We start from the raw sequence: 56,642 nt of genomic DNA, 5'->3' as shown, positions 1-56,642 counted from the left end.
CGATCCACGAGGTCGTTATGCCCACCTATGGTGGTAATGACCATATTTTCTGCTGTGGTCCGACTTCTTGGCGACGTTACCCGAGCCTGGGGCGGACTCCGAGTACCGCAGTACCGACGCGCACATGTGTCGCTCCGGCCGCCACGGCCTGTTCGAGGTCCGCACTCATCCCTGCCGAGACCATGTTCGCAGCCGGATGGGCGCTGCGCAGGTCAGTCGACAAATCCATCAGCCGCTCGAACGCCGCCAGTTCACGCCCCGCGTACGGTCCGGTGAGCGGGGCGACGGTCATCAGCCCGTCGAGCCTGAGCCCCGGAGCCCCGGCCACGAGACCGGCCAACTCCTCGATACCACCGGTCCCTACACCACCACGCTCCCCCCGTCCAGTCTCCTCGGCGTCGAGTGCGACCTGGATGAGGCAGCCCAGCTCGCGCTCCCGCCGCACCGCCTCCTTCGACAGGGCGGTGACGAGCCGGGCCCGGTCCACGGACTGCACGACATCCGCGTAACCGACCACGGAACGCACCTTGTTGGTCTGCAACTGACCGACGAAGTGCCAGGAGAGGAGCAGATCGGCGCAGGCCGCGGCCTTGGGTGCCGCGTCCTGGTCGCGGTTCTCGGCGACGTGGCGCACACCGAGTTCCGACAGGATCCGCACATCGTCGGCCGGATAGGTCTTGGTGACCACGATCAGGGTCACTTCTTCGCGCTTGCGCCCGGCGGCCACACACGCCGCCGCGATGCGCTCTTCCACTTTCGCCAGGTTTCCGGCGAGTTGAGCCTTACGGTCCGTCATGCCCCATCAGTCCAGCCACACATAGCCCGCGAGCCGCCCCGTGGTGCGGTCCCGGCGGTACGAGAAGTGATCATCGGACTCCAGCGTGCACACCGGCGACTGCTCCCGGTCGCGCACCCCGAGCCGCTCCAGTTGCGCATGCACCCCCGCGGTCACGTCGACCGCCGGCGTGCCCCAACTCGTCTCGGCGTACGCCGCGGGCTCGACGGCGGCGACCTCGGCGCGCATCGTGTCCGGTACTTCGTAGCAGCGGCCACAGACGGCGGGGCCGGTGCGGGCGACGATCCGGGCGGGCTCGGCGCCGAGTTCGACCATGGCCGCGACCGCGGCGGGCACGACGCCGGCGATCATGCCGGGCCGTCCCGCGTGGGCACCGGCCACGACACCGGCGACGGGGTCGGCGAGCAGTACGGGCGTGCAGTCCGCGGTGAGCACCGCGAGCGCGAGGCCCCGGCGCCTGGTGACCACTGCGTCCACCTTCGGCACCGGACGATCTCCCCACGGCTCGTCGACGACAGCGACGTCGGGCCCGTGCACCTGGTTCATCCAGACGACCAGGTCCGGGTCGAGGCCGAGCGACTTGGCGGCCAGCTCCCGGTTGGCGCGTACGGAATCGGGGTCGTCGCCGACCGCACCGCCGAGATTGAGCTCCTCGTACGGAACGGCGCTCACCCCGCCCCACCGGTCGGTGAAGGCGAAGTGCGCGCCGCTCGCAGTGCCCACTACGGAGCGCTGTCCTATCACTTGAGGAAGTCCGGCACGTCCAGCTCTTCGGCCGCGCTGTCCGAGTACGTGCGCGACGGCGGGACCGGCGGGGAGACCGACGGCAGTTCGTTGCTCACCGGCTCCGGAGTGGGCTCCGGGGCCTCCTTCGGCGTGACGCTGCCCAGCGAGCCGAAGGACGGGCGGCTGTCGCCCGACCGGGCCGGGGTGGGCTCGTCGCGCTTGGCGGAGGACGAGCCGAGGACGGTGTCCCGCTTCGACGGAGGCTGTCCGCCGTCGAAGCCGGCCGCGATGACGGTGACCCGGACCTCGTCGCCGAGCGCGTCGTCGATGACCGCGCCGAAGATGATGTTGGCCTCGGGGTGCGCGGCCTCGCTCACCAGCTGGGCGGCCTCGTTGATCTCGAACAGGCCGAGGTCGGAGCCGCCGGAGATGGAGAGCAGCACGCCTCGGGCGCCGTCGATGGACGCCTCCAGGAGCGGCGAGGAGATCGCCATCTCGGCCGCGGCCACCGCGCGGTCGTCGCCGCGGGCCGAGCCGATGCCCATGAGCGCCGAACCAGCCTCGGACATCACGGACTTGACGTCGGCGAAGTCGAGGTTGATCAGACCGGGCGTGGTGATGAGGTCGGTGATGCCCTGAACACCGGAGAGCAGGACCTGGTCCGCCGACTTGAAGGCGTCGAGGACCGAGACCTGGCGGTCCGAGATGGACAGCAGCCGGTCGTTGGGGATGACGATGAGGGTGTCGACCTCTTCGCGGAGTTCCGCGATGCCGTCCTCGGCCTGGTTGGCGCGGCGCCGTCCCTCGAAGGTGAACGGACGCGTGACCACGCCGATGGTGAGGGCGCCCAGCGAGCGGGCGATGTTGGCCACGACGGGTGCGCCGCCGGTGCCGGTGCCGCCGCCCTCGCCGGCTGTCACGAAGACCATGTCGGCCCCCTTGAGGACCTCCTCGATCTCCTCGCGGTGGTCCTCCGCCGCCTTGCGGCCGACGGCCGGGTTGGCTCCGGCGCCGAGTCCGCGGGTGAGTTCGCGGCCGACGTCGAGCTTGACGTCGGCGTCGCTCATCAACAGCGCCTGGGCGTCGGTGTTGATGGCGATGAACTCGACACCCTTGAGACCGACCTCGATCATCCGGTTGATGGCATTGACACCACCGCCGCCGACACCGATGACTTTGATGACTGCGAGGTAGTTCTGCGGTGCTGCCACGTCGAAGGCCTCTCGCCTCGAGTTACGTGTCGCCGCCTCGCACGTTCGCGATCCGACGACTGATGCCGAATGGGACGGTCCGAACGCCGACCCGAACCCTAACGCTGAAGTTTAGGGTTACCAGTGTGTCTGTTCCTTGGACTCTTCCGAACAGGACACTAAGTCGACAAGTGGCGCACGTTCAACGAACACGCCGAACCTCCCGTTTTTCTTTTCACCCTATGTGATCAGCCGTAGCGCTGCCCAACCAGGGTGCTGGCCTGCACGGATGAGCGTCAACTCCCCGATGACGCAGGGGCAGTGGGAACGCTGACATCGAAGTGCCGGGCCTCTGGAGCGGCTTTCATGAGAGCGCCGAGCGTACGGGCCTTGACGCCACTCTTCTCGCCACTTCCCCACAACACGGTCCGGTTGCCGCTCAACTCCAGCGAGATGGAGTCGTACGAACGGACCTTGACGACCTGGGTGTCACGCGCGACCGCGGCCGGAAGGGAACCCGCGACGCGCACCGCCTCGCGCATCAGCCGGTCGGTCCCGAAGCGGCGCAGGCCCGCGGACCGGGGCACCGTCAATTCCAGCGCGGGAACACCCTTCGGGGCGCGCGAAACCGTGGCATAACGCACGCCCTTGGCGTCCACTTCGATGAACTTTCCGCCCTTTTCGGCAATGAGAACCGGAGTGCGTTCGATCACTTTCAGCCCGATTCCATGGGGCCAGGAACGGACGACGTCAACCGAGTCAATTCGGGGCAATTTCCGGCGGAGTCTTGCCTCAATCACATCGGTGTCGACTGAAATCAACGGCGATCCGACCGGAACGTCGGCCGCCTCGACGACTTGATCGGGAGTCAGAACCCGTGTCCCGGAAGCCGATACGCGCTCCACGCGCAGCCACTGCGAGCCGTAGAGCACCCAGAGGCATCCCGCGGCGAGCAGCGCGAGGCAGACGACCGGAATGATGAGCTTACGAGGCTTCGGGAGCCTCTTCAGAAGAGGTGGCCGGGGCGGGCCGGAGCCCGGATCCTGTCGGGCTTGCCGTTCGCCGCGTTCGGCGGTGGTCGGTCCGGCCACGCTCCCCTGCCTTCTGCCACGCGCTAACGGCGTGACGCGATCGCCTCGTACACCATCCCGACAAGCAGGTCGTCGGCGTCCCGGCGGCCGAACTCGGAGGCGGCGCGGGACATCTCGAACAGCCGGTGCGGATCGGCGAGCACGGGCAGGACGTTGCTCTGCACCCACTGCGGTGTCAGTTCCGCGTCGTCGATCAGCAGTCCGCCGCCGGCCTTGACCACCGGCTGGGCGTTGAGCCGCTGTTCGCCGTTGCCGATGGGCAGCGGGACGTAGACGGCGGGGAGCCCGACGGCGGAGAGTTCGGCGACGGTCATCGCGCCCGCGCGGCAGAGCATCATGTCGGCCGCGGCGTACGCGAGGTCCATCCGGTCCACGTACGGTACCGGGATGTACGGGGGCATCCCCGGCATCTGGTGGACCTGCGGCAGTTCGTTCTTCGGGCCGACCGCGTGCAGGATCTGGATACCGGCCTGCTGGAGGTACGGGGCTGCCTGCTGGACCACCTCGTTGAGGCGGCGGGCACCCTGCGAGCCGCCGGAGACCAGCAGGGTCGGCAAGGAGGGGTCGAGCCCGAACGCGGCGCGCGCCTGCGGGCGTACGGCGGCCCGGTCGAGCGTGGCGATCGAGCGGCGCAGCGGGATGCCGATGTAACGGGCGTCGCGCAGCTTGCTGTCCGGTGTGGAGACGGCGACCCGGGCGGCGTACCGCGAACCGATCTTGTTGGCGAGGCCGGGGCGGGCGTTGGCCTCGTGGATGACGATCGGCACGCCGAGGCGCTTGGCCGCGAGGTAGGCGGGCAGGGCGACATAGCCGCCGAAGCCGACGACCGCGTCGGCCTTCGTGCGCTCAAGGATCTGCTCGGCCGCCTTGATCGTGCCACGCAGCCGTCCGGGGACGGTGATCAGCTCGGGGGTGGGCTTGCGCGGCAGCGGTACCGCGGGGATCAACGCGAGTTCGTAGCCTCGCTCTGGTACGAGTCGGGTCTCGAGTCCGCGCTCCGTGCCCAGGGCCGTGATACCCACGGTCGGGTCCTGCCTGCGCAGGGCGTCCGCGAGGGCGAGCGCGGGCTCGATGTGGCCGGCGGTCCCCCCACCGGCGAGTACGACATGCACCGAAATTCACCGCTCTCCGGACGAACGCGCCGCGGCGCGCCGTCGCATCGTGTTCCATCTCCGAGGCCCCGCGGCCCCTGCGGAGCCTCTCACCGCAGCCCGCTTTCTGCCAAAGCGGGGTTGCCGCATCGCAAGCGCCGCCCGCGCAGCGGGATCCTCACGCGCGAAAGCGATGAGGAGCCCGATGGCGAACATGGTCGGAAGCAGGGCGGATCCCCCGTAGGAGAACAGCGGGAGAGGGACGCCGGCGATCGGCAGCAGGCCGAGCACCGCACCGATGTTGATCACGGCCTGGGCCGTGATCCACGTGGTCACGCCTCCCGCGGCATACCTCACGAAGGGGTCCTCCGTGCGTCCGGCCACGCGGATACCCGCATAGCCTAGAGCCGCGAAGAGGGCGAGGACCGACAGCGTCCCCGCCAGGCCCAGTTCCTCACCGGTGATGGCGAAGATGAAGTCGGTGTGGGCTTCGGGCAGTTGCCCCCATTTCTCCACACTGGCGCCGAGGCCGGAGCCGAACAGCCCGCCGGAGGCGAGGGCGTAGATGCCGTGCACGGCCTGCCAGCAGTCGACGGGGCCCGACTGGGGTTCGGTGGCTCCCAGGCAGGAGAGGCGGGCCATGCGGTTCGGGCTGGTCTTGATCAGGATGAAGCCGATGGTCAGGGCGACGGCGAGCACGCCCCCGAAGAGCCGCGTGGGCGCCCCCGCGAGCCACAGCAGCCCGAACAGGATCGCGGTGAGGATGATCGCCGTGCCCATGTCGCCGCCGAGCATGATCAGCCCGAGCAGCATGAAGGCCACCGGAACGAGCGGCACCAGCATGTGCTTCCACTGCGCCAGCAGCCGCTTGTCCTGTTTGCGGGCGAGCAGGTCGGCGCCCCACAGGACGAGGGCGAGCTTGCCGAACTCGCTGGGCTGGAGCTGGAAGGGGCCGCCGACCGAGATCCAGTTCTGGTTGCCGTTGACCGCGACTCCTATCCCCGGCACCTGGACGAGGATCATCAGGAAGACCGAGCCGAGCAGCATCGGATAGGCCAGCGCCCGGTGCAGCTTGGACGGCATTCGCGAGGCGGCGAGCAGCAGCAGACCGCCGAGCACGGCGGCGAGGAACTGCTTGCGGAAGAAGTACGACCCGGGCAGCGACAGCTGGAGCGCGGTGATCTGCGAGGCGGAGTACACCATCACCAGACCGAGCACGGTGATCAGGAGGCTGCCGCCGAGGATCAGGTAGTAGGCGGTCAGCGGACGGTCCCAGGCACGGCGTACGCGCGTGTAGAGGCGTCCTACGGGGTTGTCGCGAGGGGGGCGGGGCCCGGCGGGCCGGCGGGGGGCCCGCTGGACGGGAGGACGCCCGGTACGGCTACTGGACATGGGCGGCACCTGCCATGCCGTGGGAGGGCACCCCGCCGGGAATCCCGGACCGTTCGGGCCCTGGGGGCGGGACGGGACGGCGCAGTGCCGTGCCACCGGCGGAAAGCCACCGACGAAGCCCCAGCCGGATCCGTGTCACGCGTCCCTCCCAGGTGTACCCGGCGCCGCCGGGCGAGGCGGACCCGGGTCAGCCGTCGACGGCGCCGAGTTCGCGAACCGCCTCCGCGAAAGCGTCGCCGCGCTTGTTGTAGTTGGCGAACATGTCCATGGACGCACAGGCCGGCGCCAGCAGGACAGTGTCTCCCGGATCGGAGAGCCGTGCGGCCTCACGTACGGCCGCGAGCATCGCCCCAGTGTCGGTCCGGTCGAGGTCGACCACGGGTACTTCCGGCGCGTGTCGCGCGAGCGCTTCACGGATGAGGGCCCGGTCGGCGCCGAACAGGACGACGCCCCGCAGTCGCTTTGCCGACTTGGCGACCAGCTCGTCGAAGGTCGCACCCTTGGCGAGCCCGCCGGCGATCCACACGATCGACTCGTACGCCGCCAAAGAGGCTTCCGCCGCATGCGTGTTGGTGGCCTTGGAGTCGTCGATGTAGGCGACCCGGTCCACGTCGGCCACGTGCTGGATGCGGTGGGCGTCGGGCCTGAAGGCCCGCAGACCGTCCCGTACGGCCGCGGCGGGCACTCCGAAGGCGCGGGCCAGGGCCGCCGCCGCAAGGGCGTTGGCGATGTTGTGCGGGGCCGGCGGGTTGACGTCCGCGATCTCGGCGAGTTCCTGGGCCTGCTTGTGCCGGTCCTCGACGAAGGCGCGGTCGACCAGGATGCCCTCCACGACGCCGAGTTGGGACGGGCCCGGGGTGCCGAGCGTGAAGCCGACCGCCCGGCAGCCCTCCTCGACGTCCGCCCCGCGCACCAGGTCCTCGGTGACCTTGTCGGCCATGTTGTAGACGCAGGCGACCCGATTGCCCTCGTAGATACGCCCCTTGTCGGCGGCGTACGCCTCCATGGAGCCGTGCCAGTCGAGGTGGTCCGGGGCGAGGTTCAGGACGGCGGCGGAGTGGGCGCGCAGCGAGGGCGCCCAGTGGAGCTGGTAGCTGGACAGCTCGACGGCCAGTACGTCGTAGGCGTCGTCGCCTTCCTGGACCACGTCGACGATCGGGGTGCCGATGTTGCCCACGGCGGCCGTACGAAGGCCCGCGGCGGCCAGGATCGAGGCGAGCATCTGGGTCGTGGTGGTCTTGCCGTTGGTGCCCGTGATGGCCAGCCAGGGGGCGGCGTCGGGGCCGCGCAGGCGCCAGGCGATCTCCACGTCGCCGACGACGTCCACGCCCGCCTCGGCGGCTGCCTGGAAGAGGGGGCTGCCCGGCTTCCAGCCCGGCGAGGTGACCACCAGGTCGGTGCCTTCGGGAAGCGTCTCGGCGTCCGCGAGACGTACCGAAATCCCTTCCCCCTCAAGGGAGGCGGCCCGCTCCAGGTGGGCCTCCGAGGAGCCCCCGTCGACGACCGTGACCGACGCGCCGAGGCCGGCCAGGGCGCGGGCGGCGCTGATGCCGCTCACGCCGAGACCGGCGACGGTGATGTTCATGCTCTGCCAGTCGAGGGCGGTCGTCACTTCTGGGCTGCCCATCCGGCGTAGAAGAGGCCGAGTCCGACGATCACGCACATGCCCTGGATGATCCAGAAGCGGACCACCACAAGGACCTCGGACCACCCCTTGAGTTCGAAGTGGTGCTGGAGTGGCGCCATTCGGAAGACGCGCTTGCCGGTGAGGCGGAACGAGCCGACCTGGATGACGACCGACATGGTGATCAGGACGAAGAGGCCGCCGAGCAGCGCGACAAGGAGCTCGGTGCGGGAGCAGATCGCGAGACCGGCGAGCGCGCCGCCGAGGGCCAGCGAACCGGTGTCACCCATGAAGATCTTGGCGGGCGAGGTGTTCCACCACAGAAAGCCGAAGCAGGCGCCCATCAGGGCCGCGGCGACGACGGCGAGGTCGAGCGGATCTCGTACCTCGTAGCAGGCGGCCGGGTTGGTGAGGGTCTGCGCGTTGGCGCATGACTCCTGGAACTGCCAGACACCGATGAAGGTGTACGCGCCGAAGACCATCACGGAGGCGCCGGTGGCGAGGCCGTCCAGGCCGTCCGTGAGGTTCACGCCGTTCGACATCGCGAGAATCATGAACAGCGCCCAGACCACGAACAGCACCGGGCCGATGGACCAGCCGAAGTCCTGCACGAAGGAGAGCTTCGTGGAGGCCGGGGTGTTGTTGAGGTTGTCCGGGAACTGCAGCGAGAGCACCGCGAAGGAGACACCGACGATCAGCTGGCCGGCCATCTTGGCCTTGGCCCGCAGACCGAGCGACCGGCGCTTGACGATCTTGATGTAGTCGTCGAGGAAGCCGACCAGGCCCATGCCCGTCATCAGGCCGAGCACCAGCACTCCGGAGAACCTCGGCGGCTGGCCGGTGATCACCTTGCTGAGGAAGTACGCCAGGAGCGTGGCCAGGATGAAGGCGATGCCACCCATCGTCGGCGTACCGCGCTTGGCGTGGTGCTCGCGCGGGCCGTCGTCGCGGATGTACTGGCCGTAGCCCTTGCGGGCCAGCAGCTTGATCAGCATGGGAGTGCCCACGAGAGTCAGGAAGAGGCCGATGACTCCCGCGAAGAGGATCTGATTCATCGGACGGCAACCTCACCCTCGGTGCCCTCGACCAGCGCCTCTGCGACCCGCTCCAGGCCGACCGACCGGGACGCCTTCACGAGTACGACGTCTCCCGGGCGCAGTTGACTGCGCAACAGGTCGATCGCCGCCTGTGTGTCGGACACGTGCACCGACTCCTCACCCCACGAACCCTCGTTATATGCGCCCAGTTGCAGCCAGGACGCTTCCCTGCCCCCGACCGCGACGAGCTTGCCGACATTGAGCCGGACGGCTAGCCGTCCGACCGCGTCGTGCTCGGCGAGCGCCTCGTCCCCGAGCTCGGCCATCTGACCGAGCACCGCCCAGGTCCGCCGCCCCTTGCCCATGGCCGCGAGCGCGCGCAGGGCGGCTCGCATGGACTCGGGGTTCGCGTTGTAGGCGTCGTTGACGACCGTCACGCCGTCCGGGCGCTCGGTGACCTCCATCCGCCAGCGGGAGAGGGAGCCCGCCTCGGAGAGCGCGGTGGCGATCTCGTCTGCGGACATGCCCAGCTCATGGGCGACGGCGGCCGCGGCGAGCGCGTTCGACACGTGGTGCTCACCGTACAGGCGCATGGTCACGTCGCTGCACCCGGAGGGTGTGTGAAGCCTGAACGCGGGCTGTCCGCTCTCCATGAGCGTCACGTTCTCGGCCCGTACGTCCGCTTCGCCGGACTCTCCGAAGAGGATCACGCGTGCTTTCGTCCGCGAGGCCATGGCTCGTACGAGGGGATCGTCGGCGTTCAGGATCGCGACGCCGCCCGCCTCCGCCGAGGGCAGGCCCTCCACCAACTCGCCCTTGGCCTGGGCGATTTGTTCACGTCCGCCGAACTCGCCGATGTGGGCGGTGCCGACGTTCAGGACGAGGCCGACCTTAGGGGGCGTCAGATCCGTCAGGTACCGGATGTGGCCGATGCCGCGGGCCCCCATCTCCAGGACCAGGAACCGGGTCTCCTCGGTGGCGCTGAGGGCGGTGAGCGGCAGCCCGATCTCGTTGTTGAGCGAGCCCGGTGTGTAGACCGTCGGCGCCTTGCGCTGGAGCACCTGGGCGATGAGGTCCTTGGTGCTGGTCTTGCCCGCGGAGCCGGTGAGGGCCACGAGGGTCGCGCCGAGCCGTTCGACGACGTGGCGTGCGAGGGCGCCCAGGGCCGTCTGGACGTCGTCCACGACGATCGCGGGCACGCCGACGGGCCGTGACGCCAGCACGGCCGCCGCGCCCGCCTCCACGACGCTCGCCGCGAAGTCGTGACCGTCCACGCGCTCGCCCACGAAGGCGACGAAGAGGCTGCCTGGCTCCACCTCACGGGAGTCCCTGACGACCCGTCCGGTGACCTGGACCGACGGATCCGGTATGTCGTGTGTCTGCCCGCCGACGACTGAGGCGATCTCGGCGAGAGAGAGGGCGATCACAAGTTCATCCCTGGGTCTTCTGGATAGCTTCGCGAAGCACCTGGCGGTCGTCGAAGGGACGGACCACTCCGGCGATGTCCTGGCCCTGCTCATGACCCTTGCCCGCGACCAGCACCGTGTCGCCCGGCTGTGCGCGGGCGACGGCCGCGGCGATCGCGGCGGCCCGGTCCTCGAAGACCTGGACCTCTCCGCGCTCGTACGCCGGTACCTCGGCGGCACCCGCGAGCATCGTGGCGAGGATCGCGAGGGGGTCCTCGGAGCGGGGGTTGTCCGATGTCAGTACGGCGGTGTCGGCGAGCCGGGCCGCGGCGGCGCCCATGGGCATCCGCTTGGTCTTGTCCCGGTCCCCGCCACAGCCGAGGACGATGTGCAGTCGGCCCTCGGTGACCTTGCGCAGGGCCCGCAGCACGGACTCCACGGCGTCGGTCTTGTGCGCGTAGTCGACGACCGCGAGGTACGGCTGTCCGGCGTCCACGCGCTCCAGCCGGCCCGGCACGCCCGGTACGGCGGCGATGCCGTCCGCGGCCGTCTGCGGGTCGAGCCCGGCGACGGCGAGGGAGACGATCGCGGCGAGGGTGTTTGCGACGTTGAAGGGGCCCGCGAGCGGCGACTTGGCGATGATGCGCTCGCCCTTGGGGCCGACCGCCACGAAGACCGAGTCCATCGGGCGGACCTGGACCTCCTCGGCCCGCCAGTCGGCGTCCGGGTGGCCCTCCGCGGAGAACGTCACCACGGGCACCGTGGCCTCCTTGGCGAGCCTGCGTCCGTACTCGTCGTCGAGGTTGACCACGCCGAGCCTGCTGCGTTCCGGCGTGAACAGCTGTGCCTTGGCCCGGAAGTAGTCCTCCATGTCGGAGTGGAACTCCATGTGTTCCGGGCTGAGGTTGGTGAAGACCGCGATGTCGAAGATGCAGCCGTCGACCCGGCCGAGGACCAGCGCGTGGCTGGAGACCTCCATGGCGACCGCGTCGACGCCGCGCTCGCGCATGACCGCGAACAGCGCCTGGAGATCGGTCGCTTCGGGCGTCGTGCGCTCCGACTTGATGCGCTCGTCGCCGATGCGCATCTCCACGGTGCCGATGAGCCCGGTGCTGCGGACCGTCTTCAGACCACCCTCGACGAGGTACGCCGTGGTGGTCTTGCCGGACGTACCGGTGATGCCGATCTGGAGCAGGTCGGGACCCGGGTGGCCGTAGATCGAGGCGGCCAGCTCACCCATCGTCCGGCGCGGGTCGTCGACGACGAGGACCGGCAGACCGGTGGCCGTCGCGCGCTCGGCGCCCGTCGGGTCGGTCAGCACGGCGGCGGCGCCGAGGCCGGCCGCCTGCGTCACGAAGTCGGCGCCGTGCATCCGGGCGCCGGGCAGCGCGGCGTAGAGGTCGCCGGGGCGCACGGCCCGGGAGTCATGGGTGATGCCCGTGACCTCGACGGCGCCCTGCGCGCCCTGCGGCGCCGGAGCCGCCATCTGATCGGCGACTACCGCCACCAGCTCCGCGAGGGGTGTGGCGGAGTTCTGAACCGGTCGCGGCGGCCCCGGATATGTCACAGGAACGCCCTTCTGGGTGGTTTGGGACTGATCAGCGTGTGGCACGGCGGTGAGCGTACCGGGCACACCCCCGCCGGAGCGAAGCGAGGGGCGTGGCGGGGTGTGCGGCGTGCCGCGGTTCCCGGGGTCGGGAGTGATCGTTGTCACGAGCTGTTCCTGGTCGGTGATCCGGGGTGCTGGAGCATGGCGTTCCGGTCGGTGCCGATGAGGGCCCGGCCCGGGCTGGTGCGGGACTGGTCGGAGCTGGCGCGGGACTGGTCGGGGCTGGTCAGGACTGTTCAGGGCGTGAAAGTGACGGGAAGTCTGGCGGCCTGGGCCCCGGTGGGCGGCACCTGGAGGGTCTTCAGGGCGAACTCCAGGACCTCCTTGTAGACGGGCCCACAGATCTGACCGCCGAAGTAGCTCCCCTTGGTGGCGTTCTGGATGGCGCAGTAGACGGTCACCCGGGGGTTGTCCGCGGGCGCGAATCCGGCGAAGGAAGAGGTATAGCCGTGGTAGCGGCCGGTGGCCGGATCCACACGGTTGGCCGTGCCGGTCTTGCCCGCGACGCGGTAGCCGGGGATACGCGCTTTGGTGCCCGTACCCTCCCGGTCGTCCACGACGGACTCCAGCATCTGCGCCAGGGTCTTCGCCGTCTTCTCGCTGACGACCCGTGTCTCCTTGGGCTTGGCGGCCGGGGTGAAGCGTCCGTCGGGACCCTTCGTGCCGCGGACCAGGGTCGGTTCGATCCGGACGCCGCCGTTGGCGATCGTCGAGTAGACGGAGGCCGCCTGCATCGCGTTGATCGACACACCCTGGCCGAAAGGAATCGTGTACTGCTGGGAGGTCGACCACTGGCCGGCGGGCGCGAGGATGCCCCTCGTCTCGCCGGGGAAGCCGAGACCCGTGTAGTCGCCGATGCCGAACTTGCGCAGATACGAGTAGAGGACCTGGTTGGCCTCCTGCTGCGTCTTGCCCAGCTGGCCGGTGGCCAGGATGGTGCCGATGTTGCTGGACTTGGCGAGGACGCCGTTGAGCGTCAGGTACCAGGTCGGGTGGTCGATGTCGTCGCGGAAGAGCCGGTCGCCGCGGTGCAGCCGGTTCGGCACGGTCACGTGCGTGGCGGGCGTGGCGGCGTCCTCCTCCAGGACGGCGGCCATCGACATGACCTTGGCGGTCGAGCCGGGCTCGTAGGCGTCTTCGAGGCCCCAGTTGTGCAGGGCGTTCCCGTCGGCCTTGGAGAGGTCGTTGGGGTCGAAGCCGGGCGAGTTGGCCATCGCGAGGATCTCGCCGGTCTTGTTGTCCTGCACTATGACGTACCCGCGGTCCGCCTCGGACTCCTTCACCTGTTCGGCGATGGCGTTCTGGGCGGCCCACTGGATGTCGCGGTCGATGGTCAGCTCGACCTCGGAACCGGCCACGGCGGGCTTCTCGGTGGAGCCCGCGGTCGGCACCTGCCGGCCGCCGGACTGGGCGTAGCGGATCTCGCCGTCCTTGCCCGACAGCTCCTTGTTCAGCTGCTGCTCGATGCCGCCGCCGCCCTTGCCGTCGGCGTTGACCCAGCCCAGTATCCCGGCGCCGAGCTCGCCGTTCGGATAGACCCGCTTGCTGCTGGGCTCCTGGAGGACGCCCGCCAGGACGTTCACCTCCGACCCGTCCTCGCCCGCCTTGTCGGCGAGCGTGCTCTTCAGGTCCTTGATCTGCGTCCAGACCTGGGGGGTCTGGCGCCGGGCGAGCACGACGTACCGGGTGTTCTTGGTGCGGAGCTTCGCGGCGAGTTCGTCGGGGTCCTTGTCGAGGATCGGGCCGAGCAGGGCGGCGGCCTGCTCGGGGGCGTCGCCGATCTTCGTCGCCTTCCGCGTGAACAGGGTGGGGTCGGCGGTGATGTCGTTGGCGTCCACGCTGATCGCGAGGTCGACGCCGTTGCGGTCCGTGATCCCGCCGCGCTCGGCGGCCAGGGTGCGGCTGAGGTACCGGTTCTTCTCGGCCTTGGCGGTGTACTCGCTCGCGTCGACGGCCTGCACCTGGAGGAGCCGGACGACGAAGGCGATCAGTACGAGGGCCAGGGCGAGGCTGACCAGGCGCAGCCGCGGGCGGGGGCTGCCGAGGCGGATGGCACGCGGGCCCTGGCCCTGGCCTCGCGAGGGAGCCGGACGGCGGGCGGGGCGTGCGCCCGGTCCCGGCCGCCGCTGGCTGCCGGGCCGTACGGGCCTGGCGGGCGAGGGCACCCGGCGGCGCGGGGGTTCCCTGTCGGACACTTCCGTCACCTGCCGGGATTCGTAGCGGGCTGCGCGGGCTGGGTGGACGGCTCGGTGACCGTCTCGGCGACCGGTTCGGGCGCCGCGGTGGGCACGGCGGGCGCGGTGGGTGCCGGGGTCTCGGCGGGCGTCGGGGGCCCGGCGGGTGCCTGGCTCTCGGTGGGCGTCGGAGACGGTGAGGGGAGGAGCACGTCGGGCGGGCGGACCACGGGGACGGACACGGACGACTGCTCGGCGGCGGCGCTGGGCACACCGCGGACGCTGCCGTCGGGGTTGAGGAAGGCCGGGTCGCCGCCGGGCACCATGCCCAGCTCGCGGGCGCGGCGCTGAAGGGCGTCGGGGGCGGAGTAGGCGTCCACGTCCCGCTGGAGCGCCTGCTCCTCGTCGGTGAGGCTCTTGGTGTCCCGCTGGAGGTCGTCGAGCTGGAACGACCCTTCGCTGAGCGCGGAGTTCAGGACCAGGAGTCCGATCAGGCCGCCGCCGAGCAGCAGCACGACCAGGAGCACGAAGGGGGTACGGGCGGCCTGTCCGGGGCCCGTCGGGAAGAGTCGCGCGAGCCGGGCCGCCCTCCCCCGCAGTTCGGGTCTGCTACTCACTCGCCCTCCCGCTGAGCCGGTGTTCCCGGCCGATGGGTCCGGGCCTGCGACCCACGCGTCCGGTGAGTTCGGTTGTCCAACTCACACACCCTCCCGTCACTCGGCGTCCTCCCTGATGCGCTGCGCCCCGCGCAGCCGCGCCGGGGCGGCGCGCCGGTTCTCCGCGACCTCTTCCTCGCTGGGGAGTTCGGCACCGCGCGTCAGAAGCTTGAGCCGGGGCTGGTAGCGCTCGGGGACGACCGGCAGGCCCGGTGGTGCGGTGTTGGCGGCTCCCGCGGCGAACACCTGCTTGACGAGCCGGTCCTCCAGGGAGTGGTAGGACAGCACGGCGATCCGGCCGCCGACGGCGAGTGACGTCACGGCGGCGGGGATCGCCCTCTCCAGGACGGTGAGTTCGCCGTTGACCTCGATGCGCAGCGCCTGGAAGGTGCGCTTGGCGGGGTTGCCGCCGGTGCGCTTGGCGGCCTGCGGCAGGGAGTCGCGGATCAGCTCGACGAGCCGCGCGCTGTTGCTGAAGGGGTCCTTGTCGCGTTCGCGCACGACCGCGGACACGATCCGCTTGGCCTGCTTCTCCTCGCCGTACGCCCTGAGGATCCGGACGAGTTCGCCCGCCGGGTAGGTGTTGAGCACCTCGGCCGCGCTGATGCCGGTCGTCTGGTCCATGCGCATGTCGAGCGGGGCGTCCTGGGCGTACGCGAAGCCGCGGTCGGCCTCGTCGAGCTGCATGGAGGAGACGCCGAGGTCGAAGAGGACGCCCTGGACGCGCGGGAGGTCCAGGCGGTCGAGCACGTCGGGGAGTTCGTCGTACACCGCGTGCACCAGGGTGGCCCGGTCGCCGAAGGGGGCGAGCCGCTCTCCGGAGAGGCGCAGCGCCTCCTTGTCCCGGTCCAGGGCGACGAGACGGGCTTCCGGGAACCGGCTGAGCAGAGCCTCGCTGTGGCCGCCGAGGCCGAGCGTGCAGTCGACGACGACCGCTCCCGGCCTCTCCAGCGCTGGTGCCAACATGTCCAGGCATCGCTGGAGCATCACCGGAACATGTCGGCTCTGGGTCAAGGGGCCCTCTCAGGTCCGGCACCGCGCGCACGCACCGCCGGGTCCCCGCCCGCTCCGTGAAGGGGAGGCCTGCCGGCGCCGGAAGCGTCAGCCGACCGGGAGCGGGAGGAGGCCGAGCCGTACGTACGCGCCGCGCACGTGGGGAGATCCCGGCTCGTCACCGGTCCTCCGGGGGTAGCAGTCCAGCAGGGAGAGCGTCCGTCTCCCGCTTCGCGCCACTTTAGTCCACGGTCTCCCGCGGTCAACGAACCGGCCTGCGCGTCGCGACTCTCGGCCCGGATGAAGCACCAAACCGGGTTTTTCCACCCGTACGGGCGTAGTCGATCCACCCTTGTGGGTTACCTCACAACAACGCTCATTGATGTTCTTTGTCCCCTCTCACAGCAGGCCCGGACCGCGTGTGACCACTACCGTTATAGATATGACGACTTCCGCATCCGTTCCCACAGAGCCCGGAGACGCCATATCCAACGGCGGCACCGTCACCGACCGCCTCGTCGAGGCGAACGAGCGGTACGCCGCCGCGTTCACCGACCCCGGCATGGACGCCCGTCCCGTGCTGCACGTCGCGGTCGTGGCATGTATGGACGCCCGCCTCGACCTGCACGACGCGCTGGGCCTGGAGCTCGGCGACTGCCACACCATCCGTAACGCGGGAGGCGTGGTCACCGACGACGTGATCCGCTCCCTCACCATCAGCCAGCGCGCGCTCGGCACCCGCAGTGTCGTACTGATCCACCACACCGGCTGCGGCCTGGAGTCCCTCACCGAGGACTTCCGGCACGACCTGGAGATGGAGGTCGGCCAGCGCCCGGCATGGGCCGTGGAGGCCTTCCGGGACGTCGAACAGGACGTGCGGCAGTCCATGCAGCGGGTGCGCACCTCCCCATTCCTTCTGCACACGGACGACGTACGTGGTTTCGTGTTCGATGTGAAGACGGGCCTGCTGCGTGAGATAGACCCCACCTGACGCGAGTTGGACCCTCTCAAAGACCCCAGGCCGTGACATATCGCGGCCACTTATCCACAGGCGAGTGACACGAACAGGTAACGGCAACAAGAATGCGGGTGTGGCGTCACGCGGAACTATTCGCGCGTGGTGTCCGTGTTTCGGGGTGGGCCGGTCCGCATCGCAGAGCGTCGGCCCGGGAAAGAACGGGCCGAGGAGGGCCGGGTGACGACCTATGACGATCGAGCGAGCCTTACAGATCTGACCGCCACTGTGGAGAGAGTCCGCAGTTCGGTGGAGGAAGTGATCGAGGGCAAGCCTGAGGTCGTACGGCTTTCGCTGACCGTACTGCTCGCCGAGGGGCATCTTCTGATCGAGGATGTCCCCGGCGTCGGCAAGACCATGCTGGCCAAGGCACTTGCGCGGTCCATCGACTGCTCAGTGCGGCGTATTCAGTTCACGCCCGACCTGCTGCCCTCGGACATCACAGGTGTGTCCATCTGGGATCAGCAGCGCAGGGACTTCGAGTTCAAACCGGGTGCGATCTTCGCGCAGATCGTGATCGGCGACGAGATCAACCGCGCGTCGCCCAAGACGCAGTCGGCGCTTCTGGAGTCCATGGAGGAGCGCCAGGTAACCATCGACGGCACGACCTACGAGCTGCCCAGCCCGTTCATGGTGGTGGCGACGCAGAACCCGGTCGAGATGGAGGGCACCTACCCGCTGCCGGAGGCGCAGCGCGACCGTTTCATGGCCCGGGTCTCCATCGGCTATCCCAGCGCGGAGGCCGAACTGCAGATGCTGGACATCCACGGCGGTGCGTCCCCCCTGGACGACCTCCAGCCGGTGGCGCACGCGCACGAGATCGTGAAGCTCATCGACGCGGTCCGCAACGTCCACGTCGCCGACCCGGTGCGGCGGTACGCCGTGGACCTGGTCGCCGCCACGCGTACGCATCCGGACCTGAGACTCGGCGCCTCGCCGCGTGCCACGCTGCACCTGCTGCGCGCGGCGAAGGCGTCGGCGGCCCTCAGCGGCCGGGAGTACGCACTGCCGGACGACATCCAGGCCCTCGCGGTGGCGGTCCTGGCCCACCGGCTGCTGCCCACCGCCCAGGCGCAGTTGAACCGTCGTACGGCCGAGCAGGTCGTCCTGGAGATCCTCCAGCGCACGCCCGTGCCCGCGGCGCCCCAGTCGCCGAGCGGTCTGGGGATGGGCCGGGGCTCGTCCGCCTTCGGCCAGCAGCCGCCCCGGAGGCTGTGATGACCACCGGGGGGATGCCGACGGCGCAGGCCGAGGAGGACAAGGGCGGGCTGCGTACGGCACTCGCCGGTCTCACCACGCGCGGTCGGTCCTTCCTGGCCGCCGGCATCGCCGCCGCGATCTGCGCGTACGTCCTGGGGCAGAGCGATCTGCTCCGGGTCGGGCTGCTGCTCGCCGTGCTGCCACTGGTCTGCGCGACCGTGCTCTACCGCACGCGCTACCGGGTCGCCGGCAGCCGTCGCCTCTCCCCGGGGCGGGTGCCCTCGGGGTCCGAGGCGCGGGTCCATCTGCGGATGGACAACGTCTCGCGGCTGCCCACGGGTCTGTTGATGCTCCAGGACCGGGTTCCGTACGTGCTGGGGCCGCGGCCCCGGTTCGTACTGGACCGGGTCGAGGCGGGCGGCCGTCGCGAGGTGTCCTACCGGGTGCGCTCGGACCTGCGTGGCCGCTATCCGCTGGGGCCCCTGCAGCTGCGGCTCAGCGACCCGTTCGGGATGTGCGAACTGACCCGATCCTTCTCGACGTACGACACCCTGACCGTCATCCCGCGCGTGGAGGCGCTGCCGCCGGTGCGGCTGACGGGCGAGGCGAAGGGGTACGGCGACGGGCGGCAGCGCTCGCTGGCCCTGGCCGGCGAGGACGACGTGATACCTCGCGGCTATCGCTACGGCGACGATCTGCGCCGGGTCCACTGGCGTCTGACCGCGCGCTACGGCGAGTTGATGGTGCGCCGCGAGGAGCAGCCGCAGCGGTCCCGCTGCACGGTGCTCCTCGACACCCGGGGCATCGCCTTTGACGGCGCGGGCCCGGACTCGGCCTTCGAATGGGCGGTGTCGGGCACGGCGTCCACGCTGGTGCACATGCTGGAGCGGGGCTTTTCGGTACGGCTGCTGACCGACACGGGCACCTCGGTGCCCGGCGAGGGCGCCGACGGATTCGCCGGCGCCAGCCAGGAGTCCGCGGACGCCGCCGGGCTGATGATGGACACCCTCGCGGTGATCGACCACTCCGACGGTACGGGCCTGTCACGGGCGTACGACGTTCTGCGGGGTGGCAACGAGGGGCTGCTGGTGGCCTTCCTCGGCGACCTGGACGAGGAGCAGGCGACCGTGCTCGCCAAGATGCGTCAGCGCAGCGGCGGGGCCGTGGCCTTCCTGCTGGACAGTGAGACGTGGGTGCGCGGCGCGGCCGACGAACAGAGCGAGGAGCGGCTTCGGATGCTGCGCGAGGCGGGCTGGACCGCCCTGGCCGTACCGCCGGGCACGGGCCTGGCCGACCTGTGGCGGGAGGCCGACCGACAGCGCAACGGGGTCGCGTCGACGGGAAGCACGGCAGGGGGCGGTGGCTCATGAGCGGGCGCGCGCGACTCGCGCTGTGCGCCGTGGCGGCGACACTGATGGCGTCCGGCGCCCTGCTGCCGCTGGTCGATCCGGCGACCTGGATCCTTCAGGCGGCGTTCCTGCTCGCGGTGCAGACCGGAGTGGGGGCGGCGACCCGGCGGGTGCCGCTGGCGCGAGCCGTGACGATCGCCGTACAGGCGCTCGTGACCCTGACGCTGCTGACGCTGTTCTTCGCCCGCGAGCAGGCCGTCATCGGGCTCGTGCCCGGCCCGGAGGCGTTCCGGCACTTCGGGGAGCTGCTGCAGGCCGGCGGTGACGATGTCGGGCGGTACTCGATCCCGGCTCCGCTGTCCCCCGGTATCCGGCTGATGCTGGTCGGCGGGGTCGTGGTCATCGGGCTCGCGGTGGACGCCCTCGCGGTGACGTTCCGCAGCGCGGCCCCGGCCGGACTGCCGCTGCTCGCGCTGTACTCGGTCGCCGCGGGTCTCTCGGAGGGCGGTGGCGCCAGCTGGCTGTGGTTCGTCATGGCGGCGGCCGGCTATCTGGTACTGCTGCTGGCCGAAGGACGTGACCGGCTCTCGCAGTGGGGCCGGGTCTTCGGCGGCGGACCCCGGACTCCGGGGACGGACGCCTCGGCGGGCGCGGTCGCGCCGATCCGCACGGGGCGGCGCATCGGTGCCGTCGCGCTCGGTATCGCCCTGGTGGTGCCGCTCGCCCTGCCCGCGCTCGACGGCGGTCTGCTGGGCGGTACCGGGACCGGCGTCGGCACGGGCTCCGGCGGTGGCGGCACGATCTCCGCGGTGAACCCGCTGGTCTCGCTCCGCGACAGCCTGAACGTGGACGAGGACCGCGAGGTCATGTCGTACCGCACCAACTCCGAGGAGACGCAGGACCTCTATCTGCGGATCGTCTCGCTCGACGAGTTCGACGGCACGGCGTGGAAGCCGGCCAAGCGCCATGTCGAGGACGTCCCCGGTTCGTTCCCGACACCGCCGGGCCTCAGTGACGACGTCCGGCGCACCGAGATCCAGACGAGGATCTCCGCGGCGGACTGGTACGCGCAGGACTGGCTGCCCATGCCCTACCCCGCCAGCGCGGTGGGGCTCGGCGGCAAGTGGCGGTACGAGCCCGTGGGCCGCACGCTCGTGGGCGACCACGGGCAGACCACCCGCGGCCTGGAGTACACGGTCAAGAGCCTGATAGTGCAGCCGACCGCGGAGCAGCTCGCCAACGCGCCGGAGGCACCCACGGCGCTGAGGCGCGAGTTCACCAAGGTCCCCGGGTCGCTGCCTCCGGTGGTGGCGGAGACTGCACGCGACGTCACGGCCGGCTCGGCCAACAACTACGAGCGCGCGGTGAAGCTCCAGGACTGGTTCGCCCTGGACGGCGGCTTCACGTACGACACGGAGGTGCAGGTCGGCAGTGGATCGCAGGCCATAGCGCGCTTCCTGAGGGACAAGGAGGGCTTCTGCGTCCACTTCTCCTTCGCGATGGCCTCGATGGCCCGCACGCTGGGCATCCCGGCCCGCGTCGCGGTGGGCTTCACACCGGGCTCGCCGCAGGCCGACGGCACGAATTCGGTGGGCCTGCGGGACGCGCACGCCTGGCCCGAGCTGTACTTCGAGGGCGTGGGCTGGACCCGCTTCGAGCCGACCCCGAACCGGGGCACGGTTCCGGAGTACACCCGCACGGACACGCCGGGCACCACGCTCCCCAACCCGGACCTCCCCTCGCGCTCCTCGTCCTCGGCGCCGTCCGCCGAACCGTCGAGCAGCGAGAGCTGCACGGCGGCGGAGAAGAAGCTGGAGCAGCCCTGCGGCAGCGAGTCTCCGCAGGCGGCGTTCGGATCGACGGACGACGGACCGCCGTGGTTCGCGATCCTCGGGTTCGCCCTGGCGGGGCTCGCCGCGCTCGCGGTGCCGCTGCTGCCGATGCTGTGGCGGATGCGGGCCCGGTCCGTGCGGCTCGGCTCGCACGGGCGCACCGAGGAGGATGCCGCGGCTGCCACCCTGGCCGCCTGGCAGGAGGTGACCGATACGGCGTGGGACTTCGGGATCGCGCCGGACGACTCCCAGACGCCCCGCAAGGCGGCGGCACGGATCGTCCGCATCGGGCATCTCGAACCCGAGGCCGCGGCCTCCGTCCACCGGGTCGCCGACGCGGTGGAGCAGGTCCTGTACGCGCCACGGCCCCGGCCGACCGCCGGGCTCGCCGATGACGTACGCCGGATGACCGCGGGTCTGCACGCCACGGTCAGCCGCGGTACGCGGCTGCGCGCACTGCTCGCACCGCGCTCGGCCGTACGGGTGGCGTGGGCGGCTTCCGAGGGCTGGATCGCGCTGAAGTCCCGGGCCACGGCCCGCTGGACGGCGGTCGCGCGCCGCCCGTGGGGACGCACGTCAGGACGCCCGTCGGAGCAGAGCAGCGGCTGAGACCGCCCGGCTCAGCAAGCCGGAAGGGGGGCCACCCGAGTCGGGTGGCCCCCCTTCGCTTTCGCTGTGCGGCGCCCATGAATGCCCGGCGCCGGCGCCCCTGAGTGTGCGGCGCTCCTGGGTACGCGGCGGCCCTGAGCGTGCGTGTGCAGTGGCCCTGGGCCCCGGCCTGTGTGTGCAGTGGCCCTAGGTCCCGCCCGCGGCCGGGCGCGCTGAAGGGGCGGCCACCTGAAGGTGGTCACCCCTTACGTGTGTACGTCTGTCGGCCCTGGCCCGGAGGCTACTGGCCGCCTTCGTCACGGCGCTTCTGCCAACGCTGTTCGATGCGATCCATCATGGAGCGCCGCTGCCGGCCCTGACGACGGGCCTGCGGAGCGCCCGGCGCACCCGTGGCGGGCTGTTCGCCCGGCTTGGGGGCCTTGCGCCAACCGGTGACGGCGAGCACTGCACAGCCCAGCATGACGAGAAAACCCACCACGCTCAGCCAGATCTGTACTGCGACCATTCCGGCCATGAGGAGCGCGATACCTACGAGGAAGCCCGCGACCGCCTGGTAGACCCGTCGCCGGGTGTACGTACGCAGCCCGCTTCCCTCAAGCGCTGTCGCGAACTTGGGATCTTCGGCGTACAGCGCTCGCTCCATCTGCTCGAGCATTCGCTGCTCGTGCTCCGAGAGCGGCACGGCGTCCTCCTCATCGTGCAGTCGCCGGGGCGACCGGGGGTCCCCTTCAGGATAGGCAGGGAATCGCCCCCGTGAAACCCGCCCCTCTGCGCCAATTCGCCAACCGGAACCCGCCATGGCGTTCCGATCCACTGAGGCGTAGATTCCCCAGCGACCGGCCCGTCATGCCGGACGGTCTCCCCCGATCATACGGCTCCGAGCGCCCGATCGGGGGGCCTGTGGCGTACTCCATCTGCCGTCGCGCCCCTGATCAGCGGCGCGCCTCCACAGCTCCCTCACGGGAGACGGCTCAGGTCTCGGTGGACTCGCGGGTCTCACCGAGCACATGGAGCTGCGTCGCCACGGAGTGGAAGGCGGCGAGTTCGGCCGCCGCGGCCTCCAGCTTGAGCAGGGCGTCCAGGGCCCCGGGTTCGGTGTCCACAAGGACTCCGGGCACCAGGTCCGCGAAGACCCGTACGCCGTGCACGCCAGCGACGCGCAGGCCCGCGCCCTCGACCAGATCGGTGAGCTGATCGGCCGTGAAACGCCGCGGTACGGGATCACCCTCGCCCCAGCGGCCGTCCGGGTCACCGAGGGCGTGCCGGGCCTCCGTGAAGTGGCCGGCGAGGGCGCGCGCGAGCACCGCTCCGCCGAGGCCGGCGGCCAACAGGCTGAGCACGCCTCCGGGACGCAGGGCCCCGACCGCGTTGCGAAGACCCTCGGCGGGGTCGTCCACGTACTCCAGAACCCCGTGGCAGAGCACCGCGTCGTAGCCGCCGCGCTCGACGACGTCGAAGAGGCCGTGGGCGTCGCCCTGGACGCCCTGGACGCGGTCGGCGACGCCTGCCTCGGCGGCCCGGCGCTCCAGCGCGAACAGCGCGTTCGGGCTGGGGTCCACGACGGTGACCCGGTGGCCGAGGCGGGCGACGGGCACCGCGAAGTTGCCGCTGCCGCCTCCGGTGTCGAGGACGTCCAGCGACTCCCGGCCCGCGGCCTTGACCCGGCGGTCGAGGGCGTCCTTCAGAACGTCCCAGACCACGGCGGTACGGAGAGAGGCGCGGGGGCGGGAGGGGTCGGAACGCGGCGATGTCGGTTGAGGGCGGTGGTGGGAGACGGGCGGGCGCATCGGGTCCGACACGGCAGTTGACTCCTCGGCACGGCCGCCGCCCTTGCGTACGGCGGAGCGATGGGGCGATGGGGATACCTCCCCCGCCCTGTCCGGCGCCGGGGAGATGCAGGCGTCCCAACCCTATTGCCTCGCGCCCCTGCGTCGGCCCTCCGTCTCGCGCGCCGGACGCCGCCCGCCTGCGGCCCCGCCCCGCCGGGCGAACCGGCGGAGCGAACCGGCGGACCTGCCCGAACCGACCCGCCCGGCAGCGAGCGCCACGGCGGGCAGCCGCACCGCGCCGGACAGGAGCCGGGCCGGACGGTCCGGGCGGCCTCAGGCGCTCCGGCACCGACCCACAGCCCCCGGGAGCCCCCGGGGTTCCTCGACCGGCCCACAGGGCCCGCACGGGCCCTCACAGGCCCGCAGAGACGGTCTCTGGCGGCTCCTGGTGACACCTCGGCCGCGGCTCCGGACGCCGCTCATCCCGCGTCCGGCACGTCCGGCACGTCCGGTGCACCCCGGCCGGGCTCCCGGTCGGCCTCCTGCCGCGGCTGCGGCAGGACCGGCTGGAGCACCAGCATGCGCTCGACGAGGCGGAGGAACATCGCCACATCGCGCAGCAGGTCGTCCGCGTCGCGGGTGGTCGCCGCGCCCTGGATGCCGGCCTCCGCGCGGGCACGGCGGCGGGCACCGGCGGCGAACAGCGCGCTCCACTCGGCGAGTTCGGGTGCTATCTCGGGCAGCACTTCCCAAGCGCTCCGGATCTTGGCCCGGCGCCTCGCGCTGGGCTCCGGGCGCCCGCGGGCGGCGAGCACGGCGGCGGCGGTGCGCAGGGCGGCGAGATGGGCCGTGGCATACCGCTCGTTCGGCGTTTCCAGCAGGGCTGCCTCGTCGAGTCCGGCACGGGCCTGGGCGAGCAGGTCGAGGGCGGCGGGCGGGGCCGTGGCCCGGCGGAGCACGGGGTGCACATCGCTCGCCGGGCCGGTCAGTGAGGGGGCAGGGCCGGTGGCGCGTCGCCGACGGGCGGCGGCTGCGGGGTAGGTGGCCATGACGAACCTCCTGTCGTCTGTGTGACGGCTCTGTGGCCGTATGTGTCCATCGTGAGGTATGCCACTGACAATCCGTTCTGACCTGGGCTTTTGCCTCGATCACAGGTTCGGTATAGCTTTTGCACTGACCAGTCAGTTCAAAAACCCGGTCGGCTCAAGGGCCCGGAGGGTGGGGGAAGTTGTGGACGGTCCGCACGGACTCGGCGTAAGGGCCGAGGACTTCGGGCTCAAGGGGCCCCGCGGGTGGGCGTTCCGCGGTATCGGCGTCGACGCGGAGCCCGGCTCGCTGATCGCGATCGAGGGGCCGTCGGGCTCGGGGCGTACGTGTCTGCTGCTCGCGCTCACCGGGCGGATGAAGCCCACCGAGGGGCAGGCGCGGGTCGGGCAGTCGGAGCTGCCGAAGCAGATGGCGGCCGTCCGCCGGTTCAGCGCACTGGCCCATGTGCCCGGTGTCACCGACCTGGAGCCCGCCCTGTCCGTCGCCGAGCACCTGCGGGAACGGGCCCTGCTCCAGCGGCGGTTCGGCGGTTCCGTACGCGGACTGCTGCGGCCTCGATCGGAGCGGGTGACGGAGGCGCGGCTGCGCGTCGACAGCGCGCTGGCCGCCGCCGGGCTCGACCGGGAGTCGCTGCCCAAGGGGTCCCGGACCGCGGTGCGCGACCTGGAACGCGTCGAAGCACTGCGGCTGTCCGTTGCGCTCGCCCTGATCGGCCGTCCGCGGCTGCTGGGCATCGACGACACCGACCTGAAGCTCTCGCAGGCCGAACGGGCCGAGGTCTGGGCGCTGTTGCGCTCCCTGACCGAGGCCGGGACCACGGTCGTGGCGGTGTGCAACGAGGCCCCCGAGGACGCGGTCGTGGTGTCCACGGGGCCGGCCGACGGACAGACCCGCCAAGACGAGGACGACACGGAAGACAAGGAGACCGCGGATGCTGCGCTCGCCGAAGCTGGCCGCGCTTGAGCTCAGGCGCTTCGGCAGGGGAAGGCTCCCGCGCGCGGCCCTGGTCGCGCTCCTGTTGCTGCCCCTGCTGTACGGCGCCCTCTACCTGTGGTCGTTCTGGGACCCGTACGGCCGTCTCGACCGCATCCCCGTGGCGCTCGTGAACGACGACAAGGGGGCGACGGCGGCCGACAAGAAGATCGTGATGGGTGACGAGATCACCAAGGGGCTGCGCGAGAGCAAGACCTTCGAGTGGCACGAGGTGAGCTCCGCCGAGGCCCGTGAGGGCGTCGAGAACGGCAGTTACTACCTGTCGCTGACCATGCCGTCCGACTTCAGCCGGCGGATCGCCTCCAGTTCGGGCGACTCGCCGGAGACGGGCGCCCTCCAGGTGCGTACGAACGACGCGAACAACTACATCGTCGGGCAGATCTCGCGGACGGTCTTCGCGGAGGTGCGTACGGCCGCCTCGACCAAGGCGTCGCGGTCGTTCCTCGACAAGATCTTCGTCTCGTTCTCCGACATCCACGGGGAGACCACGAAGGCCGCGAAGGGGGCCGACACGCTCAAGGGCGGGATCGGGAAGGCCAAGAAGGGCTCGAAGGACCTCGCGGACGGCCTGAAGGACGCGGAGACGGGCAGCGGCAAGCTCTCCGCCGGCCTGAAGAAGCTCGACAAGGGCGCGGGCGACCTGGAGGACGGTTCACGGCAGGTCTCGGAGGGGACGCAGACGCTCGCGGACAAGGTCAACGGCGTCGCGGACAAGGTGGGGCCCTTCCTGAAGGGCAACGAGAAGGAGATCGGCGACACGGCTCAGCTCGTCGCGGACTCCGCCTCGACGATCCGCCGCAACCTCGACACGCTGGTGAAGACGGCCCCGACGGCCGCCAAGGACGCCCGCACGGCCTCCGACACGCTGAACGCCGTCTACAAGGCACGCTGCGAGACCCTGCCGCTGCCCGACGCCGCCTGCCCGGAGCTGAAGAAGGCGAAGGAGGCCGCCGCCGACGTGGCGAAGGTCGCCGACGACGTCAACACGCTGGTGGCCGGCCAGGACGGCGACCTGGACACGCTCGACAAGCATCTGGCCGCCCTGGAGAAGCAGGCCCAGGCGCTGGCCGACCGTTCGCCGCACCTCTCCGAGGACCTCGCCACGACCGTCTCCAAGGTCAACGCGCTCAACAAGGGGGCCGGAAAGGTCGCCAAGGGGGCGAAGACGCTGCACACGGGGCTCGGCACGGCCAAGTCCGGCGCGGCCGACCTGGACACCGGTGTCGGCGAACTCAGTACGGGAGCGGGCGACCTCGAAGGGGGCATGTACAAGCTCGTCGACGGCTCGGGGAAGCTCGCCGGTGGACTGCACGACGGCGCCGGCCGGATCCCCGACTACGACAAGAGCGACCGCGACCGACGCACCGAGGTCATGGCCGACCCCGTACAACTCGCCTCGAAGGACCTGCACAAGGCGCCCAACTACGGCACGGGTTTCGCCCCGTACTTCATTCCGCTCTCCCTGTGGGTGGGCGCGATGGTGGCCTACATGCTGATTCCGCCGCTCAACCGGCGCGCGCTCGCGGCGGGCTCCTCCGCCTGGCGCATCGCGCTGGCGGGCTGGCTGCCGGTGGCCGCCCTGGGGGCGCTCCAGACGGTCGCGCTGATGTCCGTGCTGCACTGGGGACTCGGCCTGGAAATGGCGCGGACGGCCGGGACGGTGGGCTTCCTGTTCCTGGTGACGGCCTGCTTCGCGGCGATCGTGCAGTGGCTGAACGCCCGCTTCGGAGCGGCCGGCCGGATCCTCGTCCTCGCCTTCCTGATGCTGCAGCTGACGTCGGCGGGCGGCACGTATCCCGTGCAGACCAGTCCGGGGTTCTTCAACGCGATCCACCCCTTCATGCCGATGAGTTACGTGGTCGACGCCCTCAGGAGGCTCATCACGGGCGGCGGCCTCGGCCCGGTCTGGCAGGCGTGCGCCGTCCTCGCCGCGTTCACCGCCGGCGCCCTCGCGCTCACCGCCGTGTCCGCCCGGCGACGGCAGGTATGGACCCTCGACCGACTGCACCCGGAGCTGAGCCTGTGACAATCGGGGCCATGGAAAGCAGCAGGACGGTGGACAGCGGCGGCGGCCGGAGACAGGCGACCCGGCAGAAGCTCTACGAGGCGGCGGTGACCCTCATCGCGGAACAGGGCTTCTCGGCCACGACGGTCGACGAGATCGCCGAACGGGCCGGTGTGGCCAAGGGCACCGTCTACTACAACTTCGCGAGCAAGTCCGTCCTCTTCGAAGAGCTCCTCCGGCACGGAGTGGGCCTGCTGACCGCCTCTCTCCGGGAGGCGGCGGAGGGGACCGCCCGGGACGGCGGCAGCAAGGTCGACGCACTGGACGCGATGATCCGGGCGGGCCTCGTCTTCATCGACCGCTACCCGGCCTTCACGCAGCTGTACGTGGCGGAGCTGTGGCGCACCAACCGGGCCTGGCAGTCCACGCTGATGGTGGTCCGTCAGGAGGCCGTCGCGGTCGTCGAGAACGTCCTGCGCGACGGGATCGCCAACGGCGAGCTGAGCGACGAGATCGACACCCCGCTGACGGCGTCGGCGCTGGTCGGCATGGTGCTCGTGGCGGCCCTGGACTGGCAGGCGTTCCAGCCGGAGCGCTCCCTGGACGACGTCCACTCGGCGCTGTCCCGGCTGCTCCAGGGAAGGGTCGGCGGGGACGGGCTCGGACACAAGTGAAGCGCCGGTCCGGAGTGGCCGCGTCCCCCGCGGGCCACGCCGGACCGGCGCCCCATCTGTGCTCCCCCGTGTTTCCCCGTACTCCCCGTTGGTTCCCCCGTTCCGGTCTCCCCCGGGTCCCCCCGTGTCTCGCTCCCGCCGAGTTTCTCGGCGGAAGGAGCGGACAAGGGCGCTGCACCGTTCCGCCGCCCCGTGTCGGCGGTACCGGAGCCGCGCCCCTTTCCGTGCCTCCACTCTCTCGTTCACGCAGGTCGGCACCCATCCGCGCGCGTACTCAACTCACTCCCTAGGTACGGATACTCAGCCGTACGCACTCATGCCCAGGACGCGCCGTTGCCGACTGGTTACGATCGCCTCCGTGTCCGTACTCCCCCTGGTCTTCACCAGCGGCTGGGCCAGCGGCATCAACGCGTACGCGGTGGTGCTGCTTCTCGGCCTCTTCGGCGCGACCGGGCTGACCGACGAGGTGCCCGAGTCGCTGCAGCGCCCCGAGGTCCTCATCGCGGCGGGCGTCCTGTTCGCCTGCGAGGCCGTCGCCGACAAGATCCCGTACGTGGACTCGGTGTGGGACAGCGTCCACACCGTGATCCGCCCGGTGTCCGGGGCCGTCGTCGCGGCGCTGCTGGCCGGGCAGAGCGGTTCGCTGTCCGAGCTGGCGGCCGGGGCGATCGGCGGCTCGTCGGCGCTCGCCAGCCACACCGTCAAGGCCGGGACGCGGATGGCGGTCAACACCTCGCCGGAGCCGTTCAGCAACTTCGTGCTGAGCACCGCCGAGGATCTCGGGGTCGCCGGGATCATCACCTTCGCGATGTTCAACCCGCAGGCCGCGGCGATCATCGCGGCCGTCCTGCTGGTGACCGGTCTGGTGGTGCTCTACTTCCTGATCTCGCGGATCAGACGGTTCCTGCGCCGCAGGGCCCAGCGCCGCGAGGAGAAACGACTCGCGGAACGGGTGGGCCGCCGACCGGGCTGACCCGGGACCGACCTCCGGCTGCCCTGGGTCGGCCCCCCGCCGCACAGGCCCGGAGGCCGGCTGTCAGTGGCGGCCGATAAAGTCCCTGGCATGGCACGAATTGCGGTGATCGGCGCAGGCATGGGCGCGATGGCAGCCGCCGCCCGGCTGGCCGTCGCGGGCCACCGGGTGGTGGTGTACGAGCGCGCGGCGACGTACGGCGGGGCGGTGGGCCGCTTCGAGCGTGACGGCTTCGCCTTCGACACCGGCCCGGGGCTGCTCCAACTGCCCGCGGTCTACCGCGACCTGTTCGTCAAGACGGGCAAGGAGCCCCTGGAGGCCTGCGTCGACCTGGTCCAGGTCGACCCGGCGGCACGGCACGTCTTCGCCGACGGCACGGACGTCTCGCTGCCCAACGCCTCCCGCGCGGGGGTCGTCTCGGCCCTGGACGAGGCCCTGGGGGCGGGCGCGGGCGAGCGCTGGGGCGACTTCCTGGTCCGGGCGCGCGAGGCCTGGGACCGGACGCGCCGCCCGCTCCTGGAGGAGCCGCTGTGGCCCAACTGGCAGGTGCTGGCCGAGCGTGAGCCCTACCCCGCGCTGCGGCAGCGCCGGCTGCTGCGCACCCGCACGGCACGGACCCTCGCGGAGGTCGGCGCGTGGGAGCTGGCCGACCCCCGTCTCGCCGCCCTCCTGGAGAGCCACGCGCTCGCGTACGGCCTCGACCCGCACACCGCCCCGGCGAGCGCGGCGGTCCTGCCGTACATGGAGCACGCCTTCGGCGCCTGGTATCTGCGCGGCGGAATCCGTGAGTTGGCGCGCGCCGTGTACGAGCGGTGCCTGGCCCGCCGGGTGGAGTTCGTCTTCGACGCCGAGGTCGTCTCGGTCACCGAGAAGGACGGCCGGGCGGCGGGCGTGGAACTGCGCGACGGGACCGTCGCCGAGGCGGACTTCGTCGTGGGCGGCCCGCAGGAGCTCCTGAAGGCCCTGACGGGTCGCGACAGTCTGTACGAGGGTGACGCGCCCGAGTCACACCCCGCGTCCCTGACCTGCGGCAAGGTCGTCGTCTGCCTCGCGCTGCGCGGCCCGCGCGAGCCCGGAGCCGTACACCGTACGGTCGTGCACACGACGGACCAGGCCGACGAGATGACCCTCTTCGAGATCGGCAGGCCGGCGACGCGGCCCACCGTGTGGGTGGACCGGCCGGACGATCCGCTGCTGCGCCCGGACGACGACCACGAGTCCATGGTGCTCACGGCGACGGTGCCGTCCCTGGCACACCACGACTGGACCGCCGACGGTACTGCCGACGCCTTCGCCGACCGCATGGTCGAGGCCGCCGAGCGGGCGATACCGGGCCTGCGCGAGCGCGTGCTGTGGCGCGAGGTCCGCACCCCGGTGGACACGGAGAGGGAGACGGGTGCCGAGGGCGGCGCCGTGCCCGCTCCCGCGCTGGCCGGCGCGGAGGGCACACTGCTGCGGCCCGCCAACAGCACGCGTGTACCGGGCCTGTTCACGGTCGGCGGCTGGGCGCACCCCGGCGGCGGTCTGCCGCACGCGGGGATGTCAGGCGCGCTGGTCGCCGGACTCGTCGTGGAGGGGCCGGACTTCCGGGGCTCGCAGTGAGTGACGGCGACGGGACGACGACCGGGGCGCGTTGAGCCCCGGTCGGCACCGACTCACCCAGTACGGGTACTGACCGGAACCGTTACTGCCGGCTCACTCAGAACCGGTACTGCTCGTCGTACCCGCCGCCCTGCTGTCCGTTGCCGCCATTGGTCCCGTTGTTCCCGTTGCCGTCGTACGGATACGACTGCTCCGGCGGGAGTTCGCCGCCGTACGGGTCCTCGGTGTTGCGCTGCTGAGGCACCCATACACCGCCGGCCGGGGTCTCAGCGGCGTAACCGCCGTTGGTGGCGTACGGGTCCTGGGTGTAGCCCTGCTGCGTGTACTGCTGCTGCGAGGCGTCGTAGGGCTGCCCGTACGACGCGGCGTCATAGGCCTGCGTGCCGATGTACGGGTCGGAGTAGGCGGCGTACTGCTGTTGCTGCCCGGTGTCGTAGCCGTACTGCTGCTGGTCGTAGCCGGAGTAGCCGTCGTACCCGTAGTTCTGGCCGAGCGGGTCCTGGCCCTGCTGTCCCTGTCCCTGTCCCTGGGCCTGCGCGGCAGCCGCGTACGCCGGGTCGGTGGCGGCAGCGTAGGCGGCGTCGCTGTACACGCCGTACTGACCCGTGTCGTCGGGCAGCGGCTGCGGCTCGTAGACGGAGGTCGACTCGGCGGCGGCCGTGGGGCGTTGGCCGAAGACCGAGTCGTCGCGCCCGTAGGGGTCGTCCTGGCCGAAGTCCTGGCTGGGAAACGTCGTGGTCTCCGCGGCGTGGAGGTCGGAGACCTCAAGGGTCGGGTCCTTGCGCTCCTCGCCGCGGCGGCGCTTGCTGGAGCCGGTGCGTCCGCCGCCGAGGCCGTTGACGGCCCAGCCGGAGGCGAATCCGCTGCGGAACGAGAGCGTGACGTACGTCTGTCCGACGGCGAAGGCCGCGGCACCCAGGCCGATGACCAGCACGTTCGGAATCAGGACACCGAGGACCACCCCGAGGAAGCCGGCGAAGGCGAGCAGCCGCCAGCGCAGCCGCGCCTTGTACTGCAGCAGTACCTCGCCGAGCAGCCATAGCGCGACGATGCCGAATGCGATGTAGAGGACCGTCCAGCCCATGTACGCCCCTCTCCCAGGTGACCGCTACGCAGTGTGTCGTACGACGATGCGACCGGTCTAGGCCTGCTGTGGGTGATGCAGGCCCAGGTTCTCGTAGATTTCCAGCGTCGCGGTGGAGTTGTTCAGCGTAATGAAATGCAGTCCGGGGACTCCCTCGGCCAGCAGCCTCGCGCAGAACTCCGTGGCGAACTCAATGCCAATGGAGCGTACAGCCGCCGGATCGTCTTTGGCTGTGAGGATCCGCTCTTTAAGGGCGTCGGGGAACGAGGCGTTGCTGAGCTTGGGCAACCGTTCCAGCATCTTCACGCTGGTCACCGGCATGACCTCGGGGATGACCGGGGTCGCGCAGCCCGCCGAGTCGACCCTGTCACGCAGCCTTAGATACGACTCGGGCTGGAAGAACATCTGCGTGATCGCGTAGTCCGCGCCGGCCCGGCACTTGTCGACGAAGTGCGCGACGTCACGGTCCCAGTCGGCCGAGCGCGGGTGCATCTCGGGGAAGGCCGCGACGCCCACGCAGAAGTCGCCGGATTCCTTGATGAGCCGGACGAGTTCGGCCGCGTACGTCAGGCCCTGGGGGTGTGCCACCCAGTCGGCCATCGGGTCGCCGGGCGGGTCTCCGCGCACGGCGAGCATGTTGCGGATCCCGGCGTCCGCGAACTGGCCGATGATGTTGCGCAGCTCGGCGATGGAGTGGTTGACCGCGGTGAGGTGGGCGACCGGGGTCAGGGTCGTGTCGGCGACGATCTGCTCGGTCTCCCTGACCGTGCCCGCCCGGGTCGAACCGCCCGCACCGTACGTCACCGACACGAAGTCGGGGGCCACGGCCTCGACCCGGCGCAGCGCGTTCCACAGGTTCCGCTCGCCCTTCGGGGTCTTCGGCGCGGAGAACTCGAACGAGTACGTCGCCTTGCCGGTCGCGAGCATGTCACGCACCGTGCGTGCGCGGTCCGTCCTGGTGGAAGCAGATCCGAGGGCCATACCCGCAGGTTAGTCAGGGGGCGACGGTCACCCAACCGGATCCGGGAATTTTGCCCGTTTTGTCGATTTGTTGTCCACCACTCGGACAACTGCCCACTCCGACAACTGCCCACTCGGTCGACCGCACCCCCGGGCTCCCGCCTCGGGTCACCTACGCGTGACGCAGGCGCTTCGCGAACTCCGCCGCCGCGGCGCCCGGATCGTCGGCCTCGGTGATCGCCCGTACGACGACGACGCGGCGGGCGCCCGCTTCGAGCACCTCGTCGAGGTTGCCGAGGTCGATGCCGCCGATGGCGAACCAGGGGCGGTCCGTGGCGAGCGCGGCCGTGTGCCGGACCAGCGGGAGGCCCGGCGCGTGGCGGCCGGGCTTGGTGGGCGTCGGCCAGCAGGGGCCGGTGCAGAAGTAGTCCACGCCCTCCTGGACGGCGGCGGCCCCGGCCTCCGCATCGGCGTGCGTGGAACGGCCGATCAGGACGTCGTCGCCGAGGATCGCCCGGGCGGCGGGCACCGGAAGGTCGCCCTGGCCCAGGTGCAGCACGTCGGCGCCGATGGCGTGGGCGACGTCCGCCCGGTCGTTCACCGCGAGCAGCGTGCCGTGCCGACGGCAGGCGTCCGCGAGGACGGCGAGGTGCTCCAGCTCCTCGGCCGCCTCCATGCCCTTGTCCCGCAGCTGCACGATGTCCACGCCGTTCGCCAGGACCGCGTCCAGGAAGTCGGCGAGGTCGCCCTGGCGCCTGCGGGCGTCCGTGCAGAGGTACACCCGGGCGTCGGCGAGCCGGGCGCGTGCGGTGGATTCGGGCATGCGTGGGTCCCCCGTGTCGTGTCGGTGGCGTACGGGCCGTGAGGATCGCGGCCCGTACGCCGGACGGCGTGATCAGGTCAGACGGCGAGCGCCTGGGCGCGACGCTTCACCTCCGTGCCGCGATTCTCGCTCAGAGCCTGCGCGGGCGTACCGGGCAGGCTCTCGTCGGGGGTGAAGAGCCACTCGAGCATCTCTTCGTCGGAGAAGCCGTCGTCCCGCAGGAGCGTCAAAGTGCCGGTCAGGCCCTTGACGACCTTCTGTTCGGCCCCGTCGATGAAAGCGGCGGGGACGTGCAGCGCGCGGTTCTCACCACGGCGTACGGCGATGACCTGGCCTTCCTTGACCAGTTGCCGAACGCGGGTCACCTCGACGCCGAGCTGTTCGGCGATGTCGGGGAGGGTGAGCCAGGCGGGGACGAGAGCATCGATCTTTGCGTCAATCTCGGTCACGAACACAAGCCTGCCATCTCGGACTGACAGTCGGTACCCGGGCCGGTGCGACCGTGTCACGCCCGCGGCCCCGCAGACACCGGACGGCCTCCGACCGGGCAGACCGGCGGAGCGCCACCGCGGAGCGCTCAGGCGGTCGCGCCCTTGAGCGGCAGTGCGGGATCCGGCAGGAGCCCGGAATCCATCGGCGTGCCCGCCTCGATCAGCCGCTTGCCCTGGGCCAGGTCCCGAGGCCGTCCCACCGCCAGGACCGCGACCAGGCGGCCCTCGCGGAGCCAGCACACCGACCAGGACGGTCCGACCGGGTCCCCGCGCCACACCATGGCGTCGGCGGACCCGTGATGGCCCGCGTACTGGACGAAGCGGCCGAACTGCTCGGACCAGAAGTACGGCACGGGGTCGTACGCGGCGGACGTCTCGCCGACGATGTTCGCGGCGACCGTGCGCGGGCCCTGGAGGGCGTTGTCCCAGTGGTGGACCAGCAGGCGCTCGCCGTAGCGGCCGGACGGGAACGAGGCGCAGTCGCCGACCGCGTACACGTCCGGGGCGGAGGTGCGCAGGTGGTCGTCCGCGACGATCTCGCGACGGGCGCCGAGCTCGATCCCGGAACCGGCCAGCCAGGCCGTGGCGGGCCGGGCCCCGATACCGACGACGACGGCGCCCGCGGGCAGCCGCGAACCGTCGTCGAGCACCACCTCGCCGGGCTCGACGCGCTCCACGCGCGCGTGGGTGCGCAACACCGCCCCGCTGTCCGCGTACCAGGCGGCCATCGGAGCGGCCACCTCCTCGGGCAGCACACCGGCGAGCGGCCGGTCGGCGGCCTCGACGACGGTCACCGCGCAGCCCGCCTCGCGCGCCGCCGTGGCGAACTCGGCGCCGATCCAGCCCGCGCCCACCACCACGATGTCGTGCTGCCTGGCGAGGACGGGACGCAGCCGCTCGGCGTCGTCGAGCGTGCGCAGCAGATGGACGCCGGGTACGCCCTGGGCGCCCGGCAGTTGGATCGGCTCGGCGCCGGTGGCGATGACGAGGACGTCGTACGGAACCGGGCCGTCGACCGTGTCGAGTTCATGCCGCGAGGGGTGCACACCGGTCACTTCGAGCCCCAGGCGGAGCTCTACGTCGAGCGCTTCGAAGTCGACGTCGAAGGCGGAGCCCTCGGCCTTGCCGAGCAGTACGGCCTTGGACAGCGGGGGCCGGTCGTACGGCTGGTGGGGCTCCGCGCCGATCAGGGTCACGCTTCCAGTGAAGCCCCTCTCCCGCAGGGCGACGGCGGTCTGTACACCGGCCATGCCCGCCCCGACGATCACGGCGCTCCGTCGCGCCGCCGGGCTCAGTCCCTGCGTCTGCTCACTCACACGATCACCATAGACACTGGTGAAATCGTCGGTCAGGGGGCGCGATCGGTGAGCTGTTGCACAGCGTCAGCCCTCGTTGACCTCTTCGACCACACTTGTCCCGCTGCCCTCCTGGGACTCCCACTCCCAGGTCTCCTCCAGGCGCACGCGCCCGTCGGCGAGTTCGACGACCTGGGACACGCAGTGCCCGGACGAGGTGGTGCCGTCCGCCTTCAGCTGCACGTACCGGAAGTCGAGCCGGTCGCCGGCGCGTGTGCCCACGAGGTGGCCGCGTACGACGTCGCCGCCCGCGTACTCGGCCCAGATCTCGCCGTCCTTCTCGTGGTAGGCGAACCGGGTGCGGGTGCCCACCTGGCCCGGCGCCTGGTCGGCGACCGGGGCGAGGAGGAGTCCGTCGAGCGAGCGGGCCATGCGTGAAGGCTCCCTTACAGGCTGTTGGGGCGAAGGGCTAGGGTGGCCAACGTAAAGCACTCGCGGGAGTCCGGACGCACCGGGCTGAGAGGGAGGCTGGGACGGCCTCCGACCGTACGAACCTGATCCGGGTCATGCCGGCGAAGGGAGGGGCTGGACGCCCATGTCGCGTACTCCGGAGACATCCGTTACACCCGACACAACCGATGCGGCCGATACAAGGCGCACGTCCGACGTCCTGGTCGTCGGGGGCGGGATCATTGGTCTCGTCACGGCCTGGCGGGCCGCGCAGCGCGGGTTCACGACCGCGCTCGTGGACCCGGAGCCCGGCGGCGGCGCCGCGCAGGTGGCGGCCGGGATGCTGGCCGCCGTCACCGAACTCCACTACGGCGAGCAGACCCTGCTCGGCCTCAACCTGGCCTCGGCGCGCCGCTATCCGGACTTCGCGGCCGAGCTGACCGAGGCGACCGGGCAGGACATCGGATACCGGCGGTGCGGCGCGCTGGCCGTCGCGCTCGACGCCGACGACCGCGCCCATCTGCGCGAAGTGCACGCCCTGCAACGCCGGTCGGGCCTGGAGTCGGAGTGGCTCAGCGGCCGTGAGTGCCGACGGCTGGAGCCGATGCTCGCGCCGGGCGTGCGCGGCGGGCTCCGGGTCGACAGCGACCACCAGGTCGATCCGCGGCGACTGGCCGCGGCCCTGGTCACGGCCTGCGAGCGGGCCGGAGTGACCTTCCACCGGACGTGGGCGGACCGCCTGACCGTCGTACGGGACCGGGCCACCGGAGTCGTCACGGCGGACGGTACCGAGCTCTCGGCAGGCCAGGTCGTGCTCGCCGGGGGCAGCCTCAGCGGGCGCCTGACGGGCGTCCCCGACGACGTACTCCCGCCGGTGCGCCCCGTGAAGGGACAGGTGCTGCGGCTGACCGTCCCGAAGCGGTACGCGCCCTTCCTGAGCCGCAGCGTGCGGGCCGTCGTGCGCGGCAGCCACATCTATCTGGTGCCGCGGGAGAGCGGCGAACTGGTCGTCGGCGCGACCAGCGAGGAGCTGGGCTGGGACACCACGGTGACCGCCGGCGGTGTGTACGAGCTGCTGCGGGACGCCCACGAGCTCGTCCCCGGCATCACCGAGCTGCCGCTCACCGAGACGCGGGCCGGACTGCGCCCGGGCTCCCCCGACAACGCGCCCCTGCTCGGCCCGACCGCACTCCCCGGGCTGCTGCTGGCGACCGGCCACTACCGCAACGGCGTACTGCTCACGCCCGTCACCGGGGACGTCATGGCGCACGCCCTGGCCACCGGTGAACTCCCGGACGAGGCCCGCCCGTTCACACCCAGGCGGTTCGGTGCCGCCGCACTCTCGGAGCAGCGCGCATGAGCATGAGCATCTTCGTCAACGGGGAGCGGCGGCAGCTGGCCCCGGACACCGCCCTCGACACCCTCGTCGCCGCGCTCACGGCGGCTCCCTCCGGTGTCGCCGCGGCACTCAACGAAACCGTCGTCCCGCGCGCGCAGTGGTCGAAAACGCTCCTCTCCGAGGGAGACCGCGTCGAAGTCCTCACCGCCGTCCAAGGAGGCTGACCCATGGCCGACGATCCCTTCGTCCTCGGCGGTACGTCCTTCACGTCCCGTCTGATCATGGGCACCGGTGGCGCGCCCAGCCTCGACGTCCTGGAGCGCTCGCTCGTCGCGTCCGGCACCGAGCTGACGACGGTCGCGATGCGCCGCGTGAACCCCAGGGCCCACGGCTCGGTCCTGTCCGTGCTCGAACGGCTGGGCATCCGTGTGCTGCCCAACACGGCGGGCTGTTTCACCGCCGGGGAGGCCGTGCTGACGGCCAGGCTCGCGCGTGAGGCGCTCGGCACGGACCTCGTGAAACTGGAGGTCATCGCCGACGAGCGCACCCTGCTGCCCGACCCGATCGAGCTGCTCGACGCCGCCGAGACGCTGGTCGACGACGGCTTCACGGTCCTCCCGTACACGAACGACGATCCGGTGCTCGCCCGCAAGCTGGAGGACGTGGGGTGCGCCGCGGTCATGCCGCTCGGCTCGCCGATCGGGTCCGGGCTCGGCATCCGCAACCCGCACAACTTCCAGCTGATCGTGGAGCACGCGCGCGTGCCGGTGATCCTGGACGCGGGTGCCGGTACGGCGTCGGACGCGGCGCTCGCCATGGAGCTGGGGTGCGCTGGTGTGATGCTCGCCTCGGCCGTGACCCGGGCGCAGGAGCCGGTGCTGATGGCGGAGGGCATGCGGCACGCGGTCGAGGCGGGCCGGCTCGCGTACCGCGCGGGGCGCATCCCGCGCCGCCACTTCGCCGAGGCGTCGTCCCCCGTCGAGGGTGTCGCCCGGTTGGACCCGGAAAGGCCTGCTTTCTGAGCTTTGGCCTGAACACCTGTCTGAATCCAGGCGCCGCAAGGCATCGGTCACCGTGCGACGTCCGTCACAGCTCGGCTGCAGTACCGCCCCGGAATCGCCCGTCCGGGCGGCGTTGACAGTGGCGGCTCGTACACTCACCTGCGTGGATACGACCCTTCAGGACCCGCTCGTCGGGCACGTGCTCGACGGCCGCTACCGCGTCGACGCGCGCATCGCGGTCGGCGGGATGGCCACGGTCTACCGGGCCGTGGACACCCGTCTGGACCGGGTGCTCGCGCTCAAGGTGATGCACCCGACGCTTGCGGCCGACGCCACGTTCGTCGACCGTTTCATCCGCGAGGCCAAGTCGGTGGCCAGGCTCGCCCACCCGAACGTGGTGCAGGTCTTCGACCAGGGCACGGACGGCAGTTTCGTCTATCTGGCGATGGAGTACGTCGCCGGATGCACCCTGCGCGACGTGCTGCGCGAGCGCGGGGCGCTGCAGCCGCGCGCCGCGCTCGACGTCCTGGAGCCGGTCCTCGCCGCGCTCGGCGCCGCGCACCGCGCCGGGTTCGTGCACCGCGACATGAAGCCGGAGAACGTCCTGATAGGGGACGACGGCCGGGTGAAGGTCGCGGACTTCGGTCTCGTACGGGCCGTGGACACGGTCACCAGCACGACGGGGGCCGTGCTCGGCACGGTGTCGTATCTCGCGCCCGAGCAGATAGAGAACGGCACGGCCGACCCCCGGGTCGACGTGTACGCGTGCGGCATCCTCCTCTTCGAGATGCTGACCGGCGACCGCCCGCACTACGGGGACTCGCCCGCCACCGTGCTCTACAAGCACCTCCACGAGGACGTGCCCCAGCCGTCGGCGTCCGTCCCGGGCCTGGCCCACGAGCTCGACGAGCTGGTCACGACGGCCACAGCGCGCAACCCCGACCTCCGTCCGTACGACGCCGTGGCGCTGCTCTCCCAGGTCCTGGACGCCCGGAACGCGCTGAGCGCCGACCAGCTGGACGCCGTCCCGCCCCAGGCGGTCACCACGGACCACCAGAACGCGGACGACCGTACGAGCGTGATCCCGCTCTCTCTGTCGGTGCAGCGGCCCCTCCCGGTGAACGACGACGACGCCGAGCTGCACCGCACGAGCTATCTGCCGTCCCCGCCGCCCGAACCGCCGCGCCGCGGACGGGGCGGCCGTGGCGGCCGTTCGATGGCGCCCCGCCGCGGCCTGCTCGCGATCGTCGCCGCGGTGCTGCTGGCCCTCGGTCTCGGCGCGGGCGTCTGGTACATCAACTCCGGCCAGTTCACCACTGTCCCGGGGGTGCTCTCGAAGACCGAGGCGCAGGCCAAGAAGCAGCTCACGAACGCCGGTCTCGACGTGAAGGACGTCAAGCGCAGCTTCAGCGACACCGTCAAGCCAGGCAGGGTCATCAGCAGCGACCCGAAGCCCGGCGCCCGGATCCGGGACAACGACTCCGTGACACTGACGGTCTCCAAGGGCCCGGAGATCGTGCGCGTGCCGGACCTGGAGGGCTACTCGCTGGCCAAGGCCAAGCAGCGCCTGAAGAACGAGGGCCTGGTGGCGGGCATGGTCACCAAGGGCTTCAGCGAAGACGTACCGGTGGGCTTCGTGATCCGTACGGAACCGGGGGCGGGCACCGAGCGCCGCGGCGGTTCGGCGATCGCGCTCACCGTCAGCAAGGGCAGCCCGGTGGACGTGCCCGACGTCGTGGGCGACGACCTTGAGGACGCCAGGCAGGAGCTGGAGGACGCCGGTCTGACGGTCGAGGTCGCCTCCGAGCAGGTCACGTCCGAGTACGAGGCCGGCCAGGTCGCCAAGCAGTCACCGGACCCCGACACCAAGGCGGGCGGCGGCGACACCGTCACGCTGACGGTGTCCAAGGGCCCGGAGATGATCGAGGTCCCGGACGTCGTGGGCGACAGCGTCGACGACGCGAAGCAGGAGCTGGAAGCGGCCGGTTTCAAGGTCGAGGAGGACCGCGGTCTGCTCGGCCTCTTCGGCGACACGGTCAAGAGCCAGTCGGTGGACGGCGGCGACACGGCGCCCGAGGGATCGACGATCACGATCGAGATCCGCTGACACGGACGGGCACAAAAGCACACGGGCGCCGCAGGCACACTGGCAGGCATGCCGGGCACCCAGGCACCCGCAGGGACATGGCCGCCGACCGCGCGACCGGGACCGCGTGACACCCTGAAGGGGTGAGCACTCAGCAGTCCCGCAACCCCGTCGGCGGCCATGTCCCCGTCGCCGGAGGCCTCGCCTCCGTCGGCCTCTCGTACGCGCGTGAGCTGGCCGCCGAGACCGTCCAGGTCTTCGTCGCCAACCCGCGCGGCTGGGCGACTCCGCCCGGAAACCCCCTCCAGGACGAGGAGTTCCGCACGGCCTGCGCCGCCGAGTCGATCCCCGCCTACGTCCACGCGCCCTACCTGATCAACTTCGGCTCGCACACCGAGGCGACCGTGGAGAAGTCGGTGGAGTCGCTGCGGCACTCGCTGCGGCGCGGGCGGGCGATCGGGGCGCTGGGCGTCGTCGTGCACACGGGGTCCGCGACCGGGGGCCGGGAGCGGTCGGTCGCGCTGAAGCAGGTCCGCGAGCATCTGCTGCCGCTGCTCGACGAGCTGACCCACGACGACGACCCGTTCCTGCTGCTGGAGTCGACCGCCGGACAGGGCTCTTCACTCTGCTCACGCACCTGGGACTTCGGGCCGTACTTCGAGGCGCTGGACTCCCATCCGAAACTGGGCGTCTGCCTGGACACCTGCCACATCTTCGCGGCGGGCCACGACCTCACCGGGCCCAGCGGGATGCACCAGACGCTCGACCTGCTGGTGGACACGGTCGGCGAGGGCCGGCTGAAGCTGATCCACGCCAACGACTCCAAGGACGTGGCCGGCGCCCACAAGGACCGCCACGAGAACATCGGCGCCGGGCACATCGGCGAGGACCCGTTCCGTGCGCTGATGACCCACCCCGCCACCGAGGGCGTACCGCTGATCATCGAGACCCCCGGCGGCAAGGAGGGACACGCGGCGGACGTGGAGCGGCTGAAGAAGCTCCGGGACGACTGAGCAGCGCCGGAACCGGCTGAGCGAAGCCCCAGAAGCCCAAGAAACCAAGGAGCCCAGGGAGCGCCGGGGCTCAGAGCTCGGGCCCGTCCCCGGGCTCCTCCTGGTACGAGTAGCGCTGCTCGCGCCAGGGGTCGCCGACGTTGTGGTAGCCGCGCTCCTCCCAGAAGCCGCGGCGGTCGGCCGTCATGTACTCGACGCCGCGGACCCACTTGGGGCCCTTCCACGCGTACAGCTGCGGCACGACGAGGCGCAGCGGGAAGCCGTGTTCCGCGGTGAGCAGTTCGCCGTCCTTGTGGGTGGCGAAGATCGAGCGGTCGGACGCGAAGTCGTCGAGACGCAGATTCGAGCTGAAGCCGTACTCGGCCCAGACCATCACATGGGTGACGGTGGGCGCCGGCGGGGCGATCTCCAGGATCGTACGAGCCGGGATGCCGCCCCACTCCGCACCGATCATGCTGAACTTGGTGACGCAGTGCAGATCGGCCACGACCGTGGCGTACGGCAGGGCGGTGAACTCCTCGTGGGTCCAGCAGTGCTTCTCGCTGTCGGCGGTGGCGCCGAAGACCCTGAACTCCCAGCGCTCGGGGCGGAACTTCGGCACGGGCCCGTAGTGCGTGACCGGCCAGCCCCGCTGAAGTCGCTGCCCCGGCGGAAGCTCCGACTGCGCTGCTTCTCCAGATTCACGACCCACCGGCTGACCCATGACTCCATCCTGACAGACCCCGGACGATGGGCATGACCAGGTACGCACCGACTCTGACAACTCGGTACAACCAGGACTAAGCAAGTACTTACTTACTAAGCATGCACTTACTGGACGATCTTCTACGCCGGTGCAATCATGCGGCGCAACCTGCCAGTTCCCCCCGCTTGGAAGGAGCCTCTGCGATGCAGGGCGATCCCGAGGTCATCGAATTCCTCAACGAGCAGCTGACCGCCGAACTCACCGCGATCAACCAGTACTTCCTGCACGCGAAGATGCAGGAGAACTTCGGTTGGACGAAGCTGGCGAAGTACACGCGGCACGAGTCCTTCGACGAGATGAAGCACGCGGAGATCCTGACCGACCGCATCCTCTTTCTGGACGGCCTGCCGAACTACCAGCGGCTGTTCCACGTCCGCGTCGGGCAGACGGTCACGGAGATGTTCCAGGCGGACCGGCAGGTCGAGGTCGAGGCGATCGACCGGCTCAAGCGCGGTATCGAGGTGATGCGGACCAAGGGCGACATCACGTCCGCGAACATCTTCGAGTCGATCCTCGAGGACGAGGAGCACCACATCGACTATCTGGACACCCAGCTGGAGCTGGTGGAGAAGCTCGGCGAGGCGCTCTACATCGCGCAGCTCATCGAGCAGCCGGACAGCTGAGCGGCAAGGCAGCGAGCGGCGAGCGGCCGGAACGGCTAAGCGGCCTCTTCCAGCGCTTCCACTTCGGAGAGCACGGGCATGCCCTGGTCGGCCGACGACTCGCGCCGGGGGAAGTCACCCCTGCCCAACAGCGCCTGAATGCGTCGTACGCACGAACCACAGTCGGTGCCCGCCTTGCAGGCCGACGCTATCTGCCGGGGGGTGCAGGCACCGCCCTCCGCGTGCTTCTTCACCTGCGCCTCGGTCACCCCGAAGCAGTTGCAGACGTACACGCGGTTCACCTCCCGACGGGATTCGTTGGGTCGTCGCGCCATCCCGATAATCGGTGAGGCTAACCTAACCTTACCCGCCGGACCGGAGCCGCAAAAGTGCGATGGGGCGCGGATCGTATGTGATCCGCGCCCCAATACACGCTCTTGTAACAACCGAAACGGCTGCTGATCTACTACTGGTCCCGGTACATCTCCGCCACCAGGAACGCCAGGTCAAGGGACTGGCTGCGGTTCAGCCGCGGGTCGCAGGCCGTCTCGTAGCGCTGGTGCAGGTCGTCGACGAAGATCTCGTCGCCGCCGCCCACGCACTCGGTGACGTCGTCACCGGTGAGCTCGACGTGGATGCCGCCCGGGTGGGTGCCCAGGCCCTTGTGGACCTCGAAGAAGCCCTTGACCTCGTCGAGCACGTCGTCGAAGCGGCGGGTCTTGTGGCCGGAGGCCGCCTCGTACGTGTTGCCGTGCATCGGGTCGGTGATCCAGGCGACGGTCGCGCCGGAGGCGGTGACCTTCTCGACCAGCTCGGGGAGCTTGTCGCGGACCTTGTCGGCGCCCATGCGGACGATGAAGGTCAGCCGGCCTGGCTCGCGGTCCGGGTCGAGGCGCTCGATGTACTGCAGCGCGTCCTCGGCCGTCGTCGTCGGGCCCAACTTGATGCCGATCGGGTTGCGGATCTTCGAGGCGAACTCGATGTGCGCGCCGTCCAGCTGGCGGGTGCGCTCACCGATCCACACCATGTGCCCGGAGACGTCGTACAGGTGGCCCGTACGGGAGTCGACCCTGGTCAGCGCCGATTCGTAGTCGAGGAGCAGCGCCTCGTGGGAGGCGTAGAACTCGACGGTCTTGAACTCCTCCGGGTCGGCCCCGCAGGCGTGCATGAAGTTCAGCGCCTGGTCGATCTCGCGCGCCAGCTGCTCGTAGCGCTGCCCCGACGGCGAGGTCTTCACGAAGTCCTGGTTCCAGGCGTGCACCTGGCGCAGGTCGGCGTAGCCGCCGGTGGTGAAGGCGCGCACCAGGTTGAGCGTCGAGGCGGAGGCGTTGTACATCCGCTTGAGGCGCTCGGGGTCCGGGATGCGGGCCTTCTCGTTGAACTCGAAGCCGTTGACCGAGTCGCCGCGGTAGGTCGGCAGGGTCACGCCGTCGCGGGTCTCGGTGTTCTTGGAGCGGGGCTTCGAGTACTGGCCGGCGATGCGGCCGACCTTCACGACCGGCACGGACGCCGCGTACGTGAGGACGGCGCCCATCTGGAGCAGGGTCTTGAGCTTGTTGCGGATGTGGTCGGCGGACACGGCGTCGAAGGCCTCGGCGCAGTCGCCGCCCTGAAGCAGGAACGCCTCGCCCTTGGCGACGGCTCCCAGCCGGGCGCGCAGCTGGTCGCACTCGCCGGCGAAGACGAGCGGCGGATACGACTCGAGGTCCGCGATCACATCGCGCAGAGCCTCGGCATCCGGGTACTCGGGCTGCTGCGCCGCGGGCAGGTCTCGCCAGGTGTTGCCAGCGCTTGCGCTGGACTTAGCGTTCACGGTCACGACCTCAACATTACGGGGTCGTGTCGGGCGTCCATCCCCATGCTCATCAATTGAGACGGGCCGCGCTCGATCGAACGCCCCGATGTGCACGCCGTGCGTACGCCGTATGTACGCCGTCACACAGGGTTTCGCATGGGGTAAGGTGCGGCGCATGTTCGCGCACTCGATCCAGAACCCGATCCAGAACTGGTGGTGGACCGCTCATCCGGCGGCCCACTGACTGCGCGTACGCAAGACTTCGCGAAGGCCGCCCGAGGGGCGGCCTTCGGTGTTTTCGCGACCGGGACCGTTCCTCTCCACTCCTCTCCCACGAGACGCCGAGAAGGAACCCGGACCCATGAATCTGCTCGACCTGCAGGCCGATCCCCGCCCGTTCGCCCTGCTGCGCCGCCGCACGCCGGGCCATGATCACGACACCGTCGAGCTGCTGCTCGGCCCGGTCACCGAGTACGAGCGGCTGGCCGACATCCCTGAGGGCCTCGCCCTCGTCCCGTACCGCCAGATCCGGGAGCGCGGCTTCGACGTCCGCGACGACGGCACCCCGCTCGCGGTGCTCACCCCCGAGGAGTCGTACGAGCTCTCCCTGGAGCAGGCCCTGTCGGAGCTGCCCGCGCACGACGTGCGGGTCGAGGGCGGTGGCTTCGACGTCGAGGACGAGGCGTACGCGGAGATCGTCGGGCGGGTGCTGCACGAGGAGATCGGGCGGGGCGAGGGCGCGAACTTCGTCATCCGGCGGACGTACGAGGGCGAGATCCCGGGGTTCGGACGGGCCGACGCGCTGGCGCTCTTCCGGCGGCTGCTGGTCGGTGAGCGGGGCGCGTACTGGACGTTCGTCGTGCACACGGGAGAGCGGACGCTGGTCGGGGCGAGCCCGGAGGTGCATGTCCGGATGTCCGGCGGGACGGTCGTCATGAACCCGATCAGCGGGACGTTCCGCTATCCCGCCGAGGGGCCGACGCCCGAGGACCTGCTGGAGTTCCTGGCCGACGGCAAGGAGATCGAGGAGCTCTCGATGGTCGTCGACGAGGAGCTCAAGATGATGTGCACGGTCGGCGACATGGGCGGTGTCGTGATCGGGCCGCGGCTGAAGGAGATGGCCCATCTCGCGCACACCGAGTACGAGTTGCGGGGCAAGTCGTCGCTGGACGTGCGGGAGGTGCTGAAGGAGACCATGTTCGCGGCGACGGTCACGGGGTCGCCGGTGCAGAACGCGTGCCGGGTCATCGAACGGCACGAAGTGGGCGGTCGCGGGTACTACGCGGGGGCGCTGGCGCTGATCGGGCGGGACTCCGGCGGGGCCCAGACCCTCGACTCCCCCATCCTCATCCGGACCGCCGACATCGACGAGGGCGGCCGGCTGCGGGTCCCGGTCGGCGCGACGCTCGTACGGGGGTCGGACCCGGCGAGCGAGGTCGCCGAGACGCATGCGAAGGCGGCCGGGGTGCTGGCCGCGCTGGGGGTACGCCCCGGACGGCCCGGTGCGGAGAAAGTACGGGCGTGTCTCGCGGACGATCCGCGGGTGCGGGCGGCGCTGGACGGGCGGCGGGCGGCGCTTGCGCCGTTCTGGCTGCGGATGCAGGAGCGGTCGGCCGACCTGGAGGGCCGTGCGCTGGTCGTGGACGGGGAGGACACCTTCACGGCGATGCTCGCGCATCTGCTGCGCTCGTCGGGCCTTGAGGTGACCGTCCGGCGGTACGACGAGCCGGGGCTGCGGGAGACGGTGCTCGCGCACGAGGGTCCGCTGGTGCTGGGGCCGGGGCCGGGCGACCCCTCGGACATGACGGACCCGAAGATGGCCTTCCTGCGCGGCCTGACCGCGGAGGTGATCCGGAGCCACCGGCACGGCGTGCTGGGGGTCTGCCTCGGGCATGAGCTGATCGCGGCGGAGCTGGGCCTGGAGACCGTCCGCAAGGAGATCCCCTACCAGGGCGCCCAGACGGACATCGACCTCTTCGGGCGGACCGAGACCGTCGGTTTCTACAACAGCTTCGTGGCACGGTGCGACGACGAGGCGGCGGTGGAACTGGCGGCCCATGGCGTCGAGGTAAGCCGCAGCCCGGCGGGCGAGGTGCACGCACTGCGCGGGCCGGGCTTCGCCGGGGTCCAGTTCCACCCGGAGTCGGTGCTGACGCTGCGCGGCACGGACGTCGTACGGGAGCTGGTGGCTCAGGTGTGCGCGGGGGCGAGGAGAGGTTGAGTCAGCCGAAGAAGACTCCTACCTCCGCGTAGAGGCGGGGGTCCACCGTTTTCAGGCGGGCCGTGGCCTCGGCGATGGGGACGCGGACGATGTCGGTGCCCTGCAGGGCGACCATCTTGCCGAAGTCGCCGTCGCGGACGGCCTCGATGGCGTGGAGGCCGAAGCGGGTGGCGAGCCAGCGGTCGAAGGCGCTGGGGGTACCGCCCCGCTGGACGTGGCCCAGGACCGTCGTGCGGGCCTCCTTGCCCGTGCGGCGCTCGATCTCCTTGGACAGCCACTCGCCCACTCCGGAGAGGCGGACGTGACCGAAGGAGTCCAGCGAGCCGTCCTTGAGGACCATGTCGCCGTCCTTCGGCATCGCCCCCTCCGCGACGACCACGATCGGCGCGTACGAGGCCTTGAAACGCGAGGTCACCCACGCACAGACCTGATCGACGTCGAACCGCTGCTCGGGGATGAGGATGACGTTCGCGCCGCCCGCGAGGCCCGAGTGGAGCGCGATCCACCCCGCGTGCCGCCCCATCACCTCGCAGACGAGCACCCGCATGTGCGACTCGGCGGTGGTGTGCAGCCGGTCGATCGCCTCGGTCGCGATACCCACGGCGGTGTCGAAGCCGAAGGTGTAGTCGGTGGCGGAGAGGTCGTTGTCGATGGTCTTCGGGACGCCGACCACCGGGACGCCGTACTCGTCGGTGAGACGGGCGGCGACGCCCAGCGTGTCCTCGCCGCCGATCGCGATGAGCGCGTCGACCTCCAGCTTGGCGAGGTTCTCCTTGATCCGGCGGATGCCGTTCTCGACCTTGAGGGGGTTGGTGCGCGAGGAGCCGATGATGGTGCCGCCGCGGGGCAGGATGCCGCGCACGGCGGGGATGTCGAGCCGGACGGCGTCGCCCTCCAGGGGCCCCCGCCAGCCGTCCCGGAAGCCGGTGAAGTCGTAGCCGTACTCCTGCACGCCCTTGCGGACGATGCCCCGGATGACGGCGTTGAGCCCGGGGCAGTCGCCGCCTCCGGTCAGTACTCCGACCCGCATGGAAAAGTCCCTTCGCCGCGGTTGGCTGATGGGACTCACGCTAATAGTGATCCAGGTCACTTCAGCAGAGGGCGGAAGGTCAATTCCGGTGAATTGTGCGGGGGTTGATCATGCGTCTTCACTCTTTGGTGGGACGCGGACGGTTTACGCGTCGTCGAGGCCCCGCTCTATGGCATAGCGCACCAGCTCCACACGGTTGTGCAGCTGGAGCTTGCCCAGGGTGTTCTGCACATGGTTCTGGACGGTGCGGTGGGAGATCACGAGGCGCTCGGCGATCTGCTTGTAGCTCAGGCCCTTGGCGACCAGCCGGAGCACCTCGGTCTCCCGGTCGGTGAGCTGCGGCGCCCTGGGCTCGTCGCCGCCCGTCGCGGGCCCGGGGTCGGAGGCGAGCCTGCGGTACTCGCCGAGGACCAGGCCCGCGAGCCCGGGCGTGAAGACGGGGTCGCCGACGGCCGTGCGGCGCACCGCGTCGATCAGCTCGTCCGTGGACGCCGACTTGAGCAGATAGCCGGTGGCCCCCGACTTGACCGCCTCCAGGACGTCCGCGTGCTCGCCGCTCGCGGAGAGGACCAGGACGCGCAGGGCGGGATTGACCCCGACCAGCTCCTTGCAGACCTGCACACCGGGCTTGGCCGGCAGGTTCAGGTCGAGGACGAGGACGTCGGGCGCGGCGGCCTGCGCACGGCGCACCGCCTGCTCGCCGTCGCCCGCCGTGGCGACCACGTCGAACCCGGACTCGGCCAGGTCGCGCGCGACCGCGTCGCGCCACATGGGGTGGTCGTCCACCACCATGACCCTGATCGGGCCGCCCTGTCCGTCACTCATCGCCGTCCCGCCTTCGCCATGGCCTCCGTGGCCTTCCCCGCCGGCTTTCCCGTGGTCCTCGTCGCCCTCGTCATCGCTGTTCCGCCTTCCCCCGTGGACCCTTCGGGTCCTTCACGTTCGTCACGTCCGTCTTCGGGACCTTCAGTTCGACCTCCGTGCCCTGGCCCGGCACCGAGATCAGCTCGGCCGTGCCCCCGATCTCGCGCAGCCGTCCGCGGATCGACAGGGCCACGCCGAGGCGGCCCTCCCCCTCGGCCTGGACGAGCCGGCCCTCGGGGATGCCGGGACCGTCGTCGCGTACGGTCACGATCACCTCGTCCGGCTCGTCCTCGACGAGGATCCACGCGCGGGCGTCCGCGCCCACGTGCCGCTGGACGTTGTCCAGGGCGGCGCCGACGGCGGCGGCCAGCTCCTTCGCGGCGGCCGGGTCGAGCGGCACCGGCGTGCCCGGCGCGGAGAAGGTCACCTTCGCGGTGGCGTACGGGGCGAGCAGCGAGCGCAGGTCGCAGGGGCCGCCGTCGTCCGGGTCCGGCTCGTCCACCGCGCGCACCAGGGCGCCCTCGGCCTCGTCCTCGGACACGCGTGAGACCGGTACGAGCCCGCCCGAGACCAGTGTGCGCAGCGCGACCTCCTGCTCGCCCGCGAGGCGGCCCAGTTCCGCGGCCTCTCCGCCGAGCGTGGCACCGCGCCGCTGCACCATGGCCAGCACCTGGAGGACACCGTCGTGGATGTCGCGGGCGAGCCGCTCCCGCTCGCGCGTGGCGGCCTCGATCTCCAGGGCGCGGGCGAGGGTGCGCTCGGAGGCGCGGGCCACCTCGACGACGTATCCGATGGCGATGGAGGCGACCCAGACGAGCAGCACGTTGTGGAGGGTGTCCTGGCTGAGCGCGCCGCGCTGGACGACGTTGGCGACGCCGACGAGCGCCGAGGCGAAGGCCGCCCAGCGCCAGCCGCCCTTGATCGCGAACGCCAGCACGGAACCCGCGGTCCATATCGACGGGAGGGTCGGGCCGCCGTCCACGATCCGGTCGTGGGCGTCCGCGACCGGCGTGAGGAGGATGCCGGTGAGCGCGATGGTCAGGTCGGCGGCGAGGAAGCGCTTGGTGCAGCTGGCCGCGTTGGCCACCCTGGGCAGGGTCCCGAAGGTCCACGCGATGAGCACCACGTAGTAGCCGATGGCCACTTCGGGACGGACGAAGCTGCTGTAGTGGGTGGCGAAGAGGCCGATCGCGTAGAACATCGTCAGGACGCGGTATCCGGTCAGCGCACGCCACAGCGGCTGCTCGACCGACATTCTCATGACTCTCTCGCGCTTGGCCATGTCCCCCACTACCCCATCCCCCGACGGCCGCGTCTAGGAGTCGGACCGTTCCTTCTCGTCCTTCTCGGTCTGCTGCTCCGCCTGCTCGGCTTCCTTCAGCGCTTCCTTCTGGGCTTCCTTCTGAGCCTGCTTCTCGGCTTCCTTCTCGGCCTGTTCCGCTTCCTTCAGGGCCTGGTCCGCTTCCTTCTGGGCTTCCTTGAGCGCCTGCTTCTGCGCCTTCGCCTCGTCCGCGATCTGCCGTTTGGCGGCCGTCGCGTAGATGTCGACGTACTCCTGCCCGGAGAGCTTCATGATCTCGTACATGACCTCGTCGGTCACGGCGCGCAGGACGAACCGGTCGTGCTCCATGCCGTTGTACCGGCTGAAGTCCAGCGGCCTGCCGATGCGGATGCCCGGGCGCATCAGCTTGGGCATCACCTTGCCGGGCGGCTGGATCTTCTCGGTGTCGATCATGGCGACCGGGATGACGGGAGCGCCGGTGGCGAGCGCCACGCGCGCGAGGCCGCCGGGCTTGCCCCGGTAGAGGCGGCCGTCGGGCGACCGCGTGCCCTCGGGATAGATGCCGAACAGCTCGCCGCGCTCGATGACGTCCACGCCGCTCTTGATCGCCGCCTCGCCCGCGCCGCGCCCTCCGGAGCGGTCCACCGGCAGCTGGCCGACGCCCTTGAAGAAGGCGGCCGTCATCCGGCCCTTGACGCCGGGGGTCGTGAAGTACTCGGCCTTCGCGATGAACGTCACCTTGCGGTCCAGGACCGCGGGCAGGAAGAACGAGTCCGAGAACGACAGGTGATTGCTCGCCAGGATGGCCGGGCCCTCGGCGGGAATGTTCTCGAGGCCTTCCACCCAGGGCCTGAAAGCGAGCTTCAGGGGCCCTCCGATGGAAAACTTCATTGCGCCGTAGATCAAGCGAGTGCCTCCTGTGTCTGTCGGTCAGACCCTAACCCGGAGCACTGTCAAAGGGCCCGACGGCCCTGGTCCGTGTCAGTGCGGTCGCGTACGGTGAAGTACGCCTCGAAGCTTCGGGGTGGTCGTCGCGTCGCCCCGGAATGAACAGGGAACCGTTCTCCCGAATGAACAGTTCTCGATGAACAGCCGTCCCTCTTCATGAGTCGTCCTTACTTCGCAGAGCGTCCTTCTTCCATGAGTCGTCCCATGAGTCGTCCCTCTTCAATGAACAGGAGACCGAAGGTGCCGGTCCTTCCTGGAGCCGAGCCGTTCCGCCACGAGGGCGGAGAGGTCGGGGTCCTTCTCTGCCACGGGTTCACCGGTTCTCCGCAGTCGCTGCGCCCCTGGGCGGAGTATCTCGCCGAGCGCGGTCTGACCGTCGCGCTGCCGCTGCTGCCCGGGCACGGCACGCGCTGGGAGGACATGCAGGTCACCGGCTGGCAGGACTGGTACGCGGAGGTGGACCGTGAGCTGCGCGCCCTGCGCGAGCGCTGCTCCCAGGTCTTCGTCTTCGGCCTCTCCATGGGCGGCGCCCTCACCCTGCGGCTCGCCGCCAAGCACGGCGACGAGATCAGCGGCATCGTGGTCGTCAACCCGGCGAACAAGGTGCACGGCCTGGCCGCGTACGCCCTTCCGGTACTCCGCCATCTCGTCCGTACGACGAAGGGGCTGACCAGCGACATCGCCAAGGAGGGCGGCATCGAGGTCGGCTACGACAAGGTGCCCCTGCACGCGGCGCACTCGTTGCGGAACTTCTTCCGGCTGGTCGACGGCGAGCTGCCGCAGGTGACCCAGCCGATGCTGCTCCTGCACAGCCCGCAGGACCATGTCGTGCCGCCCGCCGACTCGGCCCGCATCCTCAGCCGGGTGTCGTCCGTGGATGTCACGGAGATACTCCTGGAACAGAGCTACCACGTCGCGACGTTGGACCACGACGCGGACCGGATCTTCGAGGAGAGCTTCGCCTTCGTCTCCCGGCTCGCACCCGGCGCCGGCAAGGAGACCGGCGCGGGCCAGGCGGGTCAGCAGGAAGGGACGGCCACTGGTGGCTGAGCACGACGCGGACCGCGAACCCGAGGAGAAGGACGCGCCCTCCGGCGAGGAACAGGGCCCGTCGTTCGACGAGGCCGCGGCGTGGGAGGCGATCGTCGCGGGGTACGGCGACGAGCCGCCGGACCCGCCCGGCGCCAAGCCCTTCAAGTCGATCGAGGACCTGGCGCTCCTGGAGCCCGAGACGAACGACTCGGGCGACACCGACACGAAGAGCGCCAGAAGCACCAAGGGCTCCAAGGACGCGAAGGGGTCGACGGACACCACCGAGGCCACCGAGCCGGCGGCGGAGGACGAGTCCTCCGCCGAGACCGAGAAGCCGCTCGGCAGCTCCGTCGCGTTCGCGCCCGGTGTCTCCGGCCCACGCGACTACTCGATGCCCGAACCGGCCGAGGAGGACCTCGACGAGGACGACGAGGGCCACTTCGTGCCGCCCGAGCCGCCCCCGCTGCCCGCCACGGACGCGACGGCCAGGTTCGCCTGGCTGGCCGTGATCGGCGGCCCGCTCCTGCTCCTCCTCGCCGTCCTGCTCGGCTGGAACATGACGTGGTGGCTCGCCACCATCGGCATCGGCGGCTTCCTCGGCGGCTTCGCCACGCTGGTCGGCCGCATGCGCAGCGACGACGAGGACGAGGACGACCCGGGGCGCGGCGCGGTGGTCTGACGCCGCGCACAGGTACGTACGGAAGCCCGCCCGGAGAAACTCCCGGGCGGGCTTTCGCGTGGGTGCGGCCCCAAGGCGGAACCCTCGATGGAACTCGATCCCGCCGATCGGCGAAGTAGGGGTGGACAACCCGAACAAGCCCAAGCCTTCGAGGCGTTCAGTCGAACGAAAGGAGCCCCGATGACCGTCGGACCGGGCGTCCTCACGCGCGAGGAGAGGCGCGAGGAAAGCGACGCCCGTGTGATCGAACGGTCTCGGGACGAGCCCGAGCTGTTCGCCGTGCTCTTCGACCGTCACGCCGACACCGTGCACCGCTACGTGGCCCGGCGGCTCGGTCCCGAGGCGGCGGAGGACCTGATGGCGGAGACGTTCACGACGGCCTTCCAGCGGCGCCACACGTACGACCTGGAGCGGGCCGACGCCCGCCCGTGGCTGTTCGGCATCGCGACGAACCTCGCGAGCCGACATCGACGAGCCGAGGCGCGCCGTTTCAAGGCGCTCTCGCGGCTTCCGCTTCCCGTCGAGCACGAGGAAGCCGTGGCGGATCGCGCGGTCGCCAGGGCCGGCGCCACAGGGGTGCGCCGGGAACTGGCGGCCGCGCTGTCCGGGCTCTCCGCCCGGCATCGCGACGTGGTGCTGCTGGTGGCCTGGGCCGGCCTCGACTACGAGGAAGTGGCCCGAGCCCTCGGTGTGCCCGTCGGCACCGTCAGATCCCGGCTGCACCGGGCGCGCGGCAGGCTGCGCGAAGCACTGGGCGGATCCGATCCGACAGCTTTCCGGGAGGCAGACGCCCATGCGTGAACTCGACGAACTGAGCGGCTGGGACGCGGGGGCGCCCCCGCTCGACGACGCGACCCGGCAGCGGGCGCGCACGCGCCTGCTCACCGCGATGCGCGACCCGGCTCCCGCCGTGCGCCGTCGGCGTCCTGCCCTGCGCATCGCCCTGACGGGCGCGGTCACGGCCGCGGTCGCCGCCACGGTCCTGGTCGCGGTCCGCGACGACGGCGGTACGGGGCACACGGCGACACCGCCGAACGACAGCTCCCCCGCCCTGCGGAACGTGAGCGCGCGGACGGTGCTGTACGGCGCCGCCGCATACCAGCGGAAGCACGAGGAGCCGGTCGCGCCACGGGACGACCAGTTCATCTACACGAAGGAGATCGTCAAGGAGACGAACCTGAAATCGGGCACCACCAAGACGTACGTCGACGAGAACTGGCGGTCGGTGGACGACTCCCAGCGGTCCTGGGTGATGGAGGTCGGCAAGGGCTGGTGGGCCGATCCTCCGAAGGCGAACGAGTCCATCTGGCCGACGCAGGACTGGACCCGGCTCGAAAAGCTGCCGACCGAGCCGGACAAGCTGCTCAAGGCGATGCGCAACCCGTTCGACAAGACGCCGAACTACTCGAAGCCCGTCACGGAGGACGAGTGGCAGATGGTGGGGTTCAGCCTCGCCGGACTTCTCTACCGCGTCCCCGTGATGCCCGAGGGTCTCAGGGCGGCTGCCTACGAAGCACTCAGCAGGGTGCCCGGCGTGAAGGTGACCCCGGGGCTCACCGACGCCAAGGGCCGGGCGGGCATCGGGATCTCGCTCTCCGGTCCGGGCACCATCGGCAGCACGTTCATCTTCGACCCGGAGTCGTACGAGTTCCTCGGCTTCCGCGACAGTCGTACCTCGGGTGACGGCACGGACATGAAGTCCTACACCCAGCTCACGTACCTCGACGGCTGGGCGGTCACCGACCGGGCCAGGCAGCGGCCCTAGGCGTACCGGCTAGGAGGCGGGCACCCTGAGGGCCGCCAGGACCGGCAGGTGGTCCGTGGCGGCCCTCAGATCTGCCTCCGTCACTCCGGGGTGGCCGATCGGTACCCCGCAGCCCAGGACCTCCACGCCCTCCGTGGCGAAGAGCGCGTCGATGCGCTGGTGGGGGTCCGTGGGCGTCGAGGTGTACTCCGCGCCCCAGGGGGCCACCGCCCAGCCGTCCCGGAGCTCTGTGGCGAGGCGTTTGAAGGTGCGGCCGTTCGGTCGTTCGTTGAGGTCGCCACCCGCGACGGCGTGCGGAGCGCCCAGGGCGGCGAGGCGGTCGAGGAGCATGCCGCCCTGCTCGTGGCGCTCGTCCTTCTGGAGGGAGAGGTGGCAGCTCAGTACGCCGAGACGCGCAGCGCCGCCGAAGCGGACCACCGCGGTGGCGAAGCCGCGTCTGTGCAGTCCTGGGGTGAGCGGGAGCAGTACGTCCTCGGTGCGTTCGACCGTCGCCCGCAGGGAGCAGAGGAGTGCGGGGCCCGAGGCCGTGCCACCACCGGAGAGGATCACCTGGCCGGACGCGGCGGCCAGGCGGGCCAGTTTCTTGCGCCACCGGAAGAAGCGGGGGGCTTCCTGGACGAGGACGAGGTCAGGTTCGCAGGCGCCGATCACTCGGGCGAGTGCGGCGGTGTCGTCGCGCATGGAGCGGATGTTGTAGCTGAGGACCCGGATGACGGCCGAACCGTCGGATTCCGTACGGGACGCCGGTAGCGGACTGGCGGAAGGGCTGGTCGGCATGTCGATCAAGATATATGCCCTGCCGGTTCTGGGTCGTCAGATTCGCCGCGGGCCCGGTGGGGGCTGGTCGCGCAGTTCCCCGCGCCCCTTGAAAGCAGGGGCTACCGCCCCTCTTCAGGGGCGCGGGGAACTGCGCAATCTTTTAGGGGCGCGGGGAACTGCGCGACCAACCCTCGCCGGCCCGCAGATCCCCACGCCCCTCGACCCCTCAAACAGAACCGCCCGCCGCCCCGGAGGGAAACGGCGGGCGGTCGAAGCGCGACTACATGATCGGATCGGGCTCCCGAGCCAGATCCGCCGCACCCACCAGCCCCGCCTCGTTGCCCAGTCGGGCGGCGATGACGTCGGCGACGGGACGCCAGTTGCCGCCCACGAGCCAGCGCTTGTAGGACTTGCGGATGGGGTCGAGGACCAGCTCGCCCTCGTCCGAGAGACCGCCGCCGACGATGAACGCGGAGGGGTCGAAGAGCGAGGCCAGATCGGCCAGCCCGGCACCGGCCCAGCGGGCCAGCTCGCGGTACGAGTCGACGGCCACCGCGTCACCCTGGCGGGCGGCCATCGAGATGTGCTTGCCCTCGATGCCGTCGGGGGAGCCGTCGCCGAGCGACAGCAGGATCTCCGCGTTCTCGGGGGTCGCGTTGGCGCGCTGCTTCGCGTACCTGACGAGGGCGCGACCGGACGCGTACTGCTCCCAGCAGCCCTGGGAGCCGCAGCCGCACAGCAGGCCGTCGGGGACCATCCTGATGTGGCCGAACTCGGCGGCCACGCCGAAGTGCCCGCGGCGCAGCTTGTTGCCGATGATGATGCCGCCGCCGAGGCCGGTGCCCAGCGTGATGCAGATGACGTTGCGGTGGCCTTTGCCCGCGCCGAACTTGTACTCGCCCCACGCCGCCGCGTTCGCGTCGTTCTCGACGACGACCGGCAGGCCCACGCGGGCCTCCACCTCGTCCTTCAGGGGCTCCTGCCGCCAGTCGATGTTCGGGGCGAAGTAGACCGTCGAGCGCTGGCGGTTGACGTATCCGGCGGCGCCGATGCCCACGCCGACGATCTCGTGCCCCGCCCGGGCACCCTCTACGGCCGCGGCGATCGCGTCCACGATGGCCTGCGGCGTCGTCGGAGTCGGCACCTTGAAGGTCGAGAGGATGTTGCCTTCCTCGTCGACCACGCCGGCCGCGATCTTCGTGCCGCCGATATCGACGCCGATGGTGAGTCCCATGAATCCCTCAGTTTCGGTCGAGCCCCGCTACGGCCAACCGTACCCGAGGGGCTTCAGTCGAGGTCGATGTGTTCACCGGGACCGGTGCCCTCGTCACGGGGCCCCGGGGCGGTGTCACGGGTGGTCCAGCGCCGCTCCTGCGCCTCGACGGCGGAGCGGTAGGCGGCGAGCAGTTCGGAGCCGGCGGTGGCCAGGTGGTCGAAGACGTCGGGGTTGCGCTCGATGACGGGCTCGACGGCGGCCTTGGCCTGCTGCACGACCTGGTTGACCATCTGCTGGGCGGCGCCGCCC

Annotated in this window: 53 protein-coding genes and 1 riboswitch; of the genes, 21 read left to right on the top strand and 32 right to left on the bottom strand. The window is 70.9% G+C overall.

Annotated elements, in window-relative coordinates:
• Positions 1-76: 76 nt before the first annotated feature.
• From AOK17_RS10475 to rsmH, 13 genes are all read right to left on the bottom strand, one after another.
• On the bottom strand, positions 77-796 hold the full coding sequence (locus AOK17_RS10475) for a YggS family pyridoxal phosphate-dependent enzyme (protein WP_055612101.1): 720 nt from the start codon (positions 794-796) through the stop codon (positions 77-79).
• Between the two features lie 6 nt (positions 797-802).
• On the bottom strand, positions 803-1,540 hold the full coding sequence (gene pgeF / locus AOK17_RS10470) for a peptidoglycan editing factor PgeF (protein WP_055612100.1): 738 nt from the start codon (positions 1,538-1,540) through the stop codon (positions 803-805).
• Positions 1,537-2,733, bottom strand: coding sequence for a cell division protein FtsZ (ftsZ, locus tag AOK17_RS10465; RefSeq protein WP_055612099.1), 1,197 nt, complete (start codon positions 2,731-2,733; stop codon positions 1,537-1,539). Before ftsZ ends, pgeF begins: the two co-directional genes overlap by 4 nt.
• A 275-nt stretch (positions 2,734-3,008) precedes the next feature.
• The gene (locus AOK17_RS10460) at positions 3,009-3,803 is read right to left on the bottom strand and encodes a cell division protein FtsQ/DivIB (RefSeq protein ID WP_055612098.1); all 795 of its coding nucleotides are present in this window, start codon (positions 3,801-3,803) and stop codon (positions 3,009-3,011) included.
• 23 nt (positions 3,804-3,826) lie between these two features.
• Positions 3,827-4,915 carry an undecaprenyldiphospho-muramoylpentapeptide beta-N-acetylglucosaminyltransferase gene (gene murG, locus AOK17_RS10455; protein ID WP_055612097.1) on the bottom strand — a complete coding sequence of 363 codons (1,089 nt, stop codon included), beginning with the start codon at positions 4,913-4,915 and terminating at the stop codon, positions 3,827-3,829.
• A gap of 6 nt (positions 4,916-4,921) precedes the next feature.
• The gene (gene ftsW / locus AOK17_RS10450; RefSeq protein ID WP_055612096.1) at positions 4,922-6,286 is read right to left on the bottom strand and encodes a putative lipid II flippase FtsW; all 1,365 of its coding nucleotides are present in this window, start codon (positions 6,284-6,286) and stop codon (positions 4,922-4,924) included.
• Between the two features lie 187 nt (positions 6,287-6,473).
• Positions 6,474-7,913, bottom strand: coding sequence for a UDP-N-acetylmuramoyl-L-alanine--D-glutamate ligase (gene murD / locus AOK17_RS10445; protein WP_055612095.1), 1,440 nt, complete (start codon positions 7,911-7,913; stop codon positions 6,474-6,476).
• Positions 7,895-8,965 (bottom strand): phospho-N-acetylmuramoyl-pentapeptide-transferase, encoded by a 1,071-nt coding sequence (gene mraY, locus AOK17_RS10440; RefSeq protein WP_055612094.1) that lies wholly within the window; start codon positions 8,963-8,965, stop codon positions 7,895-7,897. Before mraY ends, murD begins: the two co-directional genes overlap by 19 nt.
• The gene (locus AOK17_RS10435) at positions 8,962-10,374 is read right to left on the bottom strand and encodes a UDP-N-acetylmuramoyl-tripeptide--D-alanyl-D-alanine ligase (protein WP_055612093.1); all 1,413 of its coding nucleotides are present in this window, start codon (positions 10,372-10,374) and stop codon (positions 8,962-8,964) included. The genes mraY and AOK17_RS10435 overlap by 4 nt, the downstream gene beginning before the upstream one ends.
• A gap of 4 nt (positions 10,375-10,378) precedes the next feature.
• Positions 10,379-12,067 (bottom strand): UDP-N-acetylmuramoyl-L-alanyl-D-glutamate--2,6-diaminopimelate ligase, encoded by a 1,689-nt coding sequence (locus AOK17_RS10430; protein WP_169801906.1) that lies wholly within the window; start codon positions 12,065-12,067, stop codon positions 10,379-10,381.
• Positions 12,068-12,198: 131 nt separating this feature from the next.
• Positions 12,199-14,157, bottom strand: a complete 1,959-nt coding sequence (locus tag AOK17_RS10425; protein WP_281198595.1) for a peptidoglycan D,D-transpeptidase FtsI family protein — start codon at positions 14,155-14,157, stop codon at positions 12,199-12,201.
• Positions 14,158-14,162: 5 nt separating this feature from the next.
• Positions 14,163-14,753: a cell division protein FtsL gene (gene ftsL, locus AOK17_RS10420; protein ID WP_055612090.1), complete on the bottom strand. Its 591-nt coding sequence runs from the start codon at positions 14,751-14,753 to the stop codon at positions 14,163-14,165.
• A 96-nt stretch (positions 14,754-14,849) separates the two neighbouring features.
• A complete protein-coding gene (gene rsmH / locus AOK17_RS10415) occupies positions 14,850-15,806 on the bottom strand; it encodes a 16S rRNA (cytosine(1402)-N(4))-methyltransferase RsmH (RefSeq protein ID WP_079052917.1) in 957 nt (318 codons plus the stop codon).
• Positions 15,807-16,227: 421 nt separating this feature from the next.
• Here rsmH and AOK17_RS10410 point away from each other — a divergent pair, with 421 nt between their 5' ends.
• From AOK17_RS10410 to AOK17_RS10395, 4 genes are all read left to right on the top strand, one after another.
• A complete protein-coding gene (locus AOK17_RS10410; RefSeq protein ID WP_055612089.1) occupies positions 16,228-16,776 on the top strand; it encodes a beta-class carbonic anhydrase in 549 nt (182 codons plus the stop codon).
• A 204-nt stretch (positions 16,777-16,980) separates the two neighbouring features.
• Positions 16,981-18,018, top strand: coding sequence for an AAA family ATPase (locus tag AOK17_RS10405; protein ID WP_055612088.1), 1,038 nt, complete (start codon positions 16,981-16,983; stop codon positions 18,016-18,018).
• Positions 18,018-19,370 carry a DUF58 domain-containing protein gene (locus AOK17_RS10400; protein WP_055612087.1) on the top strand — a complete coding sequence of 451 codons (1,353 nt, stop codon included), beginning with the start codon at positions 18,018-18,020 and terminating at the stop codon, positions 19,368-19,370. The genes AOK17_RS10405 and AOK17_RS10400 overlap by 1 nt, the downstream gene beginning before the upstream one ends.
• The gene (locus AOK17_RS10395) at positions 19,367-21,790 is read left to right on the top strand and encodes a transglutaminase TgpA family protein (protein WP_055612086.1); all 2,424 of its coding nucleotides are present in this window, start codon (positions 19,367-19,369) and stop codon (positions 21,788-21,790) included. The genes AOK17_RS10400 and AOK17_RS10395 overlap by 4 nt, the downstream gene beginning before the upstream one ends.
• A 280-nt stretch (positions 21,791-22,070) precedes the next feature.
• Here AOK17_RS10395 and AOK17_RS10390 read toward each other — a convergent pair whose 3' ends face one another.
• The 3 genes from AOK17_RS10390 to AOK17_RS10380 all read right to left on the bottom strand — a co-directional run bounded on the left by AOK17_RS10390 (position 22,071) and on the right by AOK17_RS10380 (position 24,608).
• Entirely contained in the window at positions 22,071-22,472 is a 402-nt protein-coding gene (locus tag AOK17_RS10390; RefSeq protein ID WP_055612085.1) for a DUF3040 domain-containing protein, read from the bottom strand.
• 289 nt (positions 22,473-22,761) lie between these two features.
• The gene (locus tag AOK17_RS10385; RefSeq protein ID WP_055612084.1) at positions 22,762-23,589 is read right to left on the bottom strand and encodes a methyltransferase; all 828 of its coding nucleotides are present in this window, start codon (positions 23,587-23,589) and stop codon (positions 22,762-22,764) included.
• Positions 23,590-24,038: 449 nt separating this feature from the next.
• Positions 24,039-24,608: an SAV_6107 family HEPN domain-containing protein gene (locus AOK17_RS10380; RefSeq protein WP_055612083.1), complete on the bottom strand. Its 570-nt coding sequence runs from the start codon at positions 24,606-24,608 to the stop codon at positions 24,039-24,041.
• Between the two features lie 181 nt (positions 24,609-24,789).
• Between AOK17_RS10380 and AOK17_RS10375 the strand changes: the two genes are divergently transcribed.
• The 5 genes from AOK17_RS10375 to AOK17_RS10355 all read left to right on the top strand — a co-directional run bounded on the left by AOK17_RS10375 (position 24,790) and on the right by AOK17_RS10355 (position 30,853).
• Complete coding sequence (locus tag AOK17_RS10375; protein WP_055612082.1) at positions 24,790-25,569, top strand: ATP-binding cassette domain-containing protein; 780 nt, start codon at positions 24,790-24,792, stop codon at positions 25,567-25,569.
• Positions 25,541-27,625, top strand: a complete 2,085-nt coding sequence (locus AOK17_RS10370; RefSeq protein WP_055612148.1) for a YhgE/Pip family protein — start codon at positions 25,541-25,543, stop codon at positions 27,623-27,625. Before AOK17_RS10375 ends, AOK17_RS10370 begins: the two co-directional genes overlap by 29 nt.
• A gap of 11 nt (positions 27,626-27,636) precedes the next feature.
• Positions 27,637-28,278, top strand: a complete 642-nt coding sequence (locus tag AOK17_RS10365) for a TetR/AcrR family transcriptional regulator (protein WP_055612081.1) — start codon at positions 27,637-27,639, stop codon at positions 28,276-28,278.
• A gap of 358 nt (positions 28,279-28,636) precedes the next feature.
• Positions 28,637-29,251, top strand: a complete 615-nt coding sequence (locus AOK17_RS10360) for a DUF4126 domain-containing protein (RefSeq protein WP_055612080.1) — start codon at positions 28,637-28,639, stop codon at positions 29,249-29,251.
• 90 nt (positions 29,252-29,341) lie between these two features.
• Positions 29,342-30,853 carry a phytoene desaturase family protein gene (locus AOK17_RS10355; RefSeq protein WP_055612079.1) on the top strand — a complete coding sequence of 504 codons (1,512 nt, stop codon included), beginning with the start codon at positions 29,342-29,344 and terminating at the stop codon, positions 30,851-30,853.
• 97 nt (positions 30,854-30,950) lie between these two features.
• Here AOK17_RS10355 and AOK17_RS10350 read toward each other — a convergent pair whose 3' ends face one another.
• From AOK17_RS10350 to AOK17_RS10325, 6 genes are all read right to left on the bottom strand, one after another.
• Positions 30,951-31,937: an SCO2102 family sporulation regulator gene (locus AOK17_RS10350; protein ID WP_055612078.1), complete on the bottom strand. Its 987-nt coding sequence runs from the start codon at positions 31,935-31,937 to the stop codon at positions 30,951-30,953.
• Positions 31,938-31,994: 57 nt separating this feature from the next.
• Positions 31,995-32,918, bottom strand: coding sequence for a methylenetetrahydrofolate reductase [NAD(P)H] (metF, locus tag AOK17_RS10345; RefSeq protein ID WP_055612077.1), 924 nt, complete (start codon positions 32,916-32,918; stop codon positions 31,995-31,997).
• Between the two features lie 151 nt (positions 32,919-33,069).
• Positions 33,070-33,720 carry a thiamine phosphate synthase gene (gene thiE / locus AOK17_RS10340; RefSeq protein WP_055612076.1) on the bottom strand — a complete coding sequence of 217 codons (651 nt, stop codon included), beginning with the start codon at positions 33,718-33,720 and terminating at the stop codon, positions 33,070-33,072.
• 77 nt (positions 33,721-33,797) lie between these two features.
• Positions 33,798-34,169 (bottom strand): Rv2175c family DNA-binding protein, encoded by a 372-nt coding sequence (locus AOK17_RS10335; protein WP_055612147.1) that lies wholly within the window; start codon positions 34,167-34,169, stop codon positions 33,798-33,800.
• Between the two features lie 128 nt (positions 34,170-34,297).
• Positions 34,298-35,527 (bottom strand): NAD(P)/FAD-dependent oxidoreductase, encoded by a 1,230-nt coding sequence (locus AOK17_RS10330; protein WP_079052915.1) that lies wholly within the window; start codon positions 35,525-35,527, stop codon positions 34,298-34,300.
• A 66-nt stretch (positions 35,528-35,593) separates the two neighbouring features.
• Positions 35,594-35,938 (bottom strand): avidin-fold protein, encoded by a 345-nt coding sequence (locus AOK17_RS10325; RefSeq protein WP_055612075.1) that lies wholly within the window; start codon positions 35,936-35,938, stop codon positions 35,594-35,596.
• 52 nt (positions 35,939-35,990) lie between these two features.
• A riboswitch (TPP riboswitch) is annotated at positions 35,991-36,104 on the top strand.
• On the opposite strand from AOK17_RS10325, the gene thiO reads away from it, so the two are divergent.
• The 5 genes from thiO to AOK17_RS10300 all read left to right on the top strand — a co-directional run bounded on the left by thiO (position 36,102) and on the right by AOK17_RS10300 (position 41,395).
• Positions 36,102-37,316: a glycine oxidase ThiO gene (gene thiO, locus AOK17_RS10320; protein WP_055612074.1), complete on the top strand. Its 1,215-nt coding sequence runs from the start codon at positions 36,102-36,104 to the stop codon at positions 37,314-37,316. (Overlaps the previous riboswitch by 3 nt.)
• 2 nt (positions 37,317-37,318) lie before the next feature.
• Complete coding sequence (gene thiS, locus AOK17_RS10315; protein ID WP_055612073.1) at positions 37,319-37,519, top strand: sulfur carrier protein ThiS; 201 nt, start codon at positions 37,319-37,321, stop codon at positions 37,517-37,519.
• Between the two features lie 3 nt (positions 37,520-37,522).
• A complete protein-coding gene (locus tag AOK17_RS10310; RefSeq protein ID WP_055612072.1) occupies positions 37,523-38,317 on the top strand; it encodes a thiazole synthase in 795 nt (264 codons plus the stop codon).
• A gap of 142 nt (positions 38,318-38,459) precedes the next feature.
• Positions 38,460-40,403 carry a Stk1 family PASTA domain-containing Ser/Thr kinase gene (gene pknB, locus AOK17_RS10305; RefSeq protein ID WP_055612145.1) on the top strand — a complete coding sequence of 648 codons (1,944 nt, stop codon included), beginning with the start codon at positions 38,460-38,462 and terminating at the stop codon, positions 40,401-40,403.
• A gap of 122 nt (positions 40,404-40,525) precedes the next feature.
• The gene (locus AOK17_RS10300; protein WP_055612071.1) at positions 40,526-41,395 is read left to right on the top strand and encodes a deoxyribonuclease IV; all 870 of its coding nucleotides are present in this window, start codon (positions 40,526-40,528) and stop codon (positions 41,393-41,395) included.
• A 70-nt stretch (positions 41,396-41,465) separates the two neighbouring features.
• Here AOK17_RS10300 and AOK17_RS10295 read toward each other — a convergent pair whose 3' ends face one another.
• Positions 41,466-42,098, bottom strand: coding sequence for a sulfite oxidase-like oxidoreductase (locus tag AOK17_RS10295; RefSeq protein ID WP_055612070.1), 633 nt, complete (start codon positions 42,096-42,098; stop codon positions 41,466-41,468).
• A gap of 185 nt (positions 42,099-42,283) precedes the next feature.
• Between AOK17_RS10295 and bfr the strand changes: the two genes are divergently transcribed.
• Entirely contained in the window at positions 42,284-42,763 is a 480-nt protein-coding gene (gene bfr, locus AOK17_RS10290) for a bacterioferritin (protein ID WP_055612069.1), read from the top strand.
• A gap of 35 nt (positions 42,764-42,798) precedes the next feature.
• Here the strand turns inward: bfr and AOK17_RS10285 are convergent, their stop codons facing one another.
• Positions 42,799-43,035 (bottom strand): (2Fe-2S)-binding protein, encoded by a 237-nt coding sequence (locus AOK17_RS10285; RefSeq protein ID WP_245697083.1) that lies wholly within the window; start codon positions 43,033-43,035, stop codon positions 42,799-42,801.
• A gap of 173 nt (positions 43,036-43,208) precedes the next feature.
• Positions 43,209-44,561 carry a class II 3-deoxy-7-phosphoheptulonate synthase gene (locus tag AOK17_RS10280; protein WP_055612067.1) on the bottom strand — a complete coding sequence of 451 codons (1,353 nt, stop codon included), beginning with the start codon at positions 44,559-44,561 and terminating at the stop codon, positions 43,209-43,211.
• An 82-nt stretch (positions 44,562-44,643) separates the two neighbouring features.
• Here AOK17_RS10280 and AOK17_RS53910 point away from each other — a divergent pair, with 82 nt between their 5' ends.
• Complete coding sequence (locus AOK17_RS53910; RefSeq protein WP_107102346.1) at positions 44,644-44,781, top strand: trp operon leader peptide; 138 nt, start codon at positions 44,644-44,646, stop codon at positions 44,779-44,781.
• Positions 44,782-44,898: 117 nt separating this feature from the next.
• Complete coding sequence (locus tag AOK17_RS10275) at positions 44,899-46,758, top strand: anthranilate synthase family protein (protein ID WP_055612066.1); 1,860 nt, start codon at positions 44,899-44,901, stop codon at positions 46,756-46,758.
• A gap of 1 nt (position 46,759) precedes the next feature.
• Here the strand turns inward: AOK17_RS10275 and AOK17_RS10270 are convergent, their stop codons facing one another.
• The 4 genes from AOK17_RS10270 to AOK17_RS10255 all read right to left on the bottom strand — a co-directional run bounded on the left by AOK17_RS10270 (position 46,760) and on the right by AOK17_RS10255 (position 50,825).
• Entirely contained in the window at positions 46,760-47,788 is a 1,029-nt protein-coding gene (locus AOK17_RS10270) for a 6-phosphofructokinase (protein ID WP_055612065.1), read from the bottom strand.
• Between the two features lie 144 nt (positions 47,789-47,932).
• Positions 47,933-48,613, bottom strand: coding sequence for a response regulator (locus tag AOK17_RS10265; protein WP_055612064.1), 681 nt, complete (start codon positions 48,611-48,613; stop codon positions 47,933-47,935).
• A gap of 70 nt (positions 48,614-48,683) precedes the next feature.
• Positions 48,684-49,934, bottom strand: coding sequence for a MacS family sensor histidine kinase (gene macS / locus AOK17_RS10260; protein WP_107102350.1), 1,251 nt, complete (start codon positions 49,932-49,934; stop codon positions 48,684-48,686).
• 33 nt (positions 49,935-49,967) lie between these two features.
• Entirely contained in the window at positions 49,968-50,825 is an 858-nt protein-coding gene (locus AOK17_RS10255) for a lysophospholipid acyltransferase family protein (RefSeq protein WP_055612062.1), read from the bottom strand.
• 297 nt (positions 50,826-51,122) lie between these two features.
• Between AOK17_RS10255 and AOK17_RS10250 the strand changes: the two genes are divergently transcribed.
• From AOK17_RS10250 to AOK17_RS10235, 4 genes are all read left to right on the top strand, one after another.
• A complete protein-coding gene (locus AOK17_RS10250; protein ID WP_055612061.1) occupies positions 51,123-51,932 on the top strand; it encodes an alpha/beta hydrolase in 810 nt (269 codons plus the stop codon).
• Positions 51,925-52,593, top strand: coding sequence for a hypothetical protein (locus AOK17_RS10245; protein WP_055612060.1), 669 nt, complete (start codon positions 51,925-51,927; stop codon positions 52,591-52,593). The genes AOK17_RS10250 and AOK17_RS10245 overlap by 8 nt, the downstream gene beginning before the upstream one ends.
• A 180-nt stretch (positions 52,594-52,773) precedes the next feature.
• Positions 52,774-53,394 (top strand): RNA polymerase sigma factor, encoded by a 621-nt coding sequence (locus tag AOK17_RS10240; protein ID WP_055612059.1) that lies wholly within the window; start codon positions 52,774-52,776, stop codon positions 53,392-53,394.
• On the top strand, positions 53,387-54,358 hold the full coding sequence (locus AOK17_RS10235; RefSeq protein ID WP_055612058.1) for a CU044_5270 family protein: 972 nt from the start codon (positions 53,387-53,389) through the stop codon (positions 54,356-54,358). Before AOK17_RS10240 ends, AOK17_RS10235 begins: the two co-directional genes overlap by 8 nt.
• A gap of 9 nt (positions 54,359-54,367) precedes the next feature.
• On the opposite strand, the gene AOK17_RS10230 is transcribed toward AOK17_RS10235, so the two are convergent.
• The 3 genes from AOK17_RS10230 to AOK17_RS10220 all read right to left on the bottom strand — a co-directional run.
• Positions 54,368-55,135, bottom strand: coding sequence for an endonuclease/exonuclease/phosphatase family protein (locus AOK17_RS10230; protein ID WP_055612057.1), 768 nt, complete (start codon positions 55,133-55,135; stop codon positions 54,368-54,370).
• Positions 55,136-55,397: 262 nt separating this feature from the next.
• Positions 55,398-56,351: an ROK family glucokinase gene (locus AOK17_RS10225; protein WP_055612056.1), complete on the bottom strand. Its 954-nt coding sequence runs from the start codon at positions 56,349-56,351 to the stop codon at positions 55,398-55,400.
• 53 nt (positions 56,352-56,404) lie between these two features.
• A partial coding sequence (locus AOK17_RS10220) for a DUF5304 family protein (protein ID WP_169801905.1) occupies positions 56,405-56,642 on the bottom strand: 238 nt, incomplete at its 5' end.

Origin of the sequence: Streptomyces phaeochromogenes (assembly GCF_001418655.1) — a bacterium.
Classification (GTDB): domain Bacteria; phylum Actinomycetota; class Actinomycetes; order Streptomycetales; family Streptomycetaceae; genus Streptomyces; species Streptomyces phaeochromogenes.
The sequence above is the reverse complement of the archived record's forward strand: the minus strand, read 5'-3'. Positions and strand labels throughout refer to the sequence as shown.

Coding starts and splice junctions, on each gene's coding strand:
- AOK17_RS10475 (WP_055612101.1), bottom strand. CDS start 796: ATGACGGACCGTAAGGCTCAACTCGCCGGAAACCTGGCGAAAGTGGAA.
- ftsW (WP_055612096.1), bottom strand. CDS start 6,286: ATGTCCAGTAGCCGTACCGGGCGTCCTCCCGTCCAGCGGGCCCCCCGC.
- murD (WP_055612095.1), bottom strand. CDS start 7,913: ATGGGCAGCCCAGAAGTGACGACCGCCCTCGACTGGCAGAGCATGAAC.
- mraY (WP_055612094.1), bottom strand. CDS start 8,965: ATGAATCAGATCCTCTTCGCGGGAGTCATCGGCCTCTTCCTGACTCTC.
- AOK17_RS10410 (WP_055612089.1), top strand. CDS start 16,228: ATGACGACTTCCGCATCCGTTCCCACAGAGCCCGGAGACGCCATATCC.
- AOK17_RS10400 (WP_055612087.1), top strand. CDS start 18,018: ATGACCACCGGGGGGATGCCGACGGCGCAGGCCGAGGAGGACAAGGGC.
- AOK17_RS10395 (WP_055612086.1), top strand. CDS start 19,367: ATGAGCGGGCGCGCGCGACTCGCGCTGTGCGCCGTGGCGGCGACACTG.
- AOK17_RS10380 (WP_055612083.1), bottom strand. CDS start 24,608: ATGGCCACCTACCCCGCAGCCGCCGCCCGTCGGCGACGCGCCACCGGC.
- AOK17_RS10365 (WP_055612081.1), top strand. CDS start 27,637: ATGGAAAGCAGCAGGACGGTGGACAGCGGCGGCGGCCGGAGACAGGCG.
- AOK17_RS10355 (WP_055612079.1), top strand. CDS start 29,342: ATGGCACGAATTGCGGTGATCGGCGCAGGCATGGGCGCGATGGCAGCC.
- AOK17_RS10350 (WP_055612078.1), bottom strand. CDS start 31,937: ATGGGCTGGACGGTCCTCTACATCGCATTCGGCATCGTCGCGCTATGG.
- metF (WP_055612077.1), bottom strand. CDS start 32,918: ATGGCCCTCGGATCTGCTTCCACCAGGACGGACCGCGCACGCACGGTG.
- thiE (WP_055612076.1), bottom strand. CDS start 33,720: ATGCCCGAATCCACCGCACGCGCCCGGCTCGCCGACGCCCGGGTGTAC.
- AOK17_RS10325 (WP_055612075.1), bottom strand. CDS start 35,938: ATGGCCCGCTCGCTCGACGGACTCCTCCTCGCCCCGGTCGCCGACCAG.
- thiO (WP_055612074.1), top strand. CDS start 36,102: ATGTCGCGTACTCCGGAGACATCCGTTACACCCGACACAACCGATGCG.
- thiS (WP_055612073.1), top strand. CDS start 37,319: ATGAGCATCTTCGTCAACGGGGAGCGGCGGCAGCTGGCCCCGGACACC.
- AOK17_RS10310 (WP_055612072.1), top strand. CDS start 37,523: ATGGCCGACGATCCCTTCGTCCTCGGCGGTACGTCCTTCACGTCCCGT.
- AOK17_RS10295 (WP_055612070.1), bottom strand. CDS start 42,098: ATGGGTCAGCCGGTGGGTCGTGAATCTGGAGAAGCAGCGCAGTCGGAG.
- bfr (WP_055612069.1), top strand. CDS start 42,284: ATGCAGGGCGATCCCGAGGTCATCGAATTCCTCAACGAGCAGCTGACC.
- AOK17_RS53910 (WP_107102346.1), top strand. CDS start 44,644: ATGTGCACGCCGTGCGTACGCCGTATGTACGCCGTCACACAGGGTTTC.
- AOK17_RS10275 (WP_055612066.1), top strand. CDS start 44,899: ATGAATCTGCTCGACCTGCAGGCCGATCCCCGCCCGTTCGCCCTGCTG.
- AOK17_RS10270 (WP_055612065.1), bottom strand. CDS start 47,788: ATGCGGGTCGGAGTACTGACCGGAGGCGGCGACTGCCCCGGGCTCAAC.
- AOK17_RS10265 (WP_055612064.1), bottom strand. CDS start 48,613: ATGAGTGACGGACAGGGCGGCCCGATCAGGGTCATGGTGGTGGACGAC.
- macS (WP_107102350.1), bottom strand. CDS start 49,934: ATGGCCAAGCGCGAGAGAGTCATGAGAATGTCGGTCGAGCAGCCGCTG.
- AOK17_RS10255 (WP_055612062.1), bottom strand. CDS start 50,825: ATGAAGTTTTCCATCGGAGGGCCCCTGAAGCTCGCTTTCAGGCCCTGG.
- AOK17_RS10240 (WP_055612059.1), top strand. CDS start 52,774: ATGACCGTCGGACCGGGCGTCCTCACGCGCGAGGAGAGGCGCGAGGAA.
- AOK17_RS10235 (WP_055612058.1), top strand. CDS start 53,387: ATGCGTGAACTCGACGAACTGAGCGGCTGGGACGCGGGGGCGCCCCCG.
- AOK17_RS10230 (WP_055612057.1), bottom strand. CDS start 55,135: ATGCCGACCAGCCCTTCCGCCAGTCCGCTACCGGCGTCCCGTACGGAA.
- AOK17_RS10225 (WP_055612056.1), bottom strand. CDS start 56,351: ATGGGACTCACCATCGGCGTCGATATCGGCGGCACGAAGATCGCGGCC.